Source organism: Streptomyces sp. NPDC048211, from assembly GCF_043202315.1.
GTDB lineage: Bacteria > Actinomycetota > Actinomycetes > Streptomycetales > Streptomycetaceae > Streptomyces.
The window spans coordinates 115,344-171,124 of the sequence record NZ_JBIDAD010000006.1; the positions used below are offsets into that span (position 1 = coordinate 115,344).

54 protein-coding genes (1 of these 54 only partly in view) are annotated in these 55,781 nt (G+C 72.0%); 21 read left to right on the top strand and 33 right to left on the bottom strand.

Features of this window, described 5'->3' with window-relative positions; translation table 11 throughout:
• Both ACGFZA_RS22800 and ACGFZA_RS22805 read right to left on the bottom strand, forming a co-directional pair.
• On the bottom strand, window positions 1–482 hold the 5' portion of the coding sequence (locus ACGFZA_RS22800) for an AAA family ATPase (protein ID WP_393681501.1). The gene continues 88 nt to the left of window position 1, outside the view; the window shows 482 of its 570 coding nt (coding positions 1–482); the start codon lies at window positions 480–482; its stop codon lies beyond the left edge, outside the window.
• 13 nt (window positions 483–495) lie between these two features.
• Window positions 496–1,005, bottom strand: a complete 510-nt coding sequence (locus ACGFZA_RS22805; protein ID WP_393681503.1) for a GNAT family N-acetyltransferase — start codon at window positions 1,003–1,005, stop codon at window positions 496–498.
• A gap of 315 nt (window positions 1,006–1,320) precedes the next feature.
• Between ACGFZA_RS22805 and ACGFZA_RS22810 the strand changes: the two genes are divergently transcribed.
• Entirely contained in the window at window positions 1,321–1,833 is a 513-nt protein-coding gene (locus tag ACGFZA_RS22810; RefSeq protein WP_393681505.1) for a hypothetical protein, read from the top strand.
• A gap of 5 nt (window positions 1,834–1,838) precedes the next feature.
• Here the strand turns inward: ACGFZA_RS22810 and ACGFZA_RS22815 are convergent, their stop codons facing one another.
• From ACGFZA_RS22815 to ACGFZA_RS22830, 4 genes are all read right to left on the bottom strand, one after another.
• Complete coding sequence (locus tag ACGFZA_RS22815; RefSeq protein WP_385283005.1) at window positions 1,839–2,615, bottom strand: polysaccharide deacetylase family protein; 777 nt, start codon at window positions 2,613–2,615, stop codon at window positions 1,839–1,841.
• Between the two features lie 164 nt (window positions 2,616–2,779).
• Window positions 2,780–3,460, bottom strand: coding sequence for a winged helix-turn-helix transcriptional regulator (locus ACGFZA_RS22820; RefSeq protein ID WP_385283008.1), 681 nt, complete (start codon window positions 3,458–3,460; stop codon window positions 2,780–2,782).
• Between the two features lie 4 nt (window positions 3,461–3,464).
• The gene (locus ACGFZA_RS22825) at window positions 3,465–4,184 is read right to left on the bottom strand and encodes an alpha/beta fold hydrolase (protein ID WP_393681508.1); all 720 of its coding nucleotides are present in this window, start codon (window positions 4,182–4,184) and stop codon (window positions 3,465–3,467) included.
• Window positions 4,181–5,122: an LLM class flavin-dependent oxidoreductase gene (locus ACGFZA_RS22830; protein WP_393681510.1), complete on the bottom strand. Its 942-nt coding sequence runs from the start codon at window positions 5,120–5,122 to the stop codon at window positions 4,181–4,183. The genes ACGFZA_RS22825 and ACGFZA_RS22830 overlap by 4 nt, the downstream gene beginning before the upstream one ends.
• Before the next feature lie 80 nt (window positions 5,123–5,202).
• Here ACGFZA_RS22830 and ACGFZA_RS22835 point away from each other — a divergent pair, with 80 nt between their 5' ends.
• A complete protein-coding gene (locus ACGFZA_RS22835) occupies window positions 5,203–5,637 on the top strand; it encodes an organic hydroperoxide resistance protein (protein WP_393681512.1) in 435 nt (144 codons plus the stop codon).
• A gap of 843 nt (window positions 5,638–6,480) precedes the next feature.
• Here ACGFZA_RS22835 and ACGFZA_RS22840 read toward each other — a convergent pair.
• From ACGFZA_RS22840 to ACGFZA_RS22855, 4 genes are all read right to left on the bottom strand, one after another.
• Window positions 6,481–7,728 carry a peptidase gene (locus tag ACGFZA_RS22840; RefSeq protein ID WP_393681514.1) on the bottom strand — a complete coding sequence of 416 codons (1,248 nt, stop codon included), beginning with the start codon at window positions 7,726–7,728 and terminating at the stop codon, window positions 6,481–6,483.
• A gap of 371 nt (window positions 7,729–8,099) precedes the next feature.
• The gene (locus ACGFZA_RS22845; RefSeq protein ID WP_393681516.1) at window positions 8,100–9,071 is read right to left on the bottom strand and encodes a hypothetical protein; all 972 of its coding nucleotides are present in this window, start codon (window positions 9,069–9,071) and stop codon (window positions 8,100–8,102) included.
• Window positions 9,072–9,304: 233 nt separating this feature from the next.
• A complete protein-coding gene (locus ACGFZA_RS22850) occupies window positions 9,305–10,207 on the bottom strand; it encodes a helix-turn-helix domain-containing protein (RefSeq protein WP_393681518.1) in 903 nt (300 codons plus the stop codon).
• Between the two features lie 243 nt (window positions 10,208–10,450).
• Window positions 10,451–11,407 (bottom strand): SMP-30/gluconolactonase/LRE family protein, encoded by a 957-nt coding sequence (locus ACGFZA_RS22855; protein ID WP_393681520.1) that lies wholly within the window; start codon window positions 11,405–11,407, stop codon window positions 10,451–10,453.
• A 101-nt stretch (window positions 11,408–11,508) separates the two neighbouring features.
• Between ACGFZA_RS22855 and ACGFZA_RS22860 the strand changes: the two genes are divergently transcribed.
• Window positions 11,509–11,985 (top strand): Lrp/AsnC family transcriptional regulator, encoded by a 477-nt coding sequence (locus ACGFZA_RS22860; protein WP_385283031.1) that lies wholly within the window; start codon window positions 11,509–11,511, stop codon window positions 11,983–11,985.
• Between the two features lie 50 nt (window positions 11,986–12,035).
• Here the strand turns inward: ACGFZA_RS22860 and ACGFZA_RS22865 are convergent, their stop codons facing one another.
• Together ACGFZA_RS22865 and ACGFZA_RS22870 are read right to left on the bottom strand one after the other, a co-directional pair.
• The gene (locus ACGFZA_RS22865; protein ID WP_385283034.1) at window positions 12,036–12,623 is read right to left on the bottom strand and encodes a DUF1700 domain-containing protein; all 588 of its coding nucleotides are present in this window, start codon (window positions 12,621–12,623) and stop codon (window positions 12,036–12,038) included.
• A gap of 14 nt (window positions 12,624–12,637) precedes the next feature.
• Window positions 12,638–13,021 (bottom strand): PadR family transcriptional regulator, encoded by a 384-nt coding sequence (locus ACGFZA_RS22870; RefSeq protein WP_385283037.1) that lies wholly within the window; start codon window positions 13,019–13,021, stop codon window positions 12,638–12,640.
• Between the two features lie 186 nt (window positions 13,022–13,207).
• On the opposite strand from ACGFZA_RS22870, the gene ACGFZA_RS22875 reads away from it, so the two are divergent.
• Both ACGFZA_RS22875 and ACGFZA_RS22880 read left to right on the top strand, forming a co-directional pair.
• The gene (locus ACGFZA_RS22875; protein WP_385283039.1) at window positions 13,208–14,533 is read left to right on the top strand and encodes an ammonium transporter; all 1,326 of its coding nucleotides are present in this window, start codon (window positions 13,208–13,210) and stop codon (window positions 14,531–14,533) included.
• Window positions 14,530–14,868 carry a P-II family nitrogen regulator gene (locus ACGFZA_RS22880; RefSeq protein ID WP_393681524.1) on the top strand — a complete coding sequence of 113 codons (339 nt, stop codon included), beginning with the start codon at window positions 14,530–14,532 and terminating at the stop codon, window positions 14,866–14,868. Before ACGFZA_RS22875 ends, ACGFZA_RS22880 begins: the two co-directional genes overlap by 4 nt.
• Window positions 14,869–15,090: 222 nt before the next feature.
• Here the strand turns inward: ACGFZA_RS22880 and ACGFZA_RS22885 are convergent, their stop codons facing one another.
• From ACGFZA_RS22885 to ACGFZA_RS22910, 6 genes are all read right to left on the bottom strand, one after another.
• Window positions 15,091–15,744: a response regulator gene (locus ACGFZA_RS22885; RefSeq protein WP_393681526.1), complete on the bottom strand. Its 654-nt coding sequence runs from the start codon at window positions 15,742–15,744 to the stop codon at window positions 15,091–15,093.
• 1 nt (window position 15,745) lies between these two features.
• Window positions 15,746–16,933 (bottom strand): sensor histidine kinase, encoded by a 1,188-nt coding sequence (locus ACGFZA_RS22890; RefSeq protein WP_393681528.1) that lies wholly within the window; start codon window positions 16,931–16,933, stop codon window positions 15,746–15,748.
• Window positions 16,934–16,938: 5 nt separating this feature from the next.
• Window positions 16,939–19,149, bottom strand: a complete 2,211-nt coding sequence (locus ACGFZA_RS22895; RefSeq protein WP_393681530.1) for an MMPL family transporter — start codon at window positions 19,147–19,149, stop codon at window positions 16,939–16,941.
• 141 nt (window positions 19,150–19,290) lie between these two features.
• A complete protein-coding gene (locus tag ACGFZA_RS22900) occupies window positions 19,291–19,884 on the bottom strand; it encodes a GNAT family N-acetyltransferase (protein ID WP_393681532.1) in 594 nt (197 codons plus the stop codon).
• Window positions 19,885–19,942: 58 nt separating this feature from the next.
• Entirely contained in the window at window positions 19,943–20,707 is a 765-nt protein-coding gene (locus tag ACGFZA_RS22905; RefSeq protein ID WP_385283058.1) for a peptidoglycan recognition protein, read from the bottom strand.
• Window positions 20,708–20,868: 161 nt separating this feature from the next.
• Window positions 20,869–22,416: a hypothetical protein gene (locus tag ACGFZA_RS22910; protein WP_393681535.1), complete on the bottom strand. Its 1,548-nt coding sequence runs from the start codon at window positions 22,414–22,416 to the stop codon at window positions 20,869–20,871.
• A gap of 302 nt (window positions 22,417–22,718) precedes the next feature.
• Between ACGFZA_RS22910 and crcB (ACGFZA_RS22915) the strand changes: the two genes are divergently transcribed.
• The 3 genes from crcB (ACGFZA_RS22915) to crcB (ACGFZA_RS22925) are packed head-to-tail and all read left to right on the top strand — an operon-like array spanning window position 22,719 to window position 23,853.
• Window positions 22,719–23,135 carry a fluoride efflux transporter CrcB gene (gene crcB, locus ACGFZA_RS22915; RefSeq protein WP_385283064.1) on the top strand — a complete coding sequence of 139 codons (417 nt, stop codon included), beginning with the start codon at window positions 22,719–22,721 and terminating at the stop codon, window positions 23,133–23,135.
• Window positions 23,132–23,482: a DUF190 domain-containing protein gene (locus tag ACGFZA_RS22920; RefSeq protein WP_385283067.1), complete on the top strand. Its 351-nt coding sequence runs from the start codon at window positions 23,132–23,134 to the stop codon at window positions 23,480–23,482. Before crcB (ACGFZA_RS22915) ends, ACGFZA_RS22920 begins: the two co-directional genes overlap by 4 nt.
• Entirely contained in the window at window positions 23,479–23,853 is a 375-nt protein-coding gene (crcB, locus tag ACGFZA_RS22925; RefSeq protein ID WP_385283070.1) for a fluoride efflux transporter CrcB, read from the top strand. The genes ACGFZA_RS22920 and crcB (ACGFZA_RS22925) overlap by 4 nt, the downstream gene beginning before the upstream one ends.
• 70 nt (window positions 23,854–23,923) lie before the next feature.
• On the opposite strand, the gene ACGFZA_RS22930 is transcribed toward crcB (ACGFZA_RS22925), so the two are convergent.
• From ACGFZA_RS22930 to ACGFZA_RS22970, 9 genes are all read right to left on the bottom strand, one after another.
• The gene (locus ACGFZA_RS22930; protein ID WP_385283073.1) at window positions 23,924–24,235 is read right to left on the bottom strand and encodes an SCO5918 family protein; all 312 of its coding nucleotides are present in this window, start codon (window positions 24,233–24,235) and stop codon (window positions 23,924–23,926) included.
• A 51-nt stretch (window positions 24,236–24,286) separates the two neighbouring features.
• On the bottom strand, window positions 24,287–25,882 hold the full coding sequence (locus ACGFZA_RS22935; protein WP_393681538.1) for a DEAD/DEAH box helicase: 1,596 nt from the start codon (window positions 25,880–25,882) through the stop codon (window positions 24,287–24,289).
• Between the two features lie 424 nt (window positions 25,883–26,306).
• Window positions 26,307–26,510: a cold-shock protein gene (locus ACGFZA_RS22940; RefSeq protein ID WP_015609674.1), complete on the bottom strand. Its 204-nt coding sequence runs from the start codon at window positions 26,508–26,510 to the stop codon at window positions 26,307–26,309.
• A gap of 363 nt (window positions 26,511–26,873) precedes the next feature.
• Window positions 26,874–29,903 carry an alpha-mannosidase gene (locus tag ACGFZA_RS22945; RefSeq protein ID WP_393681541.1) on the bottom strand — a complete coding sequence of 1,010 codons (3,030 nt, stop codon included), beginning with the start codon at window positions 29,901–29,903 and terminating at the stop codon, window positions 26,874–26,876.
• Window positions 29,904–29,974: 71 nt separating this feature from the next.
• The gene (locus ACGFZA_RS22950) at window positions 29,975–32,044 is read right to left on the bottom strand and encodes an endo-beta-N-acetylglucosaminidase (protein WP_393681543.1); all 2,070 of its coding nucleotides are present in this window, start codon (window positions 32,042–32,044) and stop codon (window positions 29,975–29,977) included.
• 97 nt (window positions 32,045–32,141) lie between these two features.
• Window positions 32,142–33,395 carry a glycosyl hydrolase gene (locus ACGFZA_RS22955; protein ID WP_393681545.1) on the bottom strand — a complete coding sequence of 418 codons (1,254 nt, stop codon included), beginning with the start codon at window positions 33,393–33,395 and terminating at the stop codon, window positions 32,142–32,144.
• A gap of 209 nt (window positions 33,396–33,604) precedes the next feature.
• The gene (locus tag ACGFZA_RS22960) at window positions 33,605–34,465 is read right to left on the bottom strand and encodes a carbohydrate ABC transporter permease (RefSeq protein WP_393681547.1); all 861 of its coding nucleotides are present in this window, start codon (window positions 34,463–34,465) and stop codon (window positions 33,605–33,607) included.
• On the bottom strand, window positions 34,462–35,331 hold the full coding sequence (locus ACGFZA_RS22965; RefSeq protein ID WP_385278029.1) for a carbohydrate ABC transporter permease: 870 nt from the start codon (window positions 35,329–35,331) through the stop codon (window positions 34,462–34,464). The genes ACGFZA_RS22960 and ACGFZA_RS22965 overlap by 4 nt, the downstream gene beginning before the upstream one ends.
• A gap of 143 nt (window positions 35,332–35,474) precedes the next feature.
• Entirely contained in the window at window positions 35,475–36,761 is a 1,287-nt protein-coding gene (locus ACGFZA_RS22970; protein ID WP_393681549.1) for an ABC transporter substrate-binding protein, read from the bottom strand.
• A gap of 408 nt (window positions 36,762–37,169) precedes the next feature.
• Here ACGFZA_RS22970 and ACGFZA_RS22975 point away from each other — a divergent pair, with 408 nt between their 5' ends.
• Window positions 37,170–38,231 (top strand): LacI family DNA-binding transcriptional regulator, encoded by a 1,062-nt coding sequence (locus tag ACGFZA_RS22975; RefSeq protein WP_393681905.1) that lies wholly within the window; start codon window positions 37,170–37,172, stop codon window positions 38,229–38,231.
• Window positions 38,232–38,408: 177 nt separating this feature from the next.
• Here ACGFZA_RS22975 and ACGFZA_RS22980 read toward each other — a convergent pair whose 3' ends face one another.
• Entirely contained in the window at window positions 38,409–38,747 is a 339-nt protein-coding gene (locus ACGFZA_RS22980; RefSeq protein WP_385277993.1) for a MerR family transcriptional regulator, read from the bottom strand.
• A gap of 622 nt (window positions 38,748–39,369) precedes the next feature.
• On the opposite strand from ACGFZA_RS22980, the gene ACGFZA_RS22985 reads away from it, so the two are divergent.
• The 5 genes from ACGFZA_RS22985 (at window position 39,370) to ACGFZA_RS23005 (ending at window position 43,275) form a co-directional block, all read left to right on the top strand.
• Window positions 39,370–39,816, top strand: a complete 447-nt coding sequence (locus ACGFZA_RS22985; protein ID WP_385277991.1) for a hypothetical protein — start codon at window positions 39,370–39,372, stop codon at window positions 39,814–39,816.
• A 4-nt stretch (window positions 39,817–39,820) separates the two neighbouring features.
• On the top strand, window positions 39,821–40,381 hold the full coding sequence (locus ACGFZA_RS22990) for a toxin (protein WP_385277989.1): 561 nt from the start codon (window positions 39,821–39,823) through the stop codon (window positions 40,379–40,381).
• A gap of 45 nt (window positions 40,382–40,426) precedes the next feature.
• The gene (locus ACGFZA_RS22995) at window positions 40,427–41,719 is read left to right on the top strand and encodes an MAB_1171c family putative transporter (RefSeq protein WP_393681552.1); all 1,293 of its coding nucleotides are present in this window, start codon (window positions 40,427–40,429) and stop codon (window positions 41,717–41,719) included.
• Window positions 41,716–42,309, top strand: coding sequence for a hypothetical protein (locus ACGFZA_RS23000; protein WP_393681554.1), 594 nt, complete (start codon window positions 41,716–41,718; stop codon window positions 42,307–42,309). Before ACGFZA_RS22995 ends, ACGFZA_RS23000 begins: the two co-directional genes overlap by 4 nt.
• 117 nt (window positions 42,310–42,426) lie before the next feature.
• Complete coding sequence (locus ACGFZA_RS23005) at window positions 42,427–43,275, top strand: GNAT family N-acetyltransferase (protein WP_393681556.1); 849 nt, start codon at window positions 42,427–42,429, stop codon at window positions 43,273–43,275.
• Between the two features lie 15 nt (window positions 43,276–43,290).
• Here the strand turns inward: ACGFZA_RS23005 and ACGFZA_RS23010 are convergent, their stop codons facing one another.
• Both ACGFZA_RS23010 and ACGFZA_RS23015 read right to left on the bottom strand, forming a co-directional pair.
• Window positions 43,291–45,006, bottom strand: coding sequence for a SpoIIE family protein phosphatase (locus ACGFZA_RS23010; protein ID WP_393681558.1), 1,716 nt, complete (start codon window positions 45,004–45,006; stop codon window positions 43,291–43,293).
• A gap of 442 nt (window positions 45,007–45,448) precedes the next feature.
• Entirely contained in the window at window positions 45,449–46,210 is a 762-nt protein-coding gene (locus tag ACGFZA_RS23015; RefSeq protein ID WP_385277980.1) for an AraC family transcriptional regulator, read from the bottom strand.
• A 179-nt stretch (window positions 46,211–46,389) separates the two neighbouring features.
• Between ACGFZA_RS23015 and ACGFZA_RS23020 the strand changes: the two genes are divergently transcribed.
• Complete coding sequence (locus tag ACGFZA_RS23020) at window positions 46,390–47,496, top strand: MFS transporter (RefSeq protein WP_393681907.1); 1,107 nt, start codon at window positions 46,390–46,392, stop codon at window positions 47,494–47,496.
• On the opposite strand, the gene ACGFZA_RS23025 is transcribed toward ACGFZA_RS23020, so the two are convergent.
• Window positions 47,497–48,204: an alpha/beta hydrolase gene (locus ACGFZA_RS23025; protein WP_393681560.1), complete on the bottom strand. Its 708-nt coding sequence runs from the start codon at window positions 48,202–48,204 to the stop codon at window positions 47,497–47,499. It lies immediately after the preceding gene.
• Between the two features lie 96 nt (window positions 48,205–48,300).
• On the opposite strand from ACGFZA_RS23025, the gene ACGFZA_RS23030 reads away from it, so the two are divergent.
• From ACGFZA_RS23030 to ACGFZA_RS23050, 5 genes are all read left to right on the top strand, one after another.
• Window positions 48,301–48,786, top strand: a complete 486-nt coding sequence (locus tag ACGFZA_RS23030) for a peroxiredoxin (RefSeq protein ID WP_385277976.1) — start codon at window positions 48,301–48,303, stop codon at window positions 48,784–48,786.
• Window positions 48,787–48,892: 106 nt separating this feature from the next.
• Window positions 48,893–49,402 (top strand): hypothetical protein, encoded by a 510-nt coding sequence (locus ACGFZA_RS23035; RefSeq protein ID WP_385277974.1) that lies wholly within the window; start codon window positions 48,893–48,895, stop codon window positions 49,400–49,402.
• Between the two features lie 76 nt (window positions 49,403–49,478).
• Entirely contained in the window at window positions 49,479–50,918 is a 1,440-nt protein-coding gene (locus ACGFZA_RS23040; RefSeq protein ID WP_385277972.1) for a flotillin family protein, read from the top strand.
• A gap of 172 nt (window positions 50,919–51,090) precedes the next feature.
• Window positions 51,091–51,561, top strand: coding sequence for a cation:proton antiporter regulatory subunit (locus ACGFZA_RS23045; protein ID WP_266780289.1), 471 nt, complete (start codon window positions 51,091–51,093; stop codon window positions 51,559–51,561).
• A 2-nt stretch (window positions 51,562–51,563) separates the two neighbouring features.
• Window positions 51,564–52,817 (top strand): cation:proton antiporter, encoded by a 1,254-nt coding sequence (locus ACGFZA_RS23050; RefSeq protein WP_385277970.1) that lies wholly within the window; start codon window positions 51,564–51,566, stop codon window positions 52,815–52,817.
• 25 nt (window positions 52,818–52,842) lie between these two features.
• On the opposite strand, the gene ACGFZA_RS23055 is transcribed toward ACGFZA_RS23050, so the two are convergent.
• Window positions 52,843–53,394: a MarR family winged helix-turn-helix transcriptional regulator gene (locus tag ACGFZA_RS23055; protein WP_385277968.1), complete on the bottom strand. Its 552-nt coding sequence runs from the start codon at window positions 53,392–53,394 to the stop codon at window positions 52,843–52,845.
• A 130-nt stretch (window positions 53,395–53,524) separates the two neighbouring features.
• On the opposite strand from ACGFZA_RS23055, the gene ACGFZA_RS23060 reads away from it, so the two are divergent.
• Window positions 53,525–54,052: a nitroreductase family deazaflavin-dependent oxidoreductase gene (locus tag ACGFZA_RS23060; protein WP_393681565.1), complete on the top strand. Its 528-nt coding sequence runs from the start codon at window positions 53,525–53,527 to the stop codon at window positions 54,050–54,052.
• A 19-nt stretch (window positions 54,053–54,071) separates the two neighbouring features.
• On the opposite strand, the gene ACGFZA_RS23065 is transcribed toward ACGFZA_RS23060, so the two are convergent.
• The gene (locus ACGFZA_RS23065) at window positions 54,072–55,613 is read right to left on the bottom strand and encodes an MFS transporter (RefSeq protein WP_393681567.1); all 1,542 of its coding nucleotides are present in this window, start codon (window positions 55,611–55,613) and stop codon (window positions 54,072–54,074) included.
• Window positions 55,614–55,781 lie beyond the last annotated feature (168 nt).

Genomic DNA, 55,781 nt, shown 5'->3' on the forward strand with positions numbered 1-55,781 from the left:
CCTTCCGCGCGCAGCCGGGCGCCGTCCGCCTCCCGAGCCATGAGGGCGGCGTAGGTGCTGACATCGGCGGCGGAGACGTCGTCCCTCTGCCGCTCCTCGTTCTGGGCGAGCAGGTCAGCCTCGCTCCGGGGGAAGCGCAGTACGGTCACGGGCGCACCGAATCGTCCGGCGACGGCCATGAGACGTGCGCGGGCACGCGGCGTGACGTTCGTCGATTCGGCGACCGCGATCCGGCCCGTGGCGAGCCGGTCGGCGATCCTGCGGTCTCGCTCGTCGAAGATCCGCGCATCGGCCGCGTCCGAGGTGGCATCCGCCTTCTCGCCTCCGAAGAGCTCCGCACGGATGTCGTCACTGGACACAACGGCTTCCGGGTCGAGACTCCCCCGAGCGATCAGTTCCCGGACGAAGGCGGTCTTGCCCGCAGCAGGCGGTCCTACGAGTACGACGAGTCCTGCGGGGATCACCATCGGCTCCGAACCCACGGCATGTGCCCCTTCAGGAGAAGTCCTTGCGCATCATCGTGCACATGGTCTCGTACCGGCGCAGTGAACCGTCCGGTTCCTCCACGTCCCAGGCGTCGGGCTTACTGTCGTAGGCCACGTACCCCAGGCGTTCGTACAGCGCCCGGGCGCGTGGGTTGCTCTCCTCCACCCCGAGTTCCGCACGCCGCAGGCCGCGCGACCTGATGCGGTCCTCCGCGGCACGGATGAGCACGGTGCCCAGACCGCACGACTGGAGGGCCGGGAGGACTCCGAGCTGCCACAGGGTGCCGGCTCCGGCGGAGACCTGATAGTCGACGCCGCCGATGGCCACCGGAAGACCCGCCGGCGTGCAGACAGCCAGGTAGTCCACCTCACCGGCCGCCGCCCGGTCCAACTCGTGTTCCACATGCAGCAGATGGGTGGCCGAGCCGGACCAGGCGCAGGACGGCAGATCGGCGGGCGTCAGGTCACGGACGAGGACGGGTACGACGACCTCGTCCGCCCCGGCAGGCAGGAGACTCATCCGCCCATCCCAGCAGCCGCGAAGAGCCGTGCACAGTGAATTTCGGCTCTTGGTGCGGCACTTGAGCAAGGGTCGGCCTCGGCGCGCTCGGCCTCCGGCCACACACCGACGGCCCTGCGCCGACTCCTCACCCGTCGGTCGGCCTGAGCTGCCACCGGGTGCTGTGAAGCTCCGCGGGCAGGCGCCGGCGGTCGGGGCCGGAGCAGCCGGTCGGGGCCGTCGGGCGGCCGAGGAACCGAGTGGCACAGCGTGGCGTCTGGCACAGGACGACCGGATCGTCGCCGTAGGCGGGGATCACCGAAAGGCGGCTGAAGCGTGCTGTTGATCCTGTTGATGTACGCCGCCCTGCTCGGCGTTCCGTTCTGGGCCGTCGCGGTCGTGGTAAAGCTGGTGTCGGCCCTCCTGCCCGGGCGCCGACCGGACTGGGCCCGGGACCTGCTGCGCTGGAGTGCGGCTATGACGGCTGTCGCAGCGGTCATGGTGTACGCGATCGGACTCGGCTCGGTCGAGTGGGACGCGAGCGAAGCCGAGTCCGGCGCGGGCAGCTCACCGGCGGCTCCCTGCCGCTCCCTTCCGCCCGGCACCCTCGGCCTCCTGGCCGGGCACGAACCCTCCTACTTCCCGCTGGGGTTCGACTGCCTGCTGACGGACGGCCGCGTCGTCGCCGGCACCGGCCCCTACGACCTGCTCAACGGCCTGGGCATCGCATTCGCCCTGGCGGCGGTGCTGTTGACGCTCTCGGTGGGGTTTCTGGACGAGTACCGGGCACGGGCGGCGCTGAGGACGGGCAGGGCGGGAAGGGTGGACGAGCCGCAGGAGACGGGCTAGCCGGGTCAGCGCACGGGGAAGCCGAAGGAGTACCCCTGCTGCCTCAGCCAGGGCAGCACCTCGCGCAGAGCGGCCAGGGTCTGGGAGCGGTCGCCTCCCGCGTCGTGGAAGAGCACGGTCGGCCCGTTGGAGATCTCGCTCTTGACCGTGGCCACCATGGTGTCCACGCCCGGCCGTTCGAAGTCCTTGGTGTCGACGTTCCAGCCCAGCGGCCGCATCCCCCGGGACGCGGCCAGGTGCCGGCTGTACGGGGTGAAGGCGCCGCCCGGGGCCCGGTAGTACTGCGGCCTGACACCGCCGGACGCCTTGGTGATCATGCGCTCGGCGTCCAGGATCTCCTGGGACTGGTACGCCTCGGACTTGTGGTCCATCCCGGTGTCGTGCGAGACCGTGTGGTTGCAGAGCCGGTGCCCGTCCGCCACGACCTTCTTCACCAGGTCCGGGTAGGCCTGGGCCTGAGTGCCCACCATGCAGAAGGTGGCCTTCACCTTGTTGTCCTTGAGGAGTTGCAGCACCTGAGGAGTCCAGGCCGGGTCCGGTCCGTCGTCGATGGTGATGTTGACGCCCTTGGCGCCGCGGTCCGACGCGTGCGCGATGTCCTCCGCCACCTTGGTCATCCGGTCCTGGGGCTTCGCCTCCGGCGACGAGACGGACGCCTGGGGGCCTCCGGTGAAGGTGCCGGCCTGTGCGGTCCACACCGATGTGGCGGCGGCCATCGCCGTCACCCCGAGCGCCGCCGCGAGAAGCCGGACATGCCATGCCCTTCCCTTGTGCTTAGCCATGTCCGACCGCCCCTTTGTTGTCTTCGCCGATGCCGTGCACCCATGAAGACATGCGCATTCCCGTACGGGCTACCTCTGTTACTGATCGCGGACAAACCCGCAGGGGGGCGGCGACAAACGCAGGGCTTCCGCGACAGATGGAGGGTCCCGTCGCAGGTGGAGCGCTACGGGGCGGACACGTGCCGGACCGCGGCAGGCGGTCTGCGGAACAGGTGGGGCAACCGTTTCAGCGCCTGCCGGTCGCCGGATGCCGAGACGGTTCCGTTCCTGAGGGCGTCGGCGAGGCTCAACCGGCCCTCGGCCAGCTCGGAGAACGCCTCGTCGCCGGCCTCGACGACTGCGTCGGGGTGCTGGGCCGGGCCGTGCAGCGCCTCGATCGTGCCGCAGTCGACGCGCACGTGGAACACCTCGTCGCCGACGCGGAACTCGTAGACCGCGCGCAGACCGTCGGCGGCCTCCGCGTCGAAGTAGGCCTCCATGGCGAGCACCGCCCAGCCCGGATGGAAGGTCTCGTTCTCCCGCCGCTCGCCCATCGCCCACTTCGTGCCCCAACGGGCCAACGCCAGCACGGCGGGGCCCAGTTCCTCCCCCGCCTCGGTGAGGGCATAGGCAGGCGTGCGGGCGGGCGGCGGCAGCGTGACCTTGTGGGCCAGGCCCTCCCGTTCGAGATGCTTCATCCGGGCCGCCAGCAGGCCCGTACCCATACCGCGCAGACTCCTCTGCAGATCACCGAACCGCTTGGGGCCGGTCAGGAGCTCACGGATGAGGAGCAGCGTCCAGCGCTCCCCGACGAGGTCGAGGGTCCGCGCGGTGGCGCAGTACTGGTTGTACGTTCGCTGGTCCACTTCCTCATTCTAAAGCGTCGGCTTCCTCTTCCTTAAGACCGGCCGGGGTGGGCAGCGCGGGCGGAGCGGGCAGGGCCAGCAGCGTGTCCGCGACGCTCCGGGGGTGGGTCAGCATCACATCGTGCGGGCCGTCCAGGGCGACCTGCCGGTATCCGAGCCCGGCGGCGAACCGGGCGAACGGAAAGGTCTCCGGCCGGCAGATGACGCCCGTCCCGGGGATCCTGTCCACGGCCCCGCTCAGGCGCGTGCGCTCGGTGAAGCTCCGTACGGGATGGCCGCGCAGGCGCTCCGCCAGCCATCGGACGTCGTCGGGTTCGGTGATGCCGAAGCGTGCCGGGGCAGGAGCGGGCACGGACCAGCCGTCCCCGGCGCCGGCGCGGACTCCCGCCATGAACCGGTCCCCGGCCAGGCTCTCCATGCCGGCGCCGTCCGCACCCGCCCAGCCCTCCACCAGGACGATGTGGTTCACCCGCTCCGGGCTGCGGTCGGCTGCCTGCCGGACGACCAGGCCGGCGTAGCTGTGACCGACCAGCACCAGCTCCTCGTCGGCGGTTTCCCGGATCGCCGACACCACCTCGTCGACGTGATGGTGCAACCCGACGTCCCTGCCGAGAGTGAGAGAGGGCGTGACGACGCGGGCACCCGCCCGGACGAGCAGCGGAGTGACCCGCTCCCACGCCCAACTGCCGTGCCACGCACCGTGAACGAGGACGAAGGTGGTCATGACCGGGCTCCGGGGCGCACCAGCGGGAGCACTCCCCCGGCGAACTCCTCCAGGGCCGCGGCATGGTCGTCGACGGCGAGCCGGATCACCAGGTGGCGCGCCCCGGCGGCGGCGTACTGACGCAGCCAGGCGGCAGTGTCGTGGGCGGTGCCGGCGAACATCGCCTGCACGGTCTCCACGACTTCCAGCGGTGCGTTGTAGTAGCGCTCGATGCTCGACCGCAGCCGCCGACGGGCCCGCTCGGGGTCCTCGTCCACACACACCGTGGCGTACAGGGCGGGCGTGACCGGACGCGCCGACTGCCGGGCGAGGGCCCACTCGTCCGCGTACGTCCGCGACGAAGGCGGGTAGGGCAGCCACCCGTCGGCCTGGCGCGCGACGCGCCGCAGTGCCGGTTCACCGGACCCGGCCAGCCAGATCGGCGGGCCGCCGGGCCGCACCGGCCGGGGCGCAAGGGTCACCTCACGGAAGTCGAAGTGCCGCCCCTTGAACGAGGCCTTCTCCAGCGTCCACAGCCGTCGCACGGCCTCGATGGACTCCGTCAGACGGCTGACCCTGCGTGCGAAGTCGACTCCCACCGCGTCGAACTGCGCCTCGGTCTGGGCGTGCGGGAACCCGGCGCCCATGCCGACGATCAACCGCCCTTCGGCGATCCGGTCCAGGGTGGCCAACTGCTGGGCCAGCAGGATCGGATGACGCAGCCCGGCCAGCAGGACGGCGGTGCCGAGCGTGACCCGTTCGGTGACCGCGGCCGTGGCGGCCAGAACCATCAACGGGTCGGCGCGCGGCCGGGTGACGGGGCTGTCGCCCGCCCACACGGAGTCGAATCCCAGCGTCTCGGCGAGCCGCGCCTGGCGGATCAGCGGACCCAGCTCGTGATCGTCGCGAGCGGTCCGGTCGCGGGTGGGAAGTAAGTAGCCGACCTGCGGTCCCGTCATGGTGTCTCTCCCCTAGTTTGAGCTTCCTGTTTTTGAAGCATACAGTTCCAAGTTAGGAAGTTCACGAGAGGGGAACGGGCATGGCGAAGCCGCTCTACACAGCAGAGGCCCATGTGACCGGGGGCCGGACCCGGGGACACGGGCGTACGGCCGACGGCCGGTTGGACGTGGACCTGCGACAGCCGAAGGAACTGGGCGGCGACGGCGAAGGGACCAATCCCGAGCAGCTGTTCGCGATCGGCTACGCCGCGTGCTTCGCGACCGTGCTGGCCCTGGTGGGCGAGGCCAGGAAACTCGACGCGCACGACGCGGCGATCGACGCGCGGGTGAGCCTCGTCCCGAGCGGGAACGGCGCGCTCAGGCTGGCTGTCGAACTCGACGTCGCCCTGCCGCTGATCGCCGATCCCGAGCAGCGTGCGGAACTCGTCCGTGCGGCCCACCAGATCTGTCCGTACTCCCACGCCACGCGCGGAAACATCGACGTCACGCTGCTGGTGAACGGCGTGGCGATATGACCGCCAGCCGGACGTAGCGGCCACGTGACGACCGGGCCGCAGGCCGAACCGCGGACCGAACCGCGGACCGGGCTGCGGACCGGGCTCGGGGGCTTCGGCGGCCAATGCAGTTGCCTTGGTCCAACGAGCATCTGTTGCGGCGTGTGTGGTTGTGCTCGCTCTCAGGGCTGTCCCGCGATTCCTGGTGGATCAGCGCGCGGCGTCAGATGCGGTGCGTCGCAAGGCGAAGGGGCGCCCGCATACTGGATGTATTCGGGCGTTTCGACAACGCGGCGAGGTGCCGTAGCTGTCGTCGTGCGCCCGCCAGGAATTGCGGGACAGCCCTAGCTGCTGGCGGCGGATGACGCGTATGTTCACACCTTCTACGAGGCGTGCGGTTTCAAAGCCCTGGCGGAGGGCTTCCGCCGCTACATCCCATAGGCGTCTCGTCGCTGAACGATGCTTGCCGAGGTGAGGCCGGGACCGGTGCCTTGAGTGCGGGTCTACCGGCGCCTCGGCTGCTCTTCTGCTTCTTGGTCCGGTTGAGGACCCAGCGGCCGGGCTCGACTGTGTCCCGGCCGGCGCGGGTCCGGAACACGGGCCACGGATGGGGCTCTCTGACGGCACGGGGGCAGTTCCGGTTACTCGGGAGGCCGCTGGCGGTGCTCGTTCGGCTCACCCGCAGGTCCGGACGGCGACGCGAACAGCTGACGCAACTGCATGGGGCTTCGGCGGCCCCCGGCCGCGCCGAGCGCTCCGCACCCGTCGCACGACCGAGGCCCGACACCTTTCGGTGTCGGGCCTGTTGAGCGGTCGGCGCGCGAGCCGGGCTGGCGCATGCCCGGCCGGCGCTCCCCTCCTGCGTCAGACGCGGGAACCGGCCTCGCGGCGGCGTACGGCGAACATCGCGCCCGCGCCGATCACCAGGGCGGCGCCGCTCGCGAGGGCGAGCCGCGACGGCTCGGAGGAGGAGCCCGTGGCCGCGAGGCTGCCGTTCACGGGACCAGCCGGCGTGCCGCTCTGCGGCTTCACGTCCGAGGCGGGGGACTTGGTCGCGCCGGGCTTGCCAGGGGTGTCACCGCCGGGCTTGCCGGGCTTGCTTCCCGCCACGGCGACCGCGAAGTCGGGACCGTGGGTGGTAGGGCTCTGACCGCATGTGCCGTCGACGTTCCAGTAGTTGCCGGTGACCTGGGTGGAGCCGTTGGCCGCAGGGGCCGAGGCGTCGATGGTGAAGCGCATCTTGACGTCGACGTGGGCGCCGGCCTTCAGTGGACTGATCTTCTCCATGTGGTCCTCGACGTCGACGGTCTTCCACGTCGAGGACGAGGGGGACCACCGCTGCAGGTGCACCAGGTAGTCGAGGGACCCGTGCCCGCTCCGGGGATTCACGTGGATGAAGACGCCCGGAATCAGCTGATCCATCGTCTTGCCCGTGCCGTTGGTCACCCGGTACGTGAAGTCGACCTTCTCACCGGCGACCACCGTGGACGGCACACCGGTGAGGACCACGGTGAGCTTGGCGTCGGAGACGCAGATGTCGGAGTAGTCACCGCCGACGGGCTCCTCCTTCGCCTTGGCCAGCGCCTCGTCGGCCGCGGTCTTCGCGTCGAGCGCTTCCTTGGTGACCCCGCGCGCCAGGGACAGGGCGCGGGCCGCGCCGACCCGCGCGTCGTCGTGCGCGTCGTCGGCCTCCAGCACCTTGGCGTCGGCGGCGGCCTTGGCCTCACCCGCTGCCGCGGCCCCGGCCTCGGCCTTGGCGAGAGCCGTCGCCGCGGCGGTCCTCTCCGCATCCGTCGCCGTCCCGGAGAGGCCGTCGACGACCGCCTTGGCCTCGGCTGCCACCCGGTCGGCCTCGGTCTTGGCGGTGGCGGCTTCAACCGCCGCGGCCTTGGCGGCCTTGGCCGCGAGGGCCAGGGGCGTCGTGTCGGACATGATCACTTTCAGAGCCGCAAACGTGGCGGCCTCGGCCGCTACGGCGTCGTCGTACGCCGTCTTCGCCGCGGCGGCGGCCTTCTCCAACTCCGCCACGGACGGCTTGTGCTGGGTCTGCGCCGACGGCTTGTCGTCGGCGAGCGCGGGAGAGATCGACAGCAGGAGGGCAGGCGTGGTCACTGCGGCGGCAACGGCTGTGGCAAGAATCCGGCGGATCTTCACTTGAGCCCTTCGGGGTCCGAAAGCGAGAAGAAGAGTCGCTGCGGAATGGGGCACGCAGATGCGACTGGAGGCGATCGTATGACCGGAATTCCGGCCGGCCGCCACACCTCCTCCACCCGCTCCGTCCGGCGCCGGAACACCGGACGGACACACGAGACGAAACGGCGCAGTTGCTTTCACTACCGGAGCTATCGGTGTGATGAACAACACATGGACTGAGGGCGTCTTCCCCGGTGACGCCCAGAACATCCAGGCAATCCGCGCCACTTGGGCAGCCCTTCGTCCCCGCCGGAGACCTGTTCCGGCGGGGGCGGTACGGGATCCGGGCGTCAGCGGCGGCCGTTCAGGCGGGCGCGCAGCAGGTTGGGGTCGGTCTTCGTGGTGTAGGCGGCGCTGAGCACGTACACGCGGTCGTGGTGCAGGGCGATGGAGGTGGGGCCCTGGAGGCCGCCGGCGGCGTCGAGGACGGTGGTGCTGGTGCCGTCGGGCCGGACACGTACGACCTCGTTGGGGCCGTTGAGTGCGGCCAGGACCTGGTTGCCGTGACCGGTGAAGGCGAAGTCGTCGATGCCCACAAGGCCCGATGCCCTGGTCTGCGGGGCACCCGCGCGGTTGCCGGGGAGGACGGGGATCCGCAGGAGGGTGCCCTGGTCGAGGTTGCTCACCCACAGAGCACCGTCGTGCACCTTCGCGCCGTTGACGCCGAGGAAGCCGGTCGAGGCGAGTTCGGGTGCGGTGGACCAGGCGGTGGGGGTCCCGCCGCCGGTGGGAACGGTCCACACCGTGCCGAGGACCGAGTCGGTGATGTAGAACTGCTTGCCGCGCTCGTCGAGGGCGAGCCCGTTGGGCAGGCCGTTCGCGGGGAGCGCGGCGATGCGCTGCGGCTGCTGGCCGGGGCGCATCCGCCACAGGCCCGTCAGGTCCGAAGTGCCGGTGGCGTACAGCACGTACACGGTGCCGTCCGCGCTGCGGACGATGCCGGTGGTCAGGGGGAATCCGAGGACCGGCGTGTTGCCTCCGCCGCCGGCGGGTGCGGGAAGCGTGGCCAGGACGCGGGTCGCTCCGCCGGGGGTGACCCGGACGATCTGGCGGGCACCGGCGAAGGTGACGTACGCGGTGCCGTCGGGCAGCAGGGCGACGTTCTCCGGCATCTGGCCCGCGTTCACGTCGAAGTGGCCGGTGATCCGGACATCGGTCAGTTGCCTGCCGCTCCCCGTCGCGTCGGCCGGTGCGGCCGCGGTGAGGGCCGCGGCGGCCACGAGGACGGCCGACAGGGTGGTCATGAGGGTGCGCTGGGACATGGTCGCTTCTCCGGTTTCGGGCATGCGGCAGCCGCGACGCGGCGCGCTGTCTCGGTCATGGGGGTGCGTCCCGACGGCGGTTGAGCCGCGGGCCGGTGGACGCGGGAGTGGGCCGGGCGGCCCGGAGGTCTCGGGTCAGCCGGGGGTGCAGTGGCGCAGTGGTGGGCCGGGCGGCCCGAGCGCTCGGGCCGCCCGGGGGTACGGGGGTGCGCCGGGCGGCCCGGGTCCTCGGGTCAGCCGGTGGTGCGGGGGTGCGCGTCGAGCCGGGGGTGGGCCGCTTCCTGCTGCGCGACGGCATGGGCGAGCAGGGTCAGCGCGGTCGCGGAGGGCGATCCCGGGGCGGCCGTGGCCACCACCAGGGCGGGCCCGTCGCCCCCCGGGCTCTGCAGCGTCTGCTGGGTGACGGTCAGCGTCCCCACCAGCGGGTGACGCATCCCGTAGTCGGCGGTGTCGCAGGCCAGGATCCGGTGGTCCGCCCACATCGTGGCGAACTCCGCGCTCCGCATGGTCAGTTCTCCGATCAGTGCGGCCAGCCGAGGATCGTCCGGATGCCGGCCGGCCGTCAGTCGCAGACTGCCCACCACGGCACCGGCCTTGGCGGTCCAGTCGGTGTAGAGGTCGCGGGTATGGGCGTCGAGGAACACCAGCCGCGCCATGTTGGGCCGTTGACCCGGTTCGTCGGGACAGCCCGGATCGAGATGGCCGGCGAACAGCGCGTGTCCCTGGCGGTTCCAGGCCAGGACGTCGCTGCGGCGCCCCAGCACGATGGCGGGTGTGCCGTCGATGGCCGCCAGCAGGGCCCGGGTGGCCTCGGAGATCCGCTCGGGCCTCGGCCGCGCGGCGGGTCTGCCTCCTCTCGGTACGCGGGCCAGAGCATGCAGGTGGGCCCGTTCCGCCTCGTCCAGCCGCAGCGCACCGGCGAGGGCGTCGAGCACCTGGGGCGAGGCGTTGTGCGACTGGCCCTGTTCCAGGCGGGTGTAGTAGGGGGCGCTGATGCCCGCGAGCAACGCGAGCTCCTCGCGCCGCAGCCCGGGCACCCGGCGCCGCTCACCGTACGTCCGCAGTCCGACGTCCTCGGGCCGCAGCTGACCTCTGCGCGCCTGGAGGAAGTCGGCGAGTCGCCCGTGCTTCTTCATGTGACCGAGTATGCGCACCTCCGCCGGCCCGTGCCTCACCCTGCCGGGGTACGGATCCGGGGGGTCAGGGACCGGCCGGGGCGACCGGCACCGTACTGAACGGCGCCTCCCTGACGTCCTGTTCGGACCATCCGGGCTCGGACCGTCCGGACCGTTCGGACCATCCGGACCCGGACCACTCGCAGCGCCGTCCGGACCACGCGCACCGCTCAGGCGCTCCGGCCGCCCAGGCGCTCCGACGGCTCAGGCCCGCCGGTCCAGCCACGGCCTGCGCCCCGGGCCGGTCGGGTGCGTGCCCGTCACGCCCATGACGACCGAGTAGACGCTGGTCTCCGCGGCGATGAAGAGGCGGTTGCGCTTCGCCCCGCCCCAGGAGATGTTCGCCACCGCCTCCGGGACGTCGAGCCGGCCGATCAGGGTGCCGTCGGGGTCGTAGCAGTGCACTCCGTCATCCATGGCGGCGGCCCAGAGCCGTCCGCCGTCGTCGAAGCGGAGGTTGTCGAAGCGGGCGGCCTCGCGCGCCCCGGCGGCCGCGAAGACCTGGCCGTCGGACAGCGTGGCGTCGTCCCGTACGTCGAAGACGCGGATGACGCCGGCCCGGGTGTCGGAGACGTACAACCGCTCCTCCTCCGCGGAGAAGACCAGCCCGTTCGGTGCGCCGAAACCGTCGGCGACCAGGCGCACTTCCGCGGTGGCCGGGTCGATGCGGTACACGTTGTTGGATCCGATCTCGCCCTCCGCGCGGTAGCCCTCGTAGTCACTGGTGATGCCGAAGTCCGGGTCGGAGAACCAGATCGATCCGTCGGACTTCACCGTCGCGTCGTTGGGGCTGTTCAGCCGCTTGCCCTGCCAGTGGGAGGCCAGCACCGTCACCGTGCCGTCGTGCTCGGTCCGGGTCACGCGGCGGTTGCCCTGCTCGCAGCTGATGAGCCGGCCCTCGCGGTCGAGCGTGTTGCCGTTCGGGTGGCCCGCCGAGCGCCGGAAGACGCTCACCGCCCCGGTCTCCTCGTCCCAGCGCAGCAGCCGGTCGTTCGGGATGTCGCTCCACACCAACTGCCGCCACGCGGGCACGTAGACCGGGCCCTCGGCCCAACGGCAGCCGGTGTACAGGACTTCGAGGCCGTCGTCGCCGTTCATGCACCGCCCGGTACGGAACCGGTCGTCGAAGATCTCGTACAGCGCGGAACGTTCGGTGGTCATGGACGTCCATCCCTTCCGACAGGCACCGAATGAATTTCGGCGCCGAGCGAAGATTGCCGGATGGGATATGGTCACATCAAGTAGTCGCCGAATGGAGAGTCGTGGATCACATAGACCGGGCGCTGCTGGAGCAGCTCCAGCAGGACGCGACCCAGTCCTACGCGGCGCTGGGGCAGGCGGTGGGCCTCTCCACCGGCGCGGCGCACGAACGGGTCCGCAAGCTGCGCGAGCGCGGCGCGATCCGCCGGACCGCGACCGACGTCGACCCGGCCGCACTGGGATACGGCGTCCTCGCCTACGTGACGGTCGACTCGACCCGCTGGATGGGCGATACGGCAGCGGAGTTCGCGGCGCTCCCCGAGATCGTGGAAGCCCACATCATCGCCGGCGACGCTTCGGTACTGGTGAAGGTCAGGACCGCCACCACCGAGCAGTTGCAGGACGTCCTGCGCCGGATCCACGCGATCGACGGCGTCAACGGGACCCGGGCCACCGTGGTGCTGGAGTCGCTCCTCGACCGTCCCGTCTCGCCGTACGGCGCCGGGCCGGAGCGACTCCGGGGTCCCGCGCCCGACTGAGCACCCCTGGCGGGGAGTCGGCGACGAGAGCGCGGCCGGCCCCTGTACGGCTACGCGCGACGCCTGTTCCGCCACAGCAGCCCGGCGCCCACCAGCGTCAGGAGGAACACCAGGGCGATGAGCGTCCAGCGCGCCACCGGTTCCGCCGCGCTGCCGTGGTGCGGAACGGGGGAGACGTACCAGGTGAGGTGCGCGACGACCGGGACGATGACGCTCAGGGTCAGGCCGGTCCACTTCTGGGCCACGGTCCAGTGGCGGGCCCGGCACACGATCACGACGGCGGCCACCCGGGCCGCGAAGCCGATCCAGGTGAGGACGATCTCCCCGAGGTACGGCAGCACGTCGCCGACCACCAGGAGCGCGAGCGGCAGCCAGGCCGGGGAGCGGCGGCGGCCGGGCCTGCGGGCGGGCTCGCCGGCCGTCCCGCCGAGCTCCTGCAGGGCCGTCGCGGCGATCGTGCGCGGGTCGCCCACCTCCCGCAGGATCTCGTGCACGCTGCCGGGGCGTTCGGCGAGCGCCACCTCTATGTGCTCGCCGAGGTCGGCCACGAGCTCCTGGCGGGCCGCGGCCGGCAGCCCCGACGCCTCACGCTCGACTGCCGCCAGATACTCGCGCGTCAGCGTTTCATCGGTCTTCAAGGTGCTGGCCTTCCCTATGCACCGAGCCCCTGGCCCGGGATGACGAGGTGATCGACGGCGTTGCGGAATCCCGGCCAGACGGCGGCGAACCGGGCGAGCGCCGCATGACCGGCCTCGGAGAGCGCGTAGTAGCGCCGAGGCGGCCCGGACGCCGACTCCTGCCAGGTGGTGACGACGAGTTCCTCCCGCCGCAGCCGTGACAGCAGGGGGTAGACCGTGCCCTGGCCGGTCGCCAGAGCGCCCGTCGCCTGCAGTTCGCTGAGCAGCTGGACCCCGTACTTCGGCTCGTCGCGCATCAGCGCGAGCACGCAGTACTCCAGCACCCCTTTCAGGAGCTGGCTTTCGATCCTGCCCGCGGCCGGGCCGTCCGCCTGGCCGCTTGCTGTGCCGGGTTCCATGCATAGCAAGGTAGCAGACGGGAAGGGCGCACTCACCACTCCTTCACACATCCCCGATGCCCGTGAGATGTCGGCAACCTCCGCGCAACGAAATGCGACGGAAACATTTGGGCCCCCGTTACGAAACGCGCAGCCGTCACGCTCGCAGTCGCCCGCACCGCACGCGCCCCGAGGAGGGACTCCGCCGTGACCCCCGTGACCGTGGCAGCGACCGGCATCGACACAGGTGACACCGCCTGGCTGCTCGCCGCCACCGCACTCGTTCTGCTGATGACGCCCGGGCTCGCGCTCTTCTACGGCGGCATGGTCCGCACGAAGAACGTACTCAACATGCTGATGATGAGCTTCGTCTCGATCGCTCTCGTCACCGTCGTCTGGCTGCTCGCCGGGTACTCGCTGGCCTTCGGCGAGGACGGGTTCGGCGGGCTCGTCGGGGATCTGCGGCACGTCGGCATGGCCGGCATCGGGCCCGACTCCATGACCGGCAGCGTGCCGACCCTGCTGTTCACCACGTTCCAGCTGACCTTCGCGATCGTCACCGCGGCGCTGATCAGCGGCGCGATCGCGGACCGCACGAAGTTCGCCGCATGGCTCGTCCTCGTGCCGGTGTGGACGCTCCTCGTCTACGCCCCCGTCGCCCACTGGGTGTGGGGCCCCGGCGGCTGGATCAAGGACTCGCTGGGCGCGCTCGACTTCGCCGGCGGGCTTGTCGTGGAGATCGCGTCCGGGGCGTCCGGGCTGGCGCTCGCGCTCGTCGTGGGGCCGCGCATCGGCTTCAAGAAGGACGCGATGCGACCGCACAACCTGCCCATGGTGATGCTCGGCGCCGGGCTGCTCTGGTTCGGCTGGCTCGGCTTCAACGGCGGCTCCGCGCTCGGCGCCAACGGCCTGGCCGCCGCCTCGGTCCTCAACACCCTGGTCGCCGGCTGCACCGGGCTGCTCGGCTGGCTCTTCGTCGAGCAGAAGCGCGACGGCCACCCCACCACCTTCGGCGCGGCATCGGGCGCGGTCGCCGGGCTGGTCGCGATCACCCCCGCCTGCGGCACCGTGGGCATCCTGGGCGGTGCCGCGGTCGGCCTCACCGCGGGGGTCGTCTGCTCGTACGCCGTCGCCTGGAAGTTCCGCTTCGGCTACGACGACTCGCTGGACGTCGTCGGTGTGCACTTCGTCGGCGGCATCGTCGGCACCCTGCTCATCGGCCTGTTCGCGACGGCCACGATGACCGGTGGCGCAGAAGGGCTGCTGTACGGAGGCGGGTTCGGCCAGCTCGCCCGGCAGGCCGTCGCCGTCCTGGCCGTGGCGGCCTACACCTTCCTCATGACGTACGGGATCGGCAAGGCCGTCGACCGGTTCATGGGCCTGCGCGCCTCCGCGGACGAGGAGCTCACCGGCCTCGACCAGACACTGCACGCGGAGAGCGCCTACGATCACGGCGCCCTGGGTCACGGCGCTCCGCAGGCCGTGACCGCCCGGCCGACGCCGCTCTCCAAGGACAGGAACTCCGCCCCATGAAGCTCATCACCGCCATCGTCAGACCGCACCGTCTCGACGAGGTGAAGACCGCGCTGCGGGAACTCGGCGTGCAAGGGCTCACCGTCACCGAAGCGAGCGGCTACGGACGGCAGCACGGCCACACCGAGGTGTACCGGGGCGCCGAGTACCGGGTCGACCTGGTCCCCAAGGTCCGGATCGAGGTCCTCGTCGCCGATCCGGACGCGGACGCGGCCATCGACGCGATCGTCCGCGCGGCCCGCACCGACCGCATCGGCGACGGCAAGGTGTGGATGCAGGCGGTCGACACGGTGGTGCGGGTCCGCACGGGCGAGCGCGGGCCGGACGCGTTGTAGTCCGGCCGCGTTGTAGTCCGGCCACGCTCCGGCCCACCGTCAGCGCGGGAGGCCGGGCGGCACCGCCTGCGCCCCCGCCTCGGCGCCCGCTTCGTCCGGGTGGAGACTCGACGCCCGCACCGGGGGCCGCCGTCCGGGCCACGCACTCGTGAACACGGGGCAGCCCTCCGCGTTCCTTGCCGGCGGGGCCGCCTGCCCCGGGCGCAGCCCCGGTTCCGGGTCCTAACTCCTCTTCAGCAGACCCGTGTCCAGCGCCACCACCACGGCCCGCGTGCGGTCGTTGACGTCGAGCTTCGCGAAGATCCGCAGCAGATGGGTCTTCACCGTGGCCTCGCCGATGAACAGCCTGCGGCCGATCTCCACGTTGGACAGCCCGTCCGCGACCGCCTGGAGCACCTCGGACTCGCGGGCGGTCAGGGTGACGGGTACGGGCCGGCGCATCCTGGCCACCAGGCGCTGCGCCACCCGCGGGGCCAGGACCGTCTCGCCCCGTGACGCCGAGTGGATCGCCTCGACCAACTGCTCGCGGGTGGCGTCCTTGAGGAGGTAGCCGGTGGCGCCCGCCTCGACGCCCCGCTCGATGTCCGCGTCGGTGTCGTACGTGGTCAGGATCAGCACCCGGGTCGGGGCCTCGCCCGCGACGATCTCCAGGGTGGCGCCCACCCCGTCCAGGACCGGCATCCGGAGGTCCAGCAGGGCCACGTCCGGGCGGAATCGCTCGACGATGCGGACCGCCTCGCGGCCGTCGCCCGCCTCGCCGACGATCTCGACGGTGGGTTCCGACGAGAGCAGCGCGACGAGTCCGGCGCGCATCACCGTGTGGTCGTCGGCCAGGATGATCCGCAACGGGGGCGCGGTGTCCGTGTCGGCTGTCATGTCATTCCTGACCGTCGGGGGCGAGCGGGATGCTGGCGAGTATCCGGGTGCCGTCGCCGAGCGAGCTGGTGACGGTGAGGCCGCCGCCGAACTCGGCGAGCCGTCTGCGCATGCCGTCGAGACCGAAGCCGCGGGAGTCCTCGACGACGAACCCGCGGCCGTCGTCGGTGATCTCCAGCTCGACGGTGTCGGGTCCGTGCGCCAGGACCACGCCGACGGTGGTCGCCGCAGCGTGCTTACGGACGTTGGCCAGGGATTCCTGGGTGCAGCGCAGCAGGGCGATCCGGGTCGGCTGGTCGCATTCGATGTCGGCGAGGTCCGCCGTCACGTCGAGTCCGGTGTCCTCGGTGAAGCGGTCCAGGGTGCGCCGGAGCGTCGCGGCGACCGATCCGGGGGCCACACCGCTGCGGGGGGCGGCGCCGACCAGGACCCGGGCCTCGGCGAGGTTCTCCCTGGCCGTCTGCTCGATGGACTGGAGCTGCTGGGCGCTGCGGTCGACGTCCACGGCCAGTTGTGACCTGGCCGCCTCCGCGAGCACGATGATGGAGGCGAAGCCCTGGGCGAGGGTGTCGTGGATCTCCCGGGCCAGGCGTTCGCGTTCCTCCGCCGCGCCCTGGCGCTGGTAGACCTCCGCCAGTTCCAACTGCGTGCTCTTCAACTCGGCCCGCAGTGCGGCCCGTTCGTCGCGCTGTGCCAGCGCCCTGGGCGTCAGCAGCGCCATCACGACGGCCACCGCCCAGACGCCGAGGGAGGAGAGGGTGTTCGTGAGGAACACGTCCGCCTGTCCGCCCTCCCGCAGGCTGCCGCCGAGGGTGATCGCCAGGGCACCGAGGCCGCTGGACAGGATCGCGCCCCGGGGGCTGTCCGCGAAGACGATGAACTGCGTGAGCGCCACGGCGTAGAAGACCCCGAAGCCGTCACCGAGGTACGAGAGCAGCCCCAGCGCGACGACGAGGACGCAGAGGTAGCCGTATCCGGCCGCCGGCCGCCCGGCCGGGCGGGTACGCACCAGGCCGTAGCAGAGGGCGAGCACGGCCGTCAGCGCGAGGATCCCGAGTTTGCGGTCCGCCGGGGTACCGCCCAGCATCGTGATCAGGATGACCAGGGCGATCAGCCCCCAGGAGAAGGCCTCCCAACCGTGAAGCACCCAGATCCAGACGGGATCGCCGCGCCGAGGCCGTTGAAGCATGCGCGTCAGCCTACGTGGGGAACGGGCCGGTCCGCGGGGACCGGAGGGACGCCGGCGGGCTTGCGGCGCAACGGGCGCCAGGCACGCTCGCCGAGGAGCAGCAGGGCGGCGGGAAGGATCATCATCCGGATGACGACGGCGTCCAGCAGGACCGCGACCGCCAGGCAGAAGCCCATCTGCTTCATCTCGGTGAGGTGCAGGAAGACGAAGGCGGCGAAGATCGTCACCATGACCAGGGCCGCGCTCGTCACCACCTTGGCCGAGCGGTCGATGCCGTCGAGCACCGCCTCGCGGGCCGTCATCCCGTGGTCCATGGCCTCCTTGATCCGGCTGACGACGAAGACCTGGTAGTCCATCGACAGGCCGAACAGGAGCACGAAGAGGAAGAGCGGCACCCTGGACGCGATCGCGCCGAGGGAGTCGAAGTCCAGCAGACCCTCGGCCCAGGTGCCCTGGAAGACCAGGACGAGCGCGCCCATCGCGGCGGCCGCGGAGAGCAGGTTCAGTACGACTCCGAGCAGGCCGACGATCACCGAGCGGAACACCAGCGCGGTCGTGACGAAGGTGAGCAGCAGAAGGAATCCGATCACCAGCGGCAGCTTGCTCCGCTCGTGGTGCACATAGTCCTGGCCGCGGGCCACGTCACCGCTGACCGCCGTGTCGACGGACGCCAACTCACCTACTGTCGCCGGGATGTAGCGGTGGCGCAGGTGGTCCAGCGAGGTGATCGCCTCGTCGGAGGGCGCCGGGTGCGGCACCGCCAGTTCCAGCACGCTGGTCCGGCCGTCGGCGGACGTGCGCACGACGGGCTCCCCGGTGCGGGCGAAGAGCGGGTCCGCCTGGGCGGTCCGGCCGAGTTCGGTCAGGGCCTTCCTGACCTCGGGTGCCTGTTCCGGGGTGCTTCGGGTCACCACCTCGTGCTTGACCAGGAGTTCGGGAAACGCCGTGGTCAGCCGGTCGTAGACCCGCATGGCCGGGATGTCGCGGGAGAAGGTGTCCTTGCCCGGGTCGACGAGCTTGAGGCCCAGCGCGGGCGCCGCCACGGCGAGCATGACCAGGACCGAGACGCACAGGGTGATCGCGGGGTGGCGCCGGGCGGGGCGCATGAGGGCGCCGAAGATCCGGCCGTTCTCGGGCTTCGCCGCCTTCGTGCGGACCGGCGCACCCCGTCTCACCCGCCGGGCGGCCTTCTTCGCGGCGCGGCGTTCGGTGCGGTGGCCGAGCTTCACGAGCAGCGCGGGCAGCACGGTGAGCGAGCTGAGGACGGCGACGGCGACGACGAGGATGGTGCCGGTGGCCAGCGAGGAGAAGATGACGTCGGTGGCCAGGTAGAGGGTGGCGGTGCAGACGATCACGGCGACGCCGGAGACCACGACGGCCCGGCCCGCGGTCGCCGCGGCGAGTTCCACGAGCGCCTCGGGGCTGAGGCGGCCGGCTGCCCGGGACCGTTCCTCGCGTTCGCGCTTGAGGTAGAAGAGGGTGTAGTCGACGCCGACCGCGAGGCCCATGAGCAGGATCATGTTGGTCCCGACGCCCGGGTCGGGCATCAGGTGCGAGGCCAGCATGGCCAGGCCCATCGTCGCGGCGATCGAGGAGAGCGCCAGGAGCAGCGGCACACCGGCCATGACGACCGACCCGAACACGATCAGCAGGATGACGAGCGTCACCGGCAGGGAGAGGCGCTCGGACAGTGCGAGGTCGTCGCCGCGCTGGTCGTTGACACCCTTGCTGATGGCGGGCGAGCCGGTCTCCTCCACGATCAGGTCCGGGTGGGCTTCCGCCACCTGCGCGGTCCGGTCGAGGAGCGGGACGACGTTCTTCCTGGCGTCGAGTTCGGCGCCCTTCATGACCACGGTCACGCGCAGGGCCGTGCCGTCCTTCGAGCGGACGGGCGGCGCCACGTCGGCCACCTCGGGCAGCGCGTCCATCCGGGCGGTGAGGTCACGGGCCGCGGCCGTGGCCCGTCGCGTGTCCAGGGGGCCGGACCTGGCGCGGATCAGGATGTGTTCGGTGGGCCGGCGCTGGAGGCCGCCGTCGGTGGCCATCGACTCGGCGTGGCCGGCCTCGCCGACCCAGAAGTCCTTCGTGGTGGCGGGGTTGTTGCCGGCGGCGATGCCCGCGCCGAGGCACAGCAGCACGAAGACGAACCAGCCGACGATCGCGCGCCACGGGTGCCGGGCGCTCCAACGGGCCATATGTACGGGTCGTGTTCTCATGCGTCCATGCTGGTTCGCTGGGCCGTTCGCCCGGCAGCCCCGCCCGGTGGAACCCGGGGTCCACCGGTCGGTGGACACGGGCCCTGGGGACTGCCCCCGTACGGGGGCCGGCGGCCGGCCCGCGTACGGATCGGCGCGAGGTCAGAGGCGGGCCTCCAGGCGGGCCTTGGCCTCGGGCCATTCGTCGGCGAGCAGCGAGAAGTAGACCGAGTCGCGCCAGGTGCCGTCGGGCCGGCGGCGGTGGCGGCGCAGCACCCCTTCGCGCTGGGCGCCGAGCCGGGCGATCGCTTCCTGGGAACGGACGTTGAGGTGGTCGGTCTTCAACTGCACCCGTCCCATGCCCAGTTCCTCGAAGGCGTGGCCGAGGAGCAGCAGCTTCGTCCCGGTGTTGACCGCCGAGCGCCAGTACGCGCGGCCGTACCACGTCGAGCCGATCTCCAGGCGCTCGTCGGCCGCGGCGATGTCCATGTAGGTGGTCCAGCCGACCGCCCGGCCGCTCGCGCGGTGGATGACGGCGAACGGGACGTACTCACCGCGCCGCGCGGCCGCGAGCAGCGCCGTGAGCTTCTCGCCGAGCTCCTCCTCGGTGCGCGGGGCCGGTCCGCCCTGCCAGCGCCAGACCTCTTCGTCACCGCCGCCGGCGGCGAAGAGATCGCCGAGGTGGTCCGGGGACAGCGGCTCGACGCGGACGTGGGGGCCGGTCAGGGTCACGGGGAGCGGGGTCGTGGCAGGCATGCCGGAATGCTAACCCCTTTCGAACTAGACACAAAGACGTTATGTACTAGTACGAAACTCAGGAGGGGCTTTCCGCGTCCTCCGTGCCCGTCCGCGCCTGGCGCAGGGCCGCGGCCGCGGCCCTGATCGCGGGCAGTTGCGCGTACAGCGCCTCGCCGGGGCAGTTGGTCTGATAGGCGTCACGGTGGCCCGAGATGACGTGCAGCACCGCCGCCTTGCCCTTCGGGTACCTGCTCGCGTCGTTCGTCGAGACCAGCCGGACCGTGCCGCGCGGATCGGACCCGGGCCGCAGCTTCCACGCGGCCACCTCGGCGAGGGCCCGCACGATGACCTGCGGCACCTCGGCCCCGCGTCCGTAGTTGCCGAGCACGGCTATGCCCACGCTGTCGGCGTTGAAGCCCGTGGTGTGCGCCCCGCGGACCTGCCGCGTGATGCCGCCGGCCCGGCCCTCGTAGATCGTCCCGCACCGGTCGACGAGGAAGTTGTAGCCGATGTCGTCCCAGCCGTTGCCCTTGATGTGGGACTCCTCGACCGCCCGCAGCATGCGGGGCACGTCCGCACAGTCGTAGGTGTTGGACTCCCCCGTGTGGTGGATGAAGACCGCCCGCACGGCGCCCGTGTAGACCGCGTGCTCCCGGACCATGCTCTCGTCCGCGTGCCAGCCGGCCCGGGTGACGATCTTCGGCTGCGGCACCCCGCGCGCCCGCTCGTGCACCTGGGCGGCCGGCGGGGGCAGCACGAGGCGCACCGGGGCGTCCCGCAGCATCAGAAGGGTGAGCGGGAGGACCGCGGCGGCCGGCCAGAGTCGGTGACGGAGCCACATGGGACCACCCTGCGGCCTCTCCGCCCGACGCGCAGATGCGGTGGCCGATCGGGTGAAACCGCTGGTCCGGCCCGCGCGCCGCGCAGGGCGGGCAGCCCGTGGTCCGGGCGGCCGCGACCCGCCTCAGCCACCGCACCCGCGCGACCGGCCTGAATCCCGGCTCAGCAGCCGCCTCCGCGCGACAGCCGGTACGCCGAGTCCAGCCGGTAGGTCCCGCCCCTCGGCACGGTCAGCCTCGTCCACTCGCCGTCCTGCCGCAGACAGCCCCCGCTGCCGCCGTCCGCACCGCGCACCCGCAGCCACGGCGAATGGGCGAGGCGCACGGTCACCGACCCCGCCTCGGGCATCCGCACCACCAGCTCGGCATCGTCGCCGCGTACGACCTGGGCGGGCGCGTCCACCAGCGGCCTCGCGCCCCGCACCCGGTAGATCGTCCACCCGTCGTCCCGCCACACCTGCTTCAGCCACGGCTGCCCGGCCCTGACCAGCGCCGCCTCCGCCTCGGCGGGGCCGTCGGGCTGTCCGTGGTGCAGCACCACGTAACCCACGGCCCACCGGTCCAGCCAGGCCCGGTACTCGTCGGGGGACAGCGTCCCGTCGTAGAAGAGCCGCCCGCGTTCGACGTCGAGCTGGCGGTTCCAGCCGCGGGCCATGTTCACGTGCGGGGCAAGTGCGGCCGCCTCGCGATGGTTTCGGGCCGGGACGACCTCCACGCGGCCGAGACCGGCGCCGAGCCGGTGGAGTTCACCGACCACGCCCTGGGTACGTGACGCCCACGACGGCACCGCGGTGGACACCCGGAGGTCGTCCACGGTCTTGTCCGCCAGCCAGTTGGCGGAGAGCACGAGGGCCACCGCCACCACCGCCGTCCGCCCCCACGCCTTCTCCCGGACGAGGGCGAGGAGCGCCATGACCAGCACGGGCACGGCGACGAGACCGAGCAGCCGCTCCACGTTCGTACCGATCGGGGAGGCGATGAGGTAGGTCAGGAGCACGCCGACGGCGTACACCACCGCGCCGTACCGCAGCAGGAGCCACTCCCGCCGCACCGGCGCCGCGACCGCGAGGACGGCGCAGACGGCGATCGGCATCCACAGCCTGTTGGCGGCCATGGGCTGTTCGCCCTCGAACGGGAAGAGCACCGTGGTGACGCCCACGACGGCGAAGAACGGCACCATCAGCACCGCGCCCTTCCGCCACTGCCGGTCCAGCAGGTACGCCGCCCCCGCCACCACGAGGAACAGCCCCGCGACCGGGCTGGCCATCGTCGCCAGCGCCCCGGCCACGAGCGCGGTCACCGGGCGGTGGACGTACAGACAGGCCACGAGCCCGACGGCGACCCCGAGCGCGAAGGTCGTACGTCCGGAGGCGACGTTGCACCACAGGGCGAGCGCCGCGAGGACCGCCGGCACGAGAGCGTGCGGCACATCTCTGCGGACGAAGAGGAGCGCCATCAGCCAGGTGCCCGCGATCCCCGCGGCGACGGACACCGCCCGGACGCCGAAGAAGGCCATCAAGTACGAAGAGAAGACGCTGTAGTTGGCCGTGTGCGTCCCCCCGTACCAGGAGAGGTTGTAGGCCGCGCCCGGGTGGCGGGCGGTAAATCCCGACCAGGCGACCTGCGCGGCGAGGTCACCGCCGCCGGTGGCCAGGACGGCAGCCCACACGGCGTAGAGCGGAACCACGACGGCCACGGCGACGACCGGCACCCGGTTCCGGCGCCACCACGACGCGCGGACTTCCGGCTCCCGGCCACGCTGACGGGGGATGCGCCCCCGCTCTATGGTCCCGACCGCTGTCCGCAACTCCCCGTTGGCATACACCCGGGCAACCCTAAGGGCTGTGCTCCCCGCGGCACACGGGCGATATCCTGAGGACAGCGGGGACCGGCGACGGCCGCCGCACGGCGGTGGGGCCCGCCGTACCCGAACCACGGCGCGTGCCGTCAACGGTCCCTACTTGCGACCGTGCGAGCCCGCGTCCGGCGGGCGCCCCGGCAGGTAGGAGACGTGTGTCCGCGAAGACCCCCCACCCGCAGACCGCCGCCGTCGCGGTGGTCGCGCTCGGCGGCGCGGTGGGCGCGAGCGCCCGCTACGGCGCCGCGCTCCTGTGGCCCACGGCAACGGACGGATTCCCGTGGACGACCCTCGTGGTGAACGTCGTCGGCTGCGCGGTGATCGGTGTGTTCATGGTGGTGATCAGCGAGGCGTGGACCGCCCACCGCCTGGTACGGCCGTTCTTCGGCACCGGGGTACTGGGCGGCTTCACCACCTTCTCCACGTACGCCGTCGACATCGAGCGTCTCGTCGACGGCGGCCGGGCCCGTACCGGCCTGGCCTACCTGGCGCTGACCCTGCTCGCGGCCCTCGTGGCGGTATGGAGCGCGGTGTGGACGACCCGCCGCGCACTGGCGTGGAGGCAGACATGACGACTTCGCACACGGCACCGGGCCTGCGGCTGACCGTCCTGGCCGGCGAGTCCGACACCTGGCACCACCGTCCGGTCTGCACGGAGATCGTGCACCGGGCGCACGCGGCGGGACTCGCGGGCGCCACCGTCTTCCGGGGCGTCGAGGGCTTCGGCTCCTCCTCGATGATCCACACCCAGCGGCTGCTCTCGCTCAGCGACGACCTGCCGGTCGCGGTGGTGATCGTGGACACGGAGGCGAGGATCCGCGCGTTCCTGCCCCTGATCGCCGATCTGGCCGTCGGCCCGGTCACGCTGGACGCCTGCGAGATCGTCCGCCCGGCGCCGGACCCCGGGGAGCGCCGGTGAACTGGCTGCTGGTGATCATCGGTGCGGCGGTCGGTGCCCCGCTGCGCTACCTGACCGACCGGGCGGTGCAGGCCAGGCACGACACCGTCTTCCCGTGGGGGACCTTCGCGGTGAACGTGAGCGGCTGTCTGGCGCTGGGCCTGCTGACCGGCGCGGTGGCGGCCGGCGCCGCGTCCTCGCACCTGCAGCTGCTGCTGGGGACGGGGCTCTGCGGGGCACTGACCACGTACTCGACGTTCAGTTACGAGACGCTGCGGCTGGCCGAGGGCGGGGCGCGGTTCTATGCGGCGGCCAACGCGGTGGCGAGTGTGGTCGCGGGCCTGGGGGCGGCCTTCGCCGGTGTCGCGCTCGCCGAGGCGCTCTGGACCTGACACCGCACACGCCGAGGCCCGGCCTCCCCCGTGGGGAGGCCGGGCCTCGGCGTGTGACGCGGGCCCCGGCTCAGGCGTCCTGGCCGGGCGTCCCCAGGGCGGCGGACGCCGCTTCCAGGGGGCTGAGCACCACGGGTGCGGCGGGCGCCGGGACGGACCGGCAGGTGAAGCCGAGGCGCGAGAGCGCCCTGGTCACCTCACCGGCCGAGAAGTCGCGGCGGTCCTGCCGGGTGATGACCTCGCCCACCTGCTTGACGGGGTACACACGACGGCTGATGATCACCGATTCCCCGGTGACGGGTTCGGGCTTGATGCCCTTCATCGATTCCTCGACCTCGTGCTTGAACAGGTCGAACGGGAAGCGGGCGATGACGCAGCGCATAGTGCCTCAACGGGATCGGGGGACGGAACCGGGCGGGAACGCGGGTGCCGGTCAGGCGGCACGGTCGCCGGAGGAGCGGCGCGGCGCGCCACCGCTCCGCGACGCGGAGAAGGACGACGCCGACGACGCGGACGACGACGAGCGGCGCGCCTGCGACGGACGGCTGCGCCGGCCGCGGGAGGAGGAGCCGCCCTTGGGGCGCTCGGACGGCGGCGAGGTGATGGTGACGGGGATCCCCGACGGCGCCTGCGCACCGGTGATCCGGCTCAGCTCGGCCTCGCCGGAGCGGACCTCGGCAACCTGCGGGGTGATCCCTGCGTCGGCCATCAGCCGCGTCATCTCACGGCGCTGGTTGGGCAGCACCAGGGTGACGACACTGCCGGACTCGCCAGCGCGGGCGGTGCGGCCGCCGCGGTGCAGGTAGTCCTTGTGGTCGCTCGGCGGGTCGACGTTGACGACCAGGTCGAGGTTGTCGACGTGGATGCCCCGGGCCGCGACGTTCGTGGCGACCAGCACCGTGACGTGCCCGGTCTTGAAGCGCGTCAGGGTCCGGGTGCGCTGCGGCTGGGACTTCCCGCCGTGCAGCGCCGCCGCCCGAACCCCGCTGCTGAGCAGGTGGTCGGTGAGCTTGTCCACGGCGTGCTTGGTGTCCAGGAACATGATCACGCGGCCGTCGCGGGCGGCGATCTCCGTCGTGGTGGCGTACTTGTCGGCGCCGCGGACGTAGAGCACGTGGTGCTCCATCGTCGTCACCGCACCGGCGGCCGGGTCGACCGAGTGGACGACCGGGTCGTGCAGGTATCGGCGGACCAGCAGGTCGACGTTGCGGTCCAGGGTCGCCGAGAACAGCATCCGCTGGCCCTCCGCCTGCACCTGGTCGAGCAGCCCGGTGACCTGCGGCATGAAGCCCATGTCGGCCATCTGGTCGGCCTCGTCCAGGACGGTGATGGTGACCCGGTCCAGGATGCAGTCACCGCGGTCGATCAGGTCCTTCAGCCGGCCGGGCGTGGCGACGACGACCTCGGAGCCGCCACGCAGCGCGGAGGCCTGCCGGCCGATCGACATGCCGCCGACGACGGTGGCCATCCGCAGCTTGAGCGAGCGGGCGTACGGGGTGAGCGCGTCGGTCACCTGCTGGGCGAGCTCGCGGGTGGGGACGAGGACCAGGGCCAGCGGGCGGCGGGCCTCGGCGCGCCGTCCCTCGATACGGGCCAGCAGGGCCAGCCCGAAGGCGAGCGTCTTGCCGGAGCCGGTACGGCCGCGGCCGAGCACGTCACGGCCGGCGAGCGAGTTCGGCAGCGTGGCCGCCTGGATCGGGAAGGGCACGGTGACGCCCTCGTTCGCGAGCGCCGACAGCAGCGGCGCGGGCATGTCGAGGTCGGCGAAGGCCTCGACGGCGGGCAGTCCCGGCGTGATGGTCTTCGGCAGGGCGAACTCGCCCTGCTTGGCGGCGGGGCGACGGCCGTAGCCGCCACCGGAGCGCTGGGCCGGAGCGCCGAAGCGGCCCTGGCCGCCGCCCTGACGGCCCGGGGCCTGCGAGCGGAAGCCGCCGCCACCCGAACGGGAGCCGCCGGAACCGGTGGCTCCACCGCCGCGGGTGGTGCGGGAGAAACGGTCGTTGGAACGAGCTGTGCGATCGCGGTTCATGCAGAACCTTTCCTCGATATGGCGCGTATCGAGGAATTCATTGCGGCGACGAGCGGCACAAGAATCGCAAGAACGGGCCGTTGGCATACGTGAACGAAGCCCGGCGGCCGGTCTTGAGCCGATACGGGCCCGGCAGAGCCGGGTCCGGCGCTTCGCAATGACGGACGAGCCGGCCCGGGACACGGGCCTGCGGGTCTCGTCACGGGGCTCCGGCGGACCGGTGGTCCGGGAGCCATGGCGGATCGTCCGCCGCACGGTGAAGAGCGTGGGTCCTGTCTGCTTCCCCGGCGGCTCGTGGCGGCGGTGCCGACACGGCGTGCACGGGAGGCGGACCCGGGAAAAGCAACGAGCTGGGGCCCGCACCCAAGGTGCGGGCCCCAGCTGTGGATGCGCACTCAGCGCGTGAGCGCCGGTGTCATCGGATTCACGCGGGGGTGATGTTCTCCGCCTGCGGGCCCTTCTGGCCCTGCGTGACGTCGAAGTTCACCTTCTGGCCCTCCTGCAGCTCACGGAAGCCGCTGGCGGCGATGTTCGAGTAGTGGGCGAAGACGTCAGCGCCGCCACCATCCTGCTCGATGAAGCCGAAGCCCTTTTCCGCGTTGAACCACTTGACGGTGCCAGTAGCCATGTTTATCTCCTTCTGGGGCAGAGCCCGGGGACTCGCACTGTGCCAGTCCCGCGTCGCCGCGATGATTACCCCATCCGGATAATGAGCCGGAAAATACAAAAGCGCACCCACCGGCCCATTTAGCCGGGGAGAGCACTTGGAGTCTTTGGGAACCACAACTGCAACTGAGATCTACAGTAGCACAATGAATGCGAGCGGGCGCGGGAAGTAATTACACTCCGTCCGGCGCGTCATAAACCTTCACCGGGCATTGCATAAAATTCTGTGCTTGCGGCTATAGATATTCGTCGCTCCGTGCTACAGCGCTTCGGGCCCGGCGACCCGCCCTCCTCCCGGCCCCGGGCCGGGAGGAGGGCGGACGGGTCAGCCGCGGGTGAACCTCAGCGTGACCAGCTCGAACGGCCGCAGCGCCAACTCGACTCCACCGTCCCGGAGTTCGGGCGCCACCGCATCGGCGGACGAGCGCTCCAGCAGGTCGCACACCGCGACGCCGCCGGCTTCGCAGCCGAGGGCGAGCCGGACCTTGGCGCGACCGCCCGTCGACTCGTAGAGGCGCACCACGAGGTCGCCGCTCGCGTCGTCGGCCAGCTTGACCGCGCTCACCACGACCGCGTCGTTGTCGACGGACACCAGCGGGGCCACCTCCCGGTCACCGGTGACCCGGCGCTCCGGCAGGTTGATCCGGAAGCCCTCGCGGACCGCGTCACCGATCGCCGCACCGGGGACGAGCGCGTGCCGGAAGCGGTGCACGCCCTGGTCGGTCTCCGGGTCGGGGAAGCGGGGGGCGCGCAGCAGCGAGACCCGCACGGTGGTGGTCGTACCGGAGTCGCAGTCGCGGACCGTACGGGTCACGTCGTGGCCGTACGTCGAGTCGTTGACGAGCGCCACGCCCCAGCCCGGCTCCTCCAGGTGGACGAAGCGGTGGTTGCACGCCTCGAACTTGGCGGCCTCCCAGCTGGTGTTGGCGTGGGTGGCCCGGTAGAAGTGCCCGAACTGGGTCTCGGAGGCGTACCGCTCGGCGTGGACGTCCAGCGGGAACGCCGCCTTGAGGAACTTCTCCGTCTCGTGCCAGTCGACCTCGGTGTCGATGTCGAGCCGCTTGGCGCCGGGCGCGAGGGTCAGCAGCTGGGTGACCTTCGAGTCGCCGAAGCTGCGGACGACGCGCACGGTGGCGGCGCCGTCGCCCTCGACGGCCGTGAGCTCGTCGAGGTCCGTCAGGTCGGTGACGGTGTTGCGGTAGAAGGCGTCGACGTCCCAGGCGTCCCACATGTTCGGGAAGTCGGGGTGGATCTGGAGCAGGTTGGCGGCCCGGCCCGGGGCCACCGTCTCGCGCTCGGCGCCGATGTCGTACGCCGAGACGACCAGCCCCCGGCCGTCGATCTCCACCCGGAGCAGACCGTTGTCCAGCACGTAACCTCCGCCCTCGCGCGGGGCGGGGGCCGGGGCTCCGACGGCGGTGGCGGCCGCCGCCGCACCCGCGCCGACGCCGCCGCGCGGGTGCGGGGCGGAGTTGAAGACGAGGACCTCGCCCGTCGTGGAGTCACCGGCCAGGGCCCGCTGGGCTGCGTCGATGATGCCGTTCAGCTCCTCGGCGACGGCCGCGTACGTCTTCTCCGCCTCACGGTGCACCCAGGCGATCGACGAGCCGGGCAGGATGTCGTGGAACTGGTGCAGCAGCACCGTCTTCCAGATCCGGTCCAGCTGCTCGTACGGGTAGGAGGACCCGGTCCGCACGGCGGCGGTGGCGGCCCACAGCTCGGCCTCCCGCAGCAGGTGCTCGCTGCGGCGGTTGCCCTGCTTCGTCTTCGCCTGGCTGGTGAGGGTGGCGCGGTGCAGCTCCAGATAGAGCTCGCCGACCCACACGGGTGCGTTCGGGTACTCCGCCTCCGCCTTGGTGAAGAAGTCGGCGGGGGTCTCCCACGTGACCGTCGCGGAGCCCTCCAGGCTGCGCATCCTGGCGGCCTTGGCGATCATCTCGCGGGTGGTGCCGCCACCGCCGTCGCCCCAGCCGGTCGGGGCGAGGGAGTGCTGCGCGACCCCCTTGTCCTTGAAGTTCTTCGCCGCGTGGGCGATCTCGCTGCCCTTCATCGAGCAGTTGTAGGTGTCGACGGGCGGGAAGTGCGTGAAGATCCGGGTGCCGTCGATGCCCTCCCACTGGAAGGTGTGGTGCGGGAACTTGTTGGTCTGGCTCCACGAGATCTTCTGCGTGAGCAGCCACTTGGAGCCCGCTGCCTTGATGATCTGCGGCAGGCCGGCCGCGAAGCCGAAGGTGTCGGGCAGCCACGCCTCGTCGTTCTCGATGCCGAACTCGTCGAGGAAGAAGCGCTTGCCGTGCACGAACTGGCGGGCCATCGCCTCGGAGCCCGGCATGTTCGTGTCGGACTCGACCCACATGCCGCCGGACGGCACGAAGCGCCCCTCCGCGACGGCCTTCTTGACCTTCGCGTAGACCTCGGGGCGGTGCTCCTTGATCCAGGCGAACTGCTGGGCCTGGGACATCGCGAAGACGAAGTCGGGCTCGTCCTCCAGGAGCGCGGTCATGTTGGACGTCGTGCGGGCGACCTTGCGGACCGTCTCGCGCAGCGGCCAGAGCCAGGCGGAGTCGATGTGCGCGTGGCCGACGGCGCTGATGCGGTGCGCGGACGGCTGGGCGGGCGTCGCGAGGACGCCGGCGAGCTGCTCGCGTGCGGCGGCCGCGGTGCCGTTCACGTCCTGGAGGTCGACCGCGTCCAGGGCGCGGCCGATGGCCCGCAGGATGTCCCAGCGCCGGGCGCCCTCGACGGGCAGTTCCTGCATCAGCTCGCCCAGCACCTCCAGGTCCTGGACGAGGTTCCAGACGTGCTCGTCGAAGACCGCGAGGTCCATCCGGGCGAGGGTGTACTGCGGTTCGTCGCCCGCGGTGTCCTTGTCGCCGAGCGTCGTCGGCAGGAAGGGGTGGTAGTCGAGGATGACCGGGTTGGAGGCCGCCTCGATGTGCAGCAGCACTTCCTCGCCGCCCTCGGCGGGTGCCCCGACGCGCACCCACTGGTTGCGCGGGTTGAGACCCTTCACCGGGGTGCCGTCGGGGCGGTAGACGAGGCCCTCGCACTGGAAGCCCGGCATGTTCTCGTCGAAGCCGAGGTCGAGCAGCGCCTCGACGGTCCGGCCCGCCCAGGCCTCGGGGACCGTACCGGAGACCCGGAACCAGCAGGTGCCCCACGGAGCGCCCCACCGGTCGCCGACCGCGATCGGCTCCGTCGGACCGGCCAGTCCCTCCGCGACGGGGACGGGCTCACCCGGTGCGTTCCAGACGGCGACGTCCAGCGGGACGGATTCCGGATATACGGCCGGCCGGATGCGCTCGTCGAGAACGCGCTTCAGACGGGCTTCGACCAGGCTGCGGTCGTCGTGCATGAGGGTGGCTCCGTTGTGAGGTGGGTGCGGGTGGGGGGTGATCGCGGTGGGGTGGGGGGTGCTCGCGTTGCTTACCAGCGGTGCGCGGTGGTGGCGGCGCCGGACGTCGTGTAGAGCTCGCCAACGGCCCTGACCAGGAAACGGGCGGCCTTTTCGCCCGGTTCCCGATGGAGGCCCGGAACGAAGAAGGCGGTGCCGGGCGTGCCGCCGAGGAAGCGCTCGGTGCCGTCGGACAGGAGCCGGTACAGCTCGTAGTGGCGGGGCCGGCCGGCCGCCCGCTGCCAGCGCAGGCGCAGGTCGGTCCCGTCCGCGCCGGACGTCGCGCCGGTGATGCGCAGACCGGCCGGCGCGGACGGGACCTCCACCGCGTCGCGGACGGCCAGGGCGCCGAGCCGCCAGCGCACGTGGCCGGCCCCCGTGAGCCGCACCCCCAGGGCGTGGACGGTCCCGGTCAGGGAGCTCAGCCGCACGGTGGCGGTGGTCCAGCCGGCGCCGCCCGGCCGCAGTTCGCCGACGGGGACGTACGTGTACGCGATCGGGTCGCCGGGACGGTCGGGTTCGTGCTGCGCGACGGCCAGTTCGACGGTGACCGGGCCCGATCCCGGGTCGGTCCGGTGGGTGAGCTCGACGACGGTGCGCCGGGAGAGGGGCAGCCGCGTGCCGTAGAGCTCGACGGTGGCCGGGGCGTCGAGGTCGCCGTCGACGAGGAGGCTGCTGCCGCCGCGCCAGGCGTCGGCGAAGTCGAAGGCGACGGACGGGGTCCGGCCGTCGGTACGGACGACCCACCGGCGGCCCGGCAGCCGGTCCTGGAGCCCCAGGTGGTTCCACTCGGTGTCCGAGACCGCCCGGCCGTTCTCGTACCAGCGCAGACCGTGGCCGGTGTTGAAGGTGGTGGCGAACGGAAGGCGGTCGACGGTGGAGCGGTCGGCCACCGCCGTGGCGGGGGCGCGCCAGCTGTCCGCGCGGTCCGGGCGGGCCGGGTCGAGGGACTGTCCGGTCCAGAACCGCTGGTCGGCGGCGTGGAACTGGGCGGGGGTCCGGCCCTCCGGGAGATGGCTGCGGGTCCACTCGGGCCGGTAGAAGCCGTACGAGAGGGTGTGGGGTCCGTCGGCGGGGATGATCGCGTCCCAGTCGACGGCCTTGTTCCAGCCGCTCGATTCGACGTCGACGCCCGCCCACAGGTCGTAGCGGCTCCGGCCGGCCTCCTCGGCGTTCGTCCCGGAGGCGGTGAGTGTGCCGGGGGTCCAGCGGAAGTCCACGAACATCGAGTCCGCTTCCTCGAACAGCGCCGTGTTCTCGGCGTTCAGCGCCCCCTGCCAGCCGACCTCGCCCCGCACCGTCATCGCGTCGTACCAGGTGATGCGCAGACCGGCGGCGTCGCTGCGCGCCCGCAGGTCGGTGACGAAGGCGAGCATCTCGGCGCCGAGCGCGGCGTCCCCGCCCTCCGTCTCCGCGTTGATGAACCAGCCGTCGAAGCCGTGCGCGACGGCCACCTCCACGAGCTTCGCGGCCAGCGGGAACCGTCCGGCCCCGTCCCGCTGCACGAGGTCGCGCGTCCACCGCAGATCGCCGCCGTGGTGCACGGGCGGCAGGAACACGGTGCCGAGGACGGGGACGCCGTTGCGGTGCGCGGCGTCCACGACCGGGGCGTTCGGCGCGAGGACCAGGCCCTCGCCCGCCGAGCCGCCCCAGAAGACGAGCTCGTCGATGTACGCCCACTGGCTCAGCGCGTAGTGGTCGGCGGTGCCGGAGCCCTGCGACGGGTTGCCCGCGGTGTTCCCGAAGGCCACCAGGCTGGAGATGCGCGCCTGGTCGGTACGGGCCGTGGTGTTCACCGGGACCGGCGTGAAGCGGTCGGCCAGCGGGACCGTCGAGGTGTTGAAGGCCAGGTCGGGGTCCTTCTCGGCGCGCCATGCCTTCAGGCTCCGCCAGGTGACGCCCTCGCCCGGGGTGCCGTCGGGCACCGAGTCGGGGAACCAGTAGGAGGCGAACGGCTGGGAAGCGGTCTTCGCCGAGGCGGCGGTGGACGCCGCCGCCGATCCGGCGAAGGCCGGCGTCAGGAGGGCTGCGGCCGTTGCCGCGCCCGCGAGGACGACGGTGCGGCGGGTGGGCTCGGACGGGCGCGAGGGGGGCTGGATCATGGTGTGCTCCGTATCGTGCGAGAGGCGATTCCGGTGCTGTGCGGGGTCGTGCTGTGCGAGGTCGTGCCGTACGGGGTGATGCCGTGCGGGGGCGCGGTCACCGGACGCGGTCCGGTGCGACGACCTCCGTGATGGAGCGGGCGGCCAGGTGCTGCGCGTCGTCGGCCTTGCTCGCGAGCACGGCCGTCGGACGGACGCCGTCCGCGGTGAGCCGGGCGAAGGCCTCGAAGACGGCCCCGCCGGGGGCGCACACCGAGCGGCGCGGTGCGGTCGTGTCGTCGCCGGTGTCGACGATGACGGCCGTCGTCCGGGGAGCGGGCCTGCGGCTTCGGCCGCGGTACTCCTCGACGATCCGGGCGATGGCGCGGCCGGCCGGTTTGACCTGCCGGTCGTTGGTCAACAGGCCCAGCCCGTACTCGAGTTCGGGGAAGTCCGCCAGCGAGCGGGACACGTCGTGGGAGCACCACCAGGTGACGCCCCACACGTCCTCGCAGTCCAGGGCGTTCTCGACGGTCGCCTCCGTGAAGGCGGCGGCGTGCTCGGCGGGGATCAGCGGGGCCGGTGCGCCGACCTCCTGGAGCCAGACCGGCCGGTGCGGGTCGAGCGCCCAGGCCTTGGAGAGTTCGATCAGGTAGGCGGCGTGGTGCTCGGTGGCCGTGCCGGTGCGGCCGTGACGCTGGGCGGTGCCGTTGAAGACCCAGGAGTGCACGGCGGTGGCGGCGCCGGTGCGGGCCGCGTGCGCGGGGGTGAACGCGTGGTCGTCCTGGTACCAGGCGGCGTCGTACTCGGCGTGCAGATGGAGCTTGCCGGGTGCCCCCTCCTCGCAGGCGTCGAGCATCCTGGTCAGCCAGGCGCCCGCCTGCTCGGGCGTGATGCGGTCCGGGTCGGGGTGCGGGTCCCCGGAGAACTGGTTGATCTCGTTGCCGAGGGTCATCCCGATGAAGTGCGGCCGGTCGGCGAGCGCAGCGGCGAGCGTGCGCAGGTACTCGGCCTGCCCGGCGAGCACGTCGGGGTCGGTGAAGAGGTTGCGCCGGTGCCAGGTCCCGGTCCAGGCGGGCAGGAAGTCGAAGCTCGACAGATGCCCCTGGAGCCCGTCCACGCTGACGTCGAGCCCACGCTCGGCGGCGGCGTCGGCGAGCTGGACCAGCTGCTCCACGGCGCGCGGGCGGATCAGGGTGCGGTTGGGCTGGAAGAGGGGCCAGAGCGGGAAGACCCGGATGTGGTCGAGGCCGAGACCCGCGATCGAGTCCAGGTCGGCCCGTACGGAGTCGAGGTCGAAGTCCAGCCAGTGGTGGAACCAGCCTTCGCTGGGGGTGTAGTTAGCGCCGAAGCGCAGCGGGGATGAGCTCATACGGAACACGGGTCCTGGTTCTGTGGTGCGGGGCCTGTACGGGGTGGTCCCGCGGTGGCGGGGCCGGGTGCGTGCGACCGCGAGGCCGCTGAGCGCTCTCACGGCGGGACTGCCGGCGCGTTTCGGCGACGCCGCGAGCGCGCGCGCCCGGTCCCGTGACGCCGTGGGACGACCCGGTACAGGGCCTGGGGAGGGAGAGCGGCGGTGGGTCAGCCCTTGACGGCGCCTTCGCCGACACCCCGGAAGAAGAAGCGCTGCAGACCGGCGAAGAGCACGATGAGCGGGAGCACGGCGATGATCGTGCCGGCGGCGACGAGCCGTTCGTCGTTCGCGAACGTGCCGTGCAGATAGTTCAGCCCGATGGTCAGGGTGAAGTTCTCCGGGTCGCTGAGGACGATCAGAGGCCACAGGAAGTCGTCCCACGAGCCCATGAAGGCGAAGATAGCGACGACGGCGAGGGTGCCCTTGACCGAGGGCAGCGCGATCCGCAGGAAGCGCTGCCAGACGTTGGCGCCGTCCACGAAGGCCGCTTCCTCCACCTCCTCGGGGAGGTTCAGGAAGGCGTTGCGCATCAGCAGGACGTTCATCGCCCCGATGGATCCGGGCAGCAGCACGCCGAGCAGGGTGTTGTTCAGTCCGAGATCACGCATGGTGGTGAACTGGGCGATGATGATGCCCTCCACCGGTACGAGCATGGCGAGGATGAACACCAGCGTCGCGGCCCTGCGGCCCCGGTAGCGCAGCCGGGCCAGCGCGTAGCCGGCCAGGGCGGCGCCCACGCAGTTGGTGACCACGTTGGCGGCGGCGACCTTGAGGGAGTTGAAGGCGTAGTCCCACACCGGGATGGTGTCGGCGACCCGGCTGTAGTTGTCCAGGGTCGGATCGCTCGGGAAGAACTTCGGCGGCGAGCTGAAGATGTCCTCGCCCGGACCCTTCAGGGACGTCGAGAGCTGCCACAGGAACGGTCCCACGGTCAGCGCGAGTACGGCGAGCAGCAGCACGTAGCGCAGGACGAGCTGCCAGGCCGGGATGCGGCGTCCCTCGGCGTCGGTGGTCTTCAGGATGCTCACGCGTCCTCCTTGCGGTCGGCGCGGAGCACCAGGAGCATCAGGCCGACGGTGACGACGAAGATGACGACCGAGATGGCGGAGGCGTAGCCGACCCGCCCGGTCAGCCCGGTGCCGACCCGCTGGACGAGCATCACCAGGGTGGTGTCCTCACCCGCGGGGCCGCCGGAGGGGCCGGCCATCAGGTAGACCTCGGAGAAGACCTTGAAGGCGGAGACCGAGGACAGCGCCGCGACCAGCACCATGGTGGAGCGGATGGCGGGGACGGTGACGGTGAAGAAGCGGCGCACGACTCCGGCGCCGTCCACGGACGCGGCCTCGTGCAGCTCCCGCGGTACGTTCGCCAGCGCGGCCAGGTAAATGATCATGTAGTAGCCGAGGCCCTTCCAGACCGTGACCGTCATCGCGCTGCCCAGCAGCAGCCACTGGTCGCTGAGGAAGCCGACCTTGCCGATGCCCACCGCCTCCAGGAGCGAGTTGATCAGCCCGCGCTCGTCGAGCATCCAGACCCAGATCAGTCCGACGACGACGATGGAGGCGACGACCGGCGTGTAGAAGGCCGAGCGGAAGAAGGAGATGCCGGGGATGTGCCGCTGGACGAGCATCGCCAGCAGCAGCGGCAGGATGACGAGGGCGGGCACGACGCCGACGACGTACAGCGCGCTGTTGCGCAGCCCGATCCAGAACATCTCGTCGTGCAGCAGCTCCCGGAAGTTCGCGAGGCCCACGAACGTGCCCGGGACCAGGGTCCGGCGGTCGGTGAAGGCGTTGACCAGCGTGCTGAAGAACGGGAAGAGGCTGAAGGCGCCGACGACGACGAGTCCGGGCGCCGCGAACAGCCAGGGGCTGAGGGCGAGATGCCGTCTGATCCGGCCGGCGGGCGGGCGGTCGCGCCGGGCCGCCGTTCCCGCCGCGCCGGGGCCCGGCGTGCTCGCCGGGGCTCCGGTGCGGACGGTCCCGGTGCGGGACGTCGCGGGGGCGGGGGTGGGTGCGGGGGAGTTCACGGGGCGTCTCAGCTCTGCTGCAACAGCCGGTCACAGGCCTTGACAGCGTTGTCAAGAGCTTCCTTGGGGCTCTGCTTTCCTTGCAGCGCCTTGGCGATCTGGTTCCGCAGCTCGGTCTTCATCTGCTCGCTGAACAGGACCGGGGTGTAATTGACGGCCGTCTTCAGGGACTTGGCGGCGGCGACCCGTACGCGGGTCTCGTCGGTGCCGTCCTCCTTCGTGAAGTACGGATCGTCGAGGGATCCGGCGGTGCTCGGGAAGATGGCGACCTGCCGGGCGAAGTCCATCTGCCGGGTCGCGTCGGTCATGTAGTGGGCGAAGGCCACGGCGGCGGGCGTCTGCTTCGTCTGCGCGTTCACCATGATGCCCATGACGTACATGTTGGCCTTGCCGGTGCTGCTGACCTGGTCGGTGATGCCGATGTTCTTGTAGAGGCCCGGCGCCTGCTTCTTGAAGTTGGCCAGGTCCAGCGCGCTGCCGGGGTTCATGGCCACGGACCCGGTGAGGAACTTGTGCCCCGACGACTCGGGGGTCGCGGTCAGCGCCTGCGCGTCGAGCGCCTTGGCGTCGTACAACTCCTTGTAGTGCGTCAGGAGTTCGACGCCCTTGGCGTCGTTGAAGGCGAAGCCCGTGCCCTCCTTGTTCATCAACTGCCCGCCGTAGCGGCCGAAGTCCTCGATGGTGGGCACGTTGGCGAGCGTGGCGACCTTGCCGCCGGTCTTCGAGGCCAGCTTCAGACCGTCCGCGAAGACCTGGTCGTAGGTGGTCGGCGGCTTCTCCGGGTCGAGCCCGGCCTCCTTGAACAGGCTCTTGTTGTAGAACATCGGCCCGGTGTTGAGGTACCAGGGGAAGGCGTACGTTCCCTCCTTGCCCGGTACCTGATGGGCCTTCCAGGCGCCGTCCAGATACTCCTTGCGGTACTGCGGCGCCGCCTTGTCGAGGTCCAGCGCGATGCCCGCCTCGGCCAGCGGGGCCACCAGGTCCGGCGACACGTTGACGACGTCCGGCAGGGTGCCGCCGGCCGCGTCCGCGCTGATCTTGTCCGCGTAGCCCTCACCCGGCCGGTCCACCCACTTGACGTCGGTGCCCGGGTACTTCTTCTCGAAGTCCGCGATCACGCCGTTGAAGTAGTCCTTGAAGTTCGCCTGAAGGTTCCAGGTCTGGAAGGTGATCTTGCCTTCCACCTTGCCGGAGGCGTCGGCCGAGCCCGCTCCGGACCCACCGCCGCACGCACTCAACGGCAGGACGGTTGCGAGGACGGCGGCAGTGGCGACTGCTCTGCGGGAGATGCGCACGGTGAACGGCTCCTTTGCTCGGACCAGGCGTGCGGACGGCGAACCGGGGTGCTGACCCGTCGGCTGCGTTCGCCCAGCAGACCCTGCAATGCGTCCGGCCGAAAGTCAATACATTCTCCGGAAATCAGCAATGCTCAACTACATACATGCAGGTCAGAGCCGTGTGATAGCGCATTCAGGGACCTCAACTAATGCGCTTTAGATGAGATCGACTCAAGCGCATTAGTTGCCTCGGCACATCACTCGACCAATGATCCGGAAGCGCCTACGATGCCCCCGGGGGCGAGCGAACCCGACGTCCGACGAGCAGCACAGGGAACGCAGGGAAAGAGGCACCGGGTGACACCGAAGGGGCCGCCGGCCGGGGACGCTTCGCCGGTCAGACGCACACCCGCGCGCCGGCCGACGATGAAGGACATCGCCCAGCGGGCGGGGGTCTCGGAGAGCGCCGTCTCCTTCGCGCTCAACGACCGGCCGGGCGTCTCGGAACTCACCCGCGACCGTGTCCGGCGCGTGGCCGAGCAGCTGGGCTGGCGCCCGAGCACGGCGGCCCGTGCGCTGTCGGGCGAGGGGTCGGCCACCGTGGGGCTCGTGGTGGCGCGACCGGCGGCCAACCTGGGCGTGGACTCGTTCTTCCTGCAGCTGATCTCCGGCATCCAGGAGGTCCTGGCCGAGCGCCAACTCGGCCTGCTCTTCCAGGTGGTGGAGGACGTGACGGCCGAGTGCGCCGTCTACCGCCGCTGGTGGGCCGAGCACCGGGTCGACGGGGTGCTCGTCGTCGACCCGCGCACCGACGACCCCCGCGTCGGCCTCCTGGACGAACTGGGTCTGCACGGCGTCGTCATCGGGGCCCTCCCCGGCAGCGACACCGACCCGCACCCGGGCCTCTCACAGGTGCGCGCCGACGACGCCGGCGTCATGGCGGCCATCGTCGGCCGGCTGCACGAGCTGGGCCACCGCCGCATCGTGCACATCGCCGGCCTGCCCTCGCTCGCGCACACCGACCGGCGCATCCGGTCCCTGCGCGTCGAGGCCGACCGGCGCGGCCTGACCGAGGCCCACTCGGTGACCACGGACTACTCCGACACCGAGGGCGCGGCCGTGACCCGCCGGGTCCTGGAGCGGCCCCACCCGCCGACCGCGCTGATCTACGACAACGACGTGATGGCCGCGGCCGGGGTGGCGGTCACCGCCGGGCTCGGCCTCCAGGTGCCGGGCGATGTGTCGGTGGTCTCGTGGGAGGACTCGGCGCTGTGCCGGCTCACCGCGCCGTGGCTCACCGCGCTGTCCAGGGACACGGTCGCGTTCGGCCGGCTCGCGGCCCGGGAACTGACCGCCCTGCTCGACGGCGGTGCGGCGCGCACGGTTCAGGTACCGCTGCCCCGGCTGATCGAGCGCGGCAGTACGGCGCCCGCGCGGGACGGCGGGGACGGCGACCGGGGCGGCGCGGGCAGGGACGGCGCGGGCTGAGCCAGGGGCCGCGGGTACGGGCACGACGGCGGGAGCGGCTCGCGTACGGGGCGGGCACGGCAGCCGGGGGCGACGACCGGGGCAGCGCGGGCACGACGACCCGGGGCTGCACGAGTACGGCGCGGTGCGGCACGGCGGCCGGGGCCGCACGAGCACGGGCAGGAGGGCGCGGCCCGCTCAGGCCGTGTCGCCGCCCGGGGTGGGCCGGCGCAGCTCCTCGTTCAGCCGGAGCGCCTCTTCGAGCTGGTCCTCCAGGATCACGATGCGGCACGCGGCCTCGATCGGTGTTCCGCCGTCGACGAGTTCGCGGGCGCGGGCCGCGATGCGCAGCTGGTAGCGGGAGTAGCGGCGGTGGCCGCCCTCCGACCGCAGGGGGGTGATCAGGCGGGCCTCGCCGATCGCGCGGAGGAATCCGGGCGTGGCGCCGATCATCTCCGCGGCGCGGCCCATCGTGTAGGCGGGGTAGTCGTCGTCATCGAGACGGTCAGTGGCATGCGGAGGGGTTTCGGGGGGCATGTGCACCTGCCGCGTATCGCTGACTTCGTTGACCGAACGAGAAACTCTCATTGTGCGAGCCATCGTGTCTAGCATAGTCGCGACAGATTTCCCGGGCCGGACGGGGGAAATAATCTGGTCCGGCCCGTTCCAGGCGCCCTTCGGCCCGCCGCCGGGCCGTTCCGGGAGCGCCCGGGAGCCCCCGTCGCCGCAGGCTCGGGAGGCACCGGCCGGGGGCCCGCCAAGAACACTGACCGGCCGGTCAGTTGATGACTGCCTGACCAGGGGCCATAATGCAGACGTAGCCCTTCACGCATCCCCCGTCGTGAAGGGCTACACCCATGTGCGCGTCCGGCCCTCGCACGAGGGCGGGTGCGCGCAGGCGTTTTCATGGGCAAGGGACTCCCCTCGTGGTCCCCTGCCCATGTTTTTTCGAGTTAACAGTGACGTAGAGTGTTTGCGCAAGCCCGTTCCGGACACCGGAGCGAGATGCTCCGCTTCATCCCCTTACGGTCTCCCCCCAGCGCTCCCCGCCCGGCGGACGACGCGTCGGAGTTGGTTACAGTACGAGCCCGTTGACCGAATCGAGCACCGCACGGAGCAGGAGAGACGCCCGGGCGGCGGACGTGAACGTGGGGGCCGGATGGACAACGGCGAAGAACGCGCGCCGGAGCTGCGAACGCTGCGGCAGAAGGTCGAGTACATGGTCGAGAAGACCTTCCCCGGCCGCAAGATCTCGGGACGGGTCTTCGCCGACCTGGTCAAGGAGCGCGGCGGGTCCCTCTCCCACAGCTACTTCTCCAACATCCTCGCCGGCAAGGTGACCCAGCCGTCCGAGGACATCCTCAAGGCGCTCGGACTCGGCTTCGGCGTGGACTGGCGCTTCTTCAAGGAGGAGTCCGAGGTCGTCGACGACGTCGTCGCGGGGCTCCAGTTCCTGGCGAAGCGCCGTACCGGCGAGATCAGCGGGCTGGCGGGCCGGGGGCTGGACGAGGACGGACTGCCGCCGGAGCTGCTGCAGTTCGCGCTCTCCCTGCTGAAGGACGCGCAGGACCGGCAGCCACCGGCCGACGGCGAACCACGGAGCTAGGCCGGTGTCCATGCGCGAACTGCGGAAGGAGTGCGAGGCCGGGCTGGCCGGCCTCCCGCTTCCCTCCCCCTTCACGGTCGAGGGACTGGTGGCCAACATGGAGGCGGCGAGCGGCCGCACCCTCGTGCTCCAGGAGATGCCCGACCGGCTGGCCCGCGTCAACGCCGCCTGCGGGCTGCGGCTGAAGGCCGGCGGGACCAGCGTCGTGCTCTACCGCCGCCGCCCCACCGCGTACCAGACCCAGCACGTCATCCTGCACGAGCTGTGTCACGAGTGGTTCGACCACGGCACCTCGCTGGACGCGGAGCAACTGCGCCGGCTGCTGCCCGTCTTCGACACCTCCCTGATCGCCCGGGTCGTCGGCCCGGACGCGCTGACCGGCCCGGACGCCGTGCAGGCCCGCGCGCAGTACGACACCCACGACGAACGCATGGCCGAATTGGGCGCCTCGCTCATCCCCCGCATGGCGCGGGACGTGACGAGCGATGACATGGTGGGGCGGCTCGCCAACTCGCTCTCGCGCCCCGTCGCCCACCGCCGCCGCGGCCTGTTCCGCCGCACGTAGCGCCACTCCCCCCGCCCCCGTTCCCCCACCACAAGGACTCCCGCCGTGACCCCGCTCGACGTCGCCGGCTATCTGATAGCCGGCCTGATGACAGCCGTTGCCCTGTGGCGCATGCCGGCCGCCCTGTGGGGCGACGAGGAGGACCGGCGCCGCCGGGCCCTGTGGGGCTGTTACGCGGGGTTCGCCGCCGCGCTCTGGACCAAGACGCGCGCGGTGCGCATCGGGCTCAACGACAGCCCGGTCACCGACCTGTCGGTGCTGATCAAGCACTACACGGCGACGATCGCGATTCTGGCCATTCTCAGCTACATCGTGGCGATCTACGGCCAGTACGCCGATGCCGGGGACGTCCCGCGCCACGTGCGGTTCGCGCGGATGATCCAGCAGGTCGCGGCGAAGGCGTCCGTCGCCACGCTGGTGCTGCTGACGGTGCTGTTCTTCACGGTCGTCGACCGGTCCACGCCGTCGGACCGCTTCGTCGCCGACCACGCGGGGCAGGGGGGCGCGACGCTCTACATGAGCGTGTTCTACCTCTACCTCGGCGCCGCGTCCGCCGTCTGCGCGTACCAGTGGGCGCTCGCCACCGCGGGCGCTGCCCAGCGCCATCTGCGGATCGGCCTGGGGATGATGACGTTCGCCATGGTCATCGGCGTCGGCTACACCGTCAGCCGCACGCTGTTCCTCTGGGTCAGCGTCATCGACCAGCCCGGCGAGGCCTTCGCGCTGAAGTTCGACGAGGTCACGGAGGCTTCGCAGGTGGCGCTGTTCGCCTTCTTCGCGATCGGCGCCTCCATCCCCGCATTCAGCAACGTCCGCCGCCGGGCGACGCTCTGGCGGGCCCAGGTGAAGCTGCACGCGCTCTGGTACGAGCTGATGGCGGCCTTCCCCGACCAGCCCTTCGACCCCCCGGCCCCGCTCCTGCGCGAGCTCACCCGCTTCGGCACCCCCGCCGACCTCCGGGTCGACCGGTGGGCCGCGGACATCGCCGACGCGGTGGAGAAGCTGCGCCACTACGTGCCCGACGCACTGCTGCCGGCCGCCGAGGCCGCCGCCATGGACGGGAACGCCGGCCGGGAGCGGTCCGGGCCGCTGGCCGACGCCTACTGGATCAAGGCGGCCCTCTCGGCCAGGACCGCCGGGGCGACGGCGGGCAAGGCGGCCGTCGTCGGTACCCAGCACGCCACCGACCAGGACGGCGAGGTCGCCTGGCTGGTCCGGGTGGCGGCGGCGTACCGCACGGTCACGCCGGAGCGGGCCCGGCAGGTCCTCGAATCCGCCGCGGCGCCCGGAGCGCCCGCCACGGTCACCCCGGTCAAGGAGCAGGAGCAGCAGGCATGAGCACGAGCACCACCCAGGACACCGGCACCTCCGCCGCGCGCACCGTGACGGACGTCCTCCAGCCGCGCAACCTCCTGCTGGCCGGCATGCTCGCCATCGGGCTGGCGGCGGCGGGCCACTGGACCGGGCTGCTCTGGGGACTCCTCGGCGCCCTGTGCGCCGGGCTCGTGCCCGCCGGCTACATCGAGTGGGAGCGCGGGCGCGGCACCTGGGGCGACCGCCACGTCGTCGACCGGACCAAGCGGGCCCCGATCTTCCTCGTCATCCTCGGCTCCATCGGCATCGGCTCGGCGGTCATGGTGCTGGGCGGCGCACCCTCGGGCATCCTGACGGCCATGCTCGGGCTCTGGGTGATGACCGTCGCCCTGCTGGCCGTCAACACGGTCTGGAAGATCTCGGTCGACGCCTCGGTCGCCTCGGCCGTGGTCGCGCTGCTCGCCGCGGTGCACTCGCCGTGGTGGCTGTTCGGGTACGCGATGACGGCCGCCGTGTGCTGGTCGCGGGTCGCGCTCGGCTACCACACGGTCGGCCAGGTGACGGCGGGGACGGCGCTGGGCGCGGCGACGGCGGGCGCGTTCCTGTTCGTGTGAACCGGGACGGCGGGCGCGTTCCTGTTCGTGTGAACCGGGACGGCGGGTGCGTTCCTGTTCGTGTGAACGGGGCGAGGCGTCGTTGAACCGGCCGCGCGGGAGGTCCATGGTGGATCCGTGCCGACATTCGAGATCACCACAGCCAGCGCGGACGACATCAGGATGATGGCGGACTGGGCCCATGCCGAGGGCTGGAACCCTGGCCTGACGGATGGTCAGGCGTTCTTCGCCGCCGACCCGTGCGGCTTCCTGATCGGCCGCCTCGACGGGGTGCCCGCCTCCTGCGTCTCCGTGGTCCGCTACGGCTCCGGCTTCGGCTTCCTGGGCTTCTACCTGACCCGCCCGGAACTGCGCGGACAGGGATACGGGAGCCGGACCTGGGCCGCCGGGACGGCGCGGCTGGCCGGGCGCAACACCGGCCTCGACGGGGTGGTCGAGCAGCAGCCCAACTACCGGAAGTCCGGATTCCGTCCGGTCTGGACGAACCTTCGGTACGAGGGTCTCGCCCCGGTCGGCGTCGCACCCCCGGCCGGCGTCACCCTGGTGGACGCCCGCACGCTGCCCTTCGACCGGGTCACCGCGTACGACCGGCTGTTCTTCCCCGAGCAGCGGGACAGCTTCCTCGCCGCCTGGACGACCACCCCCGGACGCACCGCGCTGGTCGCGCTGTCCGAGGGCGAGGTGCGGGGGCTCGCCGTGCTCCGCGCCTGCCGGACGTCCTCCCGCATCGGCCCGCTGTACGCGGCCACGCCGGAGATCGCCCGTGCCCTGGTGAGCGCGCTCGCGGCCACCGATCCGTCCACGCCCGTCGCCGTGGACGTACCCGACGTGAACCCGGCGGCGGTGCGGCTGGCCGAACAGCTGGGGCTCACCCCGTCGTTCGAGACGGCCCGCATGTACACCGGACCGGCGCCGGACGTCGACCACACCGGGCTGTTCGGCATCACCAGTCTCGAACTGGGGTGATCCGCCGCCCCGGGCTCAGCCCGTCGCGCAGCCGCCGTCCGGGGCCCGCGCACGTGATGCCATCACCGCGATGTCGTCCTCGGCGCCCGGGCCGAAGCGGTCGAGCACCGCGTCGAGCAGTTCCTCCAGATCGCCGCTCCCCGGCAGGGTCAGCTCCTTGAGCCGGCCGACGGACACGTCGATGTCCTCGCCGCGCCGCTCCACCAGTCCGTCGGTGTACATGAACAGCACCGTTCCCGGTCCGCACTCCACCCTCGTCGTCCGGTAGCCGCCGAATCCGGTGCCGAGCGGCGGGCCCGCCGGCACGTCGCCCAGCCAGGTGCCGGCCGGGCCGGGGTCGATGAACAACGGGGGCAGATGGCCGGCGCTCGACACCTGGCACACCCCGCCGGCCCGGTCGACGACGGCGACCAGACAGGTCGCCGCCCGGTCCAGTCCGGACCGCTCGACCATCCGGTCGAGCTGCTCCAGGATGCGGTGCGGCGGCAGCTCCTCGTCGGCCAGCAGCCGCAGCAGGGAGCGGTAGTGGCTCATCGCGACGGCCGCCTCGACGCCGTGCCCCATCACATCGCCCATCGCCTTGAGGTGGCGCCCGTCGGGCAGCGGGATCACGTCGAACCAGTCGCCGCCGACCAGCACGCTCCGGTCGGCCGGCAGGTAGCGGGTGGCGATCTCGATGTGCGGGTGCGGCGGACGCGGCTCGGAGAGCAGGGAGCGCTGGAGTTCCAGAGCGATGGTGTGCTCGTGGGTGAAGCGGCGCGCGTGGTCGAGGTCGACGGCGGCCCGGCCGGCGAGCTCCCGGGCGACCACCACGTCCTCGTCCGTGAAGACGGGCGAGTCCCCCGCCCTGACCAGGCCGAGGACGCCGATCGGGCCGCCGCGCACGGCGACCGGCACGATGACCGCGGAGTGCATCCCGAGGGCCCGGTAGACGGCGACGCGTTCGGGGGACGGTGCGGAGCGGCCGAGCTGTTCGTCACCGGTGAGGTTCTCGACGACGGGCTGGTTGGCGGCCAGACAGCGCGGTACGGCCGCGTCCTCCTGGTAGTCGACGTAGTCACCGGTGACGCCGAACTGCGCGACCGCGTCGCGCAGCGCCGGCACCGCCGTCAGCGCCGCCCGGCGCAGCCGGACCACCCCGGCAGGTGCGGGACGCACGGGCGGGGCGACGTCCGGCGGGAACACCTCGACGGTGGCGAGGTCGGCGAGGCCCGGGACGACGAGGTCGACGAGTTCGGCGCAGGTGGTGTCCATGTCCAGGGTGGTGCCGATGCGGGTGATCGCGGTGTCCAGGAGGTTCAGATGGCGCCTGGCCTGGGCCAGCTGGCGCTGCTCCTCGTCGGACGCCATGACCTCCAGCACGATCCCGGCGACGCCCACGACCTGGCCGGCCACCTCCAGCCGGTGGTAGGCCCCGTGCCAGTAGCGCTTGGCGGAGCCGGACGCGGCCGGGGTCCGGCCGCTGGAGGTGATCTCGCGCGCCCGGCCGTCGGCGAGGACCGCGCGCATGAGGTCCTCCCGGGCGTCGACCTCGGGAAGCACCTCGGCGACCGTACGGCCCAGATGTGCGGCTGCCGGGATGCCGTTGAGCCGTTCGAGGGCGGGGTTCACGTACAGATAGCGCAATCGGGTGTCGAGGACGCCCACCCCGGCCGTGGTGCCGTCGATCAGGGCCGCGAGCGCCACGATGTCGAGCGGCGAAGGGATGTCGGCGTGCGCATCGGCCAGCAAGGCAACCTCCAGGGGCAGGGCGCGGGCCGCCCGACTGCCCGGCCCTTCATCGTCGGCCGACCGCACCCCGCCCGCATCCCCAGACCACTCGCCGCGCCGCCCGTTTCCGTGCACCGGCATCGCGCCGCCGGTCTCCGGCTTCCCCCGGAGACGGCGAATCATCCAGCTGTACGCGCTGCCGGTCTTCCGGCACCTGAGGACTGTCCCGCAATTCCTGGCGGGCGCACGACGACAGCTACGGCACCTCGCCGCGTTGTCGAAACGCCCGAATACATCCAGTATGCGGGCGCCCCTCCGCCTTGCGATGCACCGCATCTGACGCCGCGCGCTGATCCACCAGGAATTGCGGGACAGCCCTTGGTCTTCGGCTCGTACGGCACGACGATCGACGACGACGCCACCGACCGGCTGATCACGCACGGGTGGACATGTTCCTGGGCTACTACGCCCCGCCCGTGCCGCCCGACGCGTAGGACCCGGGCGTGGTGCCGAACGCGTGCCGGAAGGACTGGATGAACGCGCTCGGCCCGCTGTAACCGCACGCCACGGCCACCGCGGTGACCGATCCGCCCGACGCCAGCAGGGTCAGCGCGTGGTGCAGCCGGAGCTGGGTGCGCCACTGCGGGAACGACATCCCCGTCTCCGCACGGAACAGCCGGCTCAGGGTGCGGGACCCCGCGCCGACGGCCGCGCCCAGCTCGGTGAGGGTCCGCCCGTCCGCCGGGTCGTCCCGCAGGATCCGGGCGATGTCCCGCAGCCGCGCGTCGGCCGGTGACGGCAGGCAGACGCCGAGCGGTTCGACCCGGCGCAGCCGGTCGAGCGCGACCCGCTCCAGATTGCGCCGCTGCCGTGCGTCCCCGATCAGCTCCGCGTCGTCCGTCAGGCAGGCCACGACCTCCCGCAGCAGCGGGGTGACGGCCAGTACCGTCGGCCGGTCGAGCCGCAGCGGGTTGTCCTCCGGGCCGAAGGACAGCGCCCTCAACTCCGTGGGACCGAAAGCCAGATGGGCGTGGACCACGCCGGCCGGGATCCACACCGCCCGGTGCGGCGGCACGACCCACGCCCCCAGCGGTGTGGACACCTCCAGCACCCCGCGGGACGGGCAGACGAGCTGGTGTTCCAGATGGTGGTGACGCTCGATGCGCTCCTGGTGCGCGAGCGGCACCCGGGCCGGGCCGTGGAGCGTTCGGCAGGTTGGCGACATAGGTCGGCAGAATATCGATAGCCCGCTGGTGGGCGTCCCCGGAATGCTCGAAGGGACCCCAGCAAGGAGCCGCGTTCATGACCGGTCCGACCGCCCGCCCCACCCCGCCCGCCGACACCTCCTCCCTGTCCTCACCCCCCGCCGCCGGGCCGCCCGCATCCGCCTGGCGCCGGATGCGGATGTGGGGCGCCGCGCACGCCGTGGACGACCTGTACCAGGGCCTCGTCCCCGCCTGCGTCCCGTACTTCGTGCTGGACCGCGGCTACAGCTATGTCGCCGCCTCGGGACTCACCCTCGCGGCGGCCCTGGGCAGTTCGGTCCCCCAGCCCTTCATCGGCGTCGCCGTGGACCGCTACCGGCTCGGCCGGCTCGCCCCCGCCGGACTGGCCGTCGCCGGGATCGGCCTGGGCCTGTCCGGTCTGGTCCGGCCCTACGCGGCGGTCTGGCTGCTGATCCTGCTGTCCGGCCTGGGCGTGGCGATGTTCCACCCGGCCGCCGGCAAGGCGGCCCGGGAGGCTGCCGGGGACAGCGCGTCCGCGATGAGCGTCTTCGCCGCCGGCGGCAGTGTCGGCTTCTTCCTGGCTCCGGTGCTGGCGACCCCGCTCCTCGTCGCGATGGGAGTGGGCGCGACGGCGCTCTTCATCCCGCCCGCCGTCCTGATGGCCTTCGTCCTGCTCCGGCACCGCCCCGCCGCGACCGCCCCGCACAGGGCGGTGCGGGCGGGGCGGGACCGCTGGCGGCCGTTCCTCGTCCTCACCGCCATCGAGGTGGTGCGGTCGGTGGCGTTCTTCGGCGCGATCACGTTCATCGAGCTTTTCTGGATCCGCCATCTGCACTCCGGCCGGGGCATCGCGGGCGTGGCGCTCGCCTGCTTCCTCGTCGGCGGAGTGGCCGGCACGCTGCTGGGCGGCCGGATCGCCGACCGGATCGGCATGGTCCGTACGGTCCAGCTCGGCGGCCTGCTCGCCGTACCGGCCCTGATCGCCCTGCGGCTGGCCCCGGGCACGGTCCTGCCGCTCGTCTTCGCGGTCCTGGCGGGCCTCGCGCTGAACATCCCGTTCGCCGTCCTGGTCAAGCTCGGCCAGGACTACCTGCCGGGCCGCCCCGGTACCGCGGCGGGCGTCACCCTCGGACTGGCCGTCAGCATCGGCGGGCTGATCGCGCCCGCGCTCGGGGCGGCGGCCCAGGCGTACGGGCCGCAGGGCGTGTTCACGATCCTGTGCGCGGTCCCGGCCCTCGCCCTGGTGCTCGGCCTGTTCCTGACCGAACCGGACACCGGGGGCTGATCACCGCGGGCCGCCCGCCACGGGCAACCGGTCCAGATCCACCGTCCCCTCGTCGGCCGTGGCACCCGGCGGCAGCCGCAGCGCCCCGGCCACGGGCCCGGGCAGCGGCGCCCGGTCCAGCAGCCCGGCGACCAGAGCGGTCGTCAGGCGGTGCCAGGCCGGGCCGCGTCGGAGCATCGCGTGGTCGCCGCCGTCGACGGTGACCAGGCACGTCCGGGCGCCGTCCTTCCTGGCCCGTTCGGTGAGCGCGCGGGAGTCCGCGGGTTTCGTGACGCGGTCGCGGGTGCCGTGCACCAGGACGACGTCCCGGCCGGCGAGCTGGGCGACCGGGTCACCGGGCGGGCACCACGGGGCGAGGCCCACCACGCCCCGTACCAGCGGATGTCCGGCGGCGGCCAGGGCGGCACGGCCGCCCATCGAGTGCCCGAGCAGCACGACCGGGACCTCCCCCGCCGTACGCCGCAGGTCGTCCAGGGCACGTACGGCGTCGTGCAGCGGATCCGCCCGGTCGCCGTTCCAGCCCCGGTGGCCGTACCGGACGGCCCGGACCAGTACGTCCCCGGGCAGCGCGCCCCGCAGGCCGCGTGCGAACGGCCGCATCCGCACCCCGGGCAGGTTGAGCGGTCCTGGCGGCGGCACGCCGAGACCGGTCTCCCGGCCTCCGTGCAGGACCAGTACCGCGGCCGCCGGCGGGCGTGGTTGCGTCATACATACCTCCGGGTGCGGTGATCGAAGCCGTACCGAGCATGCTGTACGGAGCGCGGGCAGCACGCTCGCGCAGCGCCGGACAGCGAAGGACATCACATGGGATCGTCACCTCAGATCGGCTCGCAGGTCCAGGACTTCACCCTCGCGGGGGGCGCCCTCGACGGGGACACCTTCGAGCGCCGCGCGTACACCCTCTCCGCCGCGCGCGGCCGGGCTCTCGTCCTCGCGTTCTACCCGGGCGACAACACGGCCGTCTGCACCAAGCAACTCTGCTCGTACTCCTCGGGGATGGAGACCTTCGAAGGGCTCGACGCGGAGGTCTGGGGGATCAGTCCACAGGATGTGGACAGCCACGAGTCGTTCGCCCGCACCCACGGGCTGCGCATGCCGCTCCTCGCGGACCCGGGCCGCGAGACGGCCCGCGCGTTCGGGGTGGCGGCGCCCGGCATCGGGGTGCGGCGTGCGGTGTTCCTGATCGACGCCGAAGGAGTGCTGCGCTGGAAGCACGTGGCGCTGCTCGGTGCCACATTCCAGTCACTGGACACCCTGGCGGAGCATCTGTCCGGCATGCGTAACAGCTAGAACACTGCCGGGACACGGCAGTGTCGGCGCTCGGGGATGTATGGGACCATCCAGCCAGTTGGACGGAAACCTCCGGGGGATTCCGGCAGCCGGGAGGGGTGATCACGTGACCTTGTTTCTCGGTCTCGGCATCGCGGGAATCGCGCTTCTCGCCCTGTCGCTGATCTTCGACGGAATCCTCGAAGGGCTCTTCGGGGGGCTTCTGGAAGGCCTCTTCAGCGGGCTGGTCTCCCTTCCGGTGATCGCCGGTTTCCTCTCGATGCTCGGTTTCGGCGGCGCCATCGTGCTCGGCACGACCGGCGTCGGCACGATCGCCGCCACCGCCGCCGGAGTGCTCGCCGGACTCGTCGCCGCCTGGCTGACCTGGAAGTTCAGCCGGGCCCTGATGCGGGATCAGACCCATGCCACACCACGGGACGAGGACCTCGTCGGCACGTCGGGGTCCGTGGTCACGGCCATTCCGGCCGACGGCTACGGGGAAGTGCTGCTGCGCCTCGGGGGGCAGCCCGTGAAGCTCTCGGCGAAGAGCCACGTGCCGGTCGCACGCGGCACCGAGATCTGGGTCGAGGCCACGCTCTCGACCACCTCGGTCTCGGTCCGTCCCGTCGAACGCTGAGCCGGCCCGCCGGCCCGCACACCACCGCTCGCCACAGAACTGCCGTCCCCGTCGGGCGGCAGAGGGGGACAACCTGATGAGTCCAGTCCTGATCGCCATCGTCGGAGTCGTCGTACTCCTCTTCCTGCTCGCCCTCGCCGTCATCACCCGTTACAAGGTCGCGGGACCCAGCCAGGCGTTCATCATCACCGGCCGCCGGGGCAAGAAGTCCGTCGACCCGGTGACCGGGCGGTCCAGCATCGACAACAGCGGCCAGAAGGTCGTCGTCGGCGGCGGCGTCTTCGTCGTGCCGTTCGTCCAGCAGAAGTTCACCCTGGACCTCTCCAGCCGGCACATCCCCGTCGCCGTGCGCGGGGCCGTCACCCTGCGCGGGGTGAAGTCCCACCTCGAAGGCGTCGCGATCGTCAAGGTCGGCGGCAGCGAGGACTCCATCCGCGCCGCCGCCCAGCGCTTCCTCCAGCAGCAGGACGGCATCGTCCGCTTCACCCAGGAAGTGCTCTCCGGCGCGCTGCGCGCCATCGTCGGCCGGATGTCGGTCGAGGACATCATCCGCGACCGGGCCGCGTTCGCCGGCCAGGTGGCGGAGGAGGCCGAGGCGAGCCTGTCCGGGCAGGGCCTGATCCTGGACGCCTTCCAGATCCAGGACATCACCACCGAGGGCTCCTACCTGGAGGACCTCGGCCGCCCCGAGGCCGCCCGCGCCAAGCAGGAGGCGGACATCGCCGAGGCGATCGCCCGGCGCGCCTCGGAGCAGGCCCGGCTGAAGGCGGCCGAGGAGATCGCCATCGCCGAGCGGACGTTCTACCTGAAGCAGGCCGAGATCAAGGCCGAGACGGAGGCCGCAGCCGCGATGGCGGCCGCCGCCGGTCCGCTCGCCGAGGCCGCGCGTCAGCAGGAGGTCCTCACCGAGCAGGAGAAGGTGGCCCAGCGGCAGGCGGCCCTGACGGACCGCGAGCTCGACACCCGGGTCCGCAAGCCCGCCGACGCCGCCCGGTACCAGGCCGAGCAGGAGGCCGAGGCCCGGCGTATCGCGCAGGTCAAGGAGGCCGAGGCGGACGCCGAGCGCTCCCGGCTGACCGGTCAGGGCGAGAAGCTGCACCGCTCGGCGCTCGCGGACGCCGTGCGCATCGAGGGCGAGTCCGAGGCCGCCGCCATCGCCGCGAGGGGCGCCGCCGAGGCCGAGGCCATGCAGAAGAAGGCCGACGCCTTCAAGCAGTACGGCGACGCGGCCGTCCTGCAGATGCTCGTCGAGGTGCTCCCGCAGGTCGTCGCCAAGGCGGCCGAGCCGCTGAGCGCCATCGACAAGCTGACGGTGATCTCGACGGACGGCGCGAGCCAGCTGTCGCGCACGGTCACGGACAACGTCGCCCAGGGCATGGAACTCCTCAGCTCCACCACGGGAGTCGACCTCGCCGCCCTGCTGCGGAACCTCAAGGGCGCGGGCCCGACGGCAGAGGTCCCGGCCCAGCAGTCCACCGCCACCACGCAGAACGGAAAGATCGAGATCGCCGACTGACGCCTCGCGTCGACCATCGGGTGCCCGGCCGGTGTCGCACCGGCCGGGCACCCGTGCGTTCGGGGACCGGAAGACCGGCCAACAAGGCGGCGGGACCCTCCGGATAAGGTAATGGGCGGCTAAAGAGATCACCAAGTACGTCAGAGCACACCGCGCTCCTCGGGAGGAAGCCATGGGAACCCACCGCACCACGCTGCCCGGAGTCGGCGTGCAGTACGACTACACCACCGAGTCGGGACAGCACATCTCCGTCGTCGTCCACCACGACGGGCGCCGGTTCATCGGCTTCTACGACCAGGACGATCCCGATTCCTGCCGGCTCTCCGTACCCCTGACTCCACAGGAGGCCACCGGCCTCGCCCACCTCATCGACGCGGCGCCGATCGACGCCGTGCGGACCGAGGGCATCGACCTGGTCACCGAGCACATCCCGCTCGGGACGCGTTCCCCGTACGGCGGCCGGCTGCTCGGGGACACCCGGGCACGGACCCGGACCGGGGCCTCGATCGTGGCGGTGCTGCGGACCCACAGCGCGCATCCGTCGCCCGGGCCGGACTTCCGGCTCGCCATCGGGGACACGCTCGTCGCCGTCGGTACGCGGGAGGGCGTCGACACGCTCTCCGAGATCATTGCGGAGGGCTGACCGTGCACGACACGACCGCACTGCTGGTGGAGCTCGGCTCCGTCATCCTGGGGCTGGGCATCATCGGCCGGTTCGCCGGCCGGATAGGCCTCTCCCCGATCCCGCTCTATCTGCTGGCCGGACTCGCCTTCGGCGAGGGCGGACTGCTGCCGCTCGGCGCGAGCGAGGAGTTCACCGCCGTCGGCGCCGAGATCGGCGTCATCCTGCTGCTGCTCCTGCTGGGACTCGAATACAGCGCCTCCGAACTCGTCACCAGTCTCAAGACCCAGTACCCCTCCGGGGCCGTGGACTTCGTGCTCAACGCGACCCCGGGCGCCGTCGCGGCCCTGCTGCTCGGCTGGGGGCCGGTGGGGGCCGTGGCGCTGGCCGGCGTCACCTGGATCTCCTCGTCGGGCGTGATCGCCAAGGTCCTCGCGGACCTGGGCCGGCTCGGCAACCGGGAGACTCCGGTCATCCTCGGGGTGCTGGTCATCGAGGACCTGTCGATGGCCGTCTACCTTCCGCTGCTGACCGCGATGCTCGCGGGCGTCGGCTTCGCCGGGGGCAGCATCGCGCTGCTCGTCGCCCTCGGCACGGTCGGGTTCGTGCTCTACCTGGCGCTGCGGCACGGGAGGCTGATCAGCCGGGCCGTGTCCTCCGACAACCCGGAGATGCTGCTGCTCGTGGTGCTCGGACTGACCGTCCTGGTCGCCGGGGTGGCCCAGCAGTTGCAGGTGTCGGCGGCCGTCGGCGCGTTCCTCGTCGGCATCGCGCTCTCCGGTGAGGTCGCCGAGGGCGCGCGCAAGCTGCTGACCCCGCTGCGGGACCTCTTCGCCGCCGTCTTCTTCGTGTTCTTCGGTCTCTCCACCGACCCCGCGGAGATTCCGCCGGTGCTGCTGCCGGCCGCGCTGCTGGCCGTCGTCACCGTCTTCACCAAGATCGCCACCGGCTGGTACGCGGCCCGGCGGGCGGGCATCGGTTCGCGCGGGCGCTGGCGGGCGGGCGGCACACTCGTGGCCCGCGGCGAGTTCTCCATCGTGATCGCCGGACTGGCCGTGGCCACCGAGCCCCGGATCGGGCCCATCGCCACCGCGTACGTCCTCATCCTCGTCATCGTGGGCCCGCTCACCGCACGCTGGACCCAGCCGGCGGTCGAGCAGATCCGGAAGTGGCGCGGCAAGGACGCCGGCCCGGCCGCCACTCCCGGTGAGCCCGGCGCGGTCCCCGCCCGGACGACGGCGACCCCCCAGGAGGAGCTGGCCACGTCCGCGGACTGACCCGCGCCCGTGCTGCCGGCGGCCGTCAGCCGTCGTGGGGGGCGGTGAGGTCGGGCGCCCAGCCCAGGGGGTAGGCGTCCGCGCCGCCCCCGGGCACGGCCGGCTCACCGCCCGCCGCGGTGAACGCCGTCAGCGCGTCGATCAGCGCGGTGCACTGCTCCGGCGCGAGGCGTTCGACGATGGCCGCGATCTCCCGGCGGCGGGCGGACGTCACGTCCTCCACCAGCCGCCACCCCTCGGGCGTCACCCGCAGCGAGGTCTCCCGGCGGTTGGCCGGGTTGACCTGCCGTTCCGCCAGACCGGCGGCGATCAGCCGGTCCACCATGCGCATCGCGGTCGACGGGTTCACGCCGAGCCGCTCGGCGAGTGAGACCAGCTTGGCGTCCCCGTGCGTGGCCAGCACCACGAGCAGCCGGAACTGGGGCAGCGTCACCCGGTCCTCGACCGTCGCCAGCGACCGGGCGGACACCGCCACCAGCAGCCGCGACGCCGTGAGCACCGCGCGCGTCACCGCGTCGACGTCGTCCCTGTCCGGGGCGGACCGTCGTTCCTGAGATGACTGTTCGTGCGCGGCCATGCCTCTTTGTACCGTGCGGAACGGCCGTACTCGAATCCTGGCCGTACCGACGCCGAAACGGTGTCGAACCGGTACCGAATCCCTCGCACACGACCATGACACCACCATTGGACTGTGCAAAGTTTGCACAGTGACGCATGAATCCGCATCTTCGCCCGGACCGCACCGCCCGCCGCTGCCGACCGGACTGCGGCGCACCGCCGCCCGGCTGCCCGTCCATATGTTCCGCGCGGGCCTCGGCCCCCTGTTCCGGGGCCGGCTGCTGCTCCTCGTCCACACCGGGCGCACCACGGGTCTCTCCCGGCGGACGGTGATCGAGATCGTCGAGTCCGCGACCGTGGACGGCCGGCGGAGCTGGACGGTCGCCTCCGGCTTCGGCCCCGGCGCCGACTGGTACCGCAACCTGCTCCGTACCCCGCACGCCACCGTGCAGGTCGGCCGCGGATTCCACGCCGTGACGGCGCACGCCCTGCCGGCCGAGGAGGGCGGCAGGCTGATGGCGCGGTACGCGCCCCGCCACCCCCGGACGGCCCGCAGGCTCTCCGCGCTCATGGGGTTCACGGTCGACGGCAGCGCGGAGGACTACCGCCGGGTGGGCGAGTCCATCCCGTTCCTCACGCTGGTGGAGGGCACCGGCCCCGCCCGGAGCAGCCGCTGAGGCCGTGCCTCCGGCCGCCTCACGCCCGCGCCGCCTCCGGTTCCGCCAAGTGGGGCCGGGGCGCGCCCCGACGGTAGAGGACCACAGTGACCAGCAGCCCGAGGGCGAAGAAACCCGCCGACCACCAGTAGGCGGTGGAGTAGCTCTCCAACTGGGCCTGGGCGACCGCGGCCGGGGTGGGCCTGCGGCCCACCAGGTAGTCGGTGGCGGCGCTGGTGGCCAGGGTGTTGAGCAGCGCCGTACCGATGGACCCGCCGACCTGCTGGCTGGTGTTGACCATCGCGGAGGCCACCCCGGCATCGCGCGGCGCGACTCCGGCCGTGGCCAGGTTCATCGCCGTGGCGAAGATCATGCCGAGCCCCAGACCCAGACAGATCAGCGGGGGCAGCACATGGGCGAGGTAACTGCTGCTCAGGTCCAGGGTGGTCAGCCACGCCATGGCTGCCGCCGAGATACCCATGCCGAGGGGCACGATCGGCTTGGCCCCGAACCGCGGCACCAGCGTGTTGGTCGTCGTCACGGACGTCACGATCATGACGGCGACCATGGGCAGGAAGGCCGCTCCGGTGGAGACCGGCGAGTACAGCAGGCTCTTCTGGAGGTAGTACGTCAGGAACAGGAACACGCCGAACATGCCGGCGCCGGAGATGAACATCGCAAGGAACGACGCCGCACGGTCCCGGTCCAGCACCACGCGCAGCGGCAGCAGCGGATGCAGGGCCCTGGTCTGCCACCACGCGAACGCGGCCACGAGCACCGCACCGGCCACCAGGAACCCCCAGGTCTGGGGTGAGCTCCAGGGGTTCGTCTCGGCCTTGGAGAAGCCGAACACGATGCAGAAGAGGCCGGCGGAGACCAGCACGGTCCCCGGGATGTCGAGCTTCGGGCGGTCGGCGGGGGCGCCCGCGGTGAGCAGGCGCGAGCCGCCCACGAAGGCGAGGGCCGCGAACAGCAGGTTCACGTACAGGCACCAGCGCCAGTCCAGGTACTCGGTGAGCACCCCGCCGAGCAGCAGCCCCACCGCACCGCCCGCGCCGGCGATGGCACCGTAGATCCCGAAGGCCTTCGCCCGTTCCTTGGGCACGGTGAACGTCGTGGTCAGGAGCGAGAGCGCGGCCGGCGCGAGGAGTGCGCCGAACATGCCCTGCAGGGCGCGGGCCAGCACCAGGATCTCGAAGCTCGGTGCGGCGCCGCCGATGGCCGAGGCGACCGCGAAGCCGACCAGCCCGGTCAGGAACACCAGCCGGCGTCCGACCAGGTCGGCGATGCGCCCGCCGAGCAGCAGCAGCGAGCCGAAGGCGAGGGCGTACGCCGTCACGATCCACTGACGGTTCCCGTCGCTGAAGCCGAGGTCCTGCTGGGCGGAGGGCAGCGCGATGTTCACGATCGTCGCGTCGAGGACGACCATCAGCTGGGCCAGCCCGATCACGCCCAGCACCCACCACCGGTGGGAGGGCCCGCGCTCCTGGCCGGGTTCCGCCCGGGACGCCGGCTCGGTGGCCACCCGCCCTCGCCGCCCGCCTCCGGCCGGTTCCCCTGACTGACGTGCATGACGGGCCATGGTGCGGTTCTCCCTCGCTGCACCGGAATCCCCCGACTGATCACGCTAGGCGGAGGACGGCATCCCCGCATGCGGGGAGCCCGTCGAGGGGCGACGCTGCCGTCACCCGGCAGCGGGGAGGGTGACGGGGCCTTCGGGGCCCGGACCTCGGAGGGGGCCGGGGCAGGA

Excerpts from the sequence above, each read along its gene's own strand:
- ACGFZA_RS22805 (WP_393681503.1), bottom strand. The coding sequence starts at position 1,005 with ATGAGTCTCCTGCCTGCCGGGGCGGACGAGGTCGTCGTACCCGTCCTC.
- ACGFZA_RS22815 (WP_385283005.1), bottom strand. The coding sequence starts at position 2,615 with ATGGCTAAGCACAAGGGAAGGGCATGGCATGTCCGGCTTCTCGCGGCG.
- ACGFZA_RS22825 (WP_393681508.1), bottom strand. The coding sequence starts at position 4,184 with ATGACCACCTTCGTCCTCGTTCACGGTGCGTGGCACGGCAGTTGGGCG.
- ACGFZA_RS22830 (WP_393681510.1), bottom strand. The coding sequence starts at position 5,122 with ATGACGGGACCGCAGGTCGGCTACTTACTTCCCACCCGCGACCGGACC.
- ACGFZA_RS22835 (WP_393681512.1), top strand. The coding sequence starts at position 5,203 with ATGGCGAAGCCGCTCTACACAGCAGAGGCCCATGTGACCGGGGGCCGG.
- ACGFZA_RS22845 (WP_393681516.1), bottom strand. The coding sequence starts at position 9,071 with ATGTCCCAGCGCACCCTCATGACCACCCTGTCGGCCGTCCTCGTGGCC.
- ACGFZA_RS22850 (WP_393681518.1), bottom strand. The coding sequence starts at position 10,207 with ATGAAGAAGCACGGGCGACTCGCCGACTTCCTCCAGGCGCGCAGAGGT.
- ACGFZA_RS22855 (WP_393681520.1), bottom strand. The coding sequence starts at position 11,407 with ATGACCACCGAACGTTCCGCGCTGTACGAGATCTTCGACGACCGGTTC.
- ACGFZA_RS22870 (WP_385283037.1), bottom strand. The coding sequence starts at position 13,021 with ATGGAACCCGGCACAGCAAGCGGCCAGGCGGACGGCCCGGCCGCGGGC.
- ACGFZA_RS22880 (WP_393681524.1), top strand. The coding sequence starts at position 14,530 with ATGAAGCTCATCACCGCCATCGTCAGACCGCACCGTCTCGACGAGGTG.
- ACGFZA_RS22885 (WP_393681526.1), bottom strand. The coding sequence starts at position 15,744 with ATGACAGCCGACACGGACACCGCGCCCCCGTTGCGGATCATCCTGGCC.
- ACGFZA_RS22890 (WP_393681528.1), bottom strand. The coding sequence starts at position 16,933 with ATGCTTCAACGGCCTCGGCGCGGCGATCCCGTCTGGATCTGGGTGCTT.
- ACGFZA_RS22895 (WP_393681530.1), bottom strand. The coding sequence starts at position 19,149 with ATGAGAACACGACCCGTACATATGGCCCGTTGGAGCGCCCGGCACCCG.
- ACGFZA_RS22900 (WP_393681532.1), bottom strand. The coding sequence starts at position 19,884 with ATGCCTGCCACGACCCCGCTCCCCGTGACCCTGACCGGCCCCCACGTC.
- ACGFZA_RS22905 (WP_385283058.1), bottom strand. The coding sequence starts at position 20,707 with ATGTGGCTCCGTCACCGACTCTGGCCGGCCGCCGCGGTCCTCCCGCTC.
- ACGFZA_RS22920 (WP_385283067.1), top strand. The coding sequence starts at position 23,132 with ATGACGACTTCGCACACGGCACCGGGCCTGCGGCTGACCGTCCTGGCC.
- ACGFZA_RS22930 (WP_385283073.1), bottom strand. The coding sequence starts at position 24,235 with ATGCGCTGCGTCATCGCCCGCTTCCCGTTCGACCTGTTCAAGCACGAG.
- ACGFZA_RS22935 (WP_393681538.1), bottom strand. The coding sequence starts at position 25,882 with ATGAACCGCGATCGCACAGCTCGTTCCAACGACCGTTTCTCCCGCACC.
- ACGFZA_RS22940 (WP_015609674.1), bottom strand. The coding sequence starts at position 26,510 with ATGGCTACTGGCACCGTCAAGTGGTTCAACGCGGAAAAGGGCTTCGGC.
- ACGFZA_RS22945 (WP_393681541.1), bottom strand. The coding sequence starts at position 29,903 with ATGCACGACGACCGCAGCCTGGTCGAAGCCCGTCTGAAGCGCGTTCTC.
- ACGFZA_RS22950 (WP_393681543.1), bottom strand. The coding sequence starts at position 32,044 with ATGATCCAGCCCCCCTCGCGCCCGTCCGAGCCCACCCGCCGCACCGTC.
- ACGFZA_RS22955 (WP_393681545.1), bottom strand. The coding sequence starts at position 33,395 with ATGAGCTCATCCCCGCTGCGCTTCGGCGCTAACTACACCCCCAGCGAA.
- ACGFZA_RS22975 (WP_393681905.1), top strand. The coding sequence starts at position 37,170 with ATGAAGGACATCGCCCAGCGGGCGGGGGTCTCGGAGAGCGCCGTCTCC.
- ACGFZA_RS22980 (WP_385277993.1), bottom strand. The coding sequence starts at position 38,747 with ATGCCCCCCGAAACCCCTCCGCATGCCACTGACCGTCTCGATGACGAC.
- ACGFZA_RS22985 (WP_385277991.1), top strand. The coding sequence starts at position 39,370 with ATGGACAACGGCGAAGAACGCGCGCCGGAGCTGCGAACGCTGCGGCAG.
- ACGFZA_RS23000 (WP_393681554.1), top strand. The coding sequence starts at position 41,716 with ATGAGCACGAGCACCACCCAGGACACCGGCACCTCCGCCGCGCGCACC.
- ACGFZA_RS23015 (WP_385277980.1), bottom strand. The coding sequence starts at position 46,210 with ATGTCGCCAACCTGCCGAACGCTCCACGGCCCGGCCCGGGTGCCGCTC.
- ACGFZA_RS23020 (WP_393681907.1), top strand. The coding sequence starts at position 46,390 with ATGTGGGGCGCCGCGCACGCCGTGGACGACCTGTACCAGGGCCTCGTC.
- ACGFZA_RS23025 (WP_393681560.1), bottom strand. The coding sequence starts at position 48,204 with ATGACGCAACCACGCCCGCCGGCGGCCGCGGTACTGGTCCTGCACGGA.
- ACGFZA_RS23030 (WP_385277976.1), top strand. The coding sequence starts at position 48,301 with ATGGGATCGTCACCTCAGATCGGCTCGCAGGTCCAGGACTTCACCCTC.
- ACGFZA_RS23040 (WP_385277972.1), top strand. The coding sequence starts at position 49,479 with ATGAGTCCAGTCCTGATCGCCATCGTCGGAGTCGTCGTACTCCTCTTC.
- ACGFZA_RS23045 (WP_266780289.1), top strand. The coding sequence starts at position 51,091 with ATGGGAACCCACCGCACCACGCTGCCCGGAGTCGGCGTGCAGTACGAC.
- ACGFZA_RS23055 (WP_385277968.1), bottom strand. The coding sequence starts at position 53,394 with ATGGCCGCGCACGAACAGTCATCTCAGGAACGACGGTCCGCCCCGGAC.
- ACGFZA_RS23065 (WP_393681567.1), bottom strand. The coding sequence starts at position 55,613 with ATGGCCCGTCATGCACGTCAGTCAGGGGAACCGGCCGGAGGCGGGCGG.